This is a genomic window from Dyella sp. 333MFSha (assembly GCF_900102405.1).
GTDB lineage: Bacteria > Pseudomonadota > Gammaproteobacteria > Xanthomonadales > Rhodanobacteraceae > Luteibacter > Luteibacter mycovicinus.
In genome coordinates, this window is sequence record NZ_FNBR01000003.1 from 113,402 (window position 1) to 171,072 (window position 57,671).

A 57,671-nucleotide genomic window follows, 5' to 3' on the forward strand; every position below is an offset into this window, starting at 1 on the left:
GAGGGAAGCCATGTAGAGTCGCGGATCCTCTGGGTGTATGCCGAATCATCTCAGATTTCCTGAGCCGGCTTCCGAGCGCCGCCTCCGCCTACGCAATTCCATGCGGAGGGCAGCTACAATCTCCTGCTAATTGCATGACGCCTCGCCAGAAACGGGGGGCACTGACATTGAGGCTCCGTGAATGAAGATTCTGGTCGGCTACAAGCGCGTCGTGGACTACAACGTCCGCATTCAGGTTAAGCCCGACGGCACCGGCGTCGTCACCGATGGCGTGAAGCTCTCCGCCAACCCCTTCGACGACATCGCCCTGGAAGAGGCCCTGCGCCTTCGCGAGAAGGGCGTAGCCGAGGAAGTCATCGTCGTCGGCATCGGCCCGGCCGACCTGACTGCCCACCTGCGTAACGGCCTGGCCATGGGCGCCAACCGGGCGATCCACGTGCAGACCTCGGACGCGGTGTCCCCGCTTACCGCCGCCCGTACCTTCCTGAAGCTGATCGAAAAGGAACAGCCGGGTCTGGTGATCCTGGGCAAGCAGGCCATCGACGACGATGCCAATCAGACCGGCCAGATGCTGGCAGCCCTGTGGGACCGCCCGCAGGCCACCTTCGCTGGCAAGGTTGAGATCGCTGACGGAAAGGCCACGGTCACCCGCGAGGTCGATGCCGGCCTCGAGACGATCGAAGCCGACCTGCCCGCCGTGATCACGACGGACCTGCGTCTCAACGAACCGCGCTTCATCAAGCTGCCGGACATCATGAAGGCCAAGTCCAAGCCGATCGATGTGATCGAACTGGGATCCCTGGGCGTCGACGCAGCAGACCACATCAAGACCACTCACTATGCCGCCCCGCCCAAGCGCAGCAAGGGCGTGATGGTGAAGGACGCCGCCGAGCTCGTCGCGGCCCTCAAGCAGAAGGGCCTGCTGTAAAGCAGCCGACCGGAGAATCGATATGTCCAAGATCCTCGTTATCGCTGAACACCTCGACGGCAAGCTCAACGGTGCCACTGCACGTGCGGTCAGCGCCGCCTCGGCCGTCAAGCCGGAAGCCATCGACGTCATCGTCCTGTCCGACGCTCCGGATGCCATCGCCGCGGAAGCCGCGAAGATCGACGGTGTCAGCAAAGTACTGACGGTCGCCCGCTCTGAAAACGCCCATGCCCTCGCAGCCATCCTGGCTCCGCAGATTGCCAAGGCGGCGGCAGGCTACAGCCATGTGTTCGTCCCCTCGACCACCTTCGGTAAGGACCTCGCCCCCCGCGTGGCGGCTCTGCTGGGCGTCTCGCAGGTCAGCGACGTCATGACTGTGGAAGGCCCGCACAGCTTCAAGCGCCCGATCTACGCCGGCAACGCCATCGTCACCGTCGAAGTGGACGCGGCCTCGACTGTCGTCGCCACGATCCGCACGGCATCGTGGCCTGCTGCCGCCTCCAACGGCTCGGCTCCCGTTGAGGCCCTGACGATCGATGCGGCCCTTCCCTCACACACCCGCTTCGTGAACCTGCAGCAGGGCAAGAGCGACCGTCCCGACCTCCAGGGCGCACCGAAGGTCGTTTCGGGCGGACGCGGCGTGGGTTCGAAGGAAAACTTCGACATCATCTATAAGTTCGCCGACAAGATCGGTGCGGGCGTTGGTGCGTCGCGTGCGGCGGTCGACGCCGGCTATGTCCCGAATGAGATGCAGGTCGGCCAGACCGGCAAGATTATCGCTCCGGAGCTTTACATCGCCATTGGTATCTCAGGCGCCATCCAGCATCTGACGGGGATCAAGGACGCAGGTACGATCGTCGCCATCAACAAGGACGGCGAAGCGCCGATCTTCGAGATTGCGGACATCGGGCTTGTGGGAGATCTCTTCAAGATTCTTCCAGAGCTGGAAAGCGCGATCAGCTGATAGCACACATCTTCATGTGTTGGCCAATAACCGACATAGCTCCAATCGACACAATGGACACCCATGACAATCCCTGTTCCTGTTAACGCCTTGGACCGCCACATCAGCCCGCTCGCTGAAAAACTCAGCGAGGCTGCAGCTGCCGTAATTCGCAGCGGCCACTACGTATTGGGTCCGAACGTAAAGGCGTTCGAAAAGGAATTCGCAGAGTGGTGCGGCGTGGCCGATTGCATCACCGTCGCAAATGGCACGGAAGCACTTGAACTGGGCCTGCGCAGCTTAGGTATCGACAGAGGCAAGACCGTTGCCGTCGTCGCAAATGCCGCAATGTACGGAACGACTGCGGTCCTCGCATGTGAAGCTACGCCCGTATTTATAGACGTCGATCCGGTCACGTTTACGATCGATCCCCGCGCAATCGAGGCCGTAGCGTCCAAGGGTGGTCTGGATGCTGTGATTGTTACGCACCTCTACGGCAAGCTTGCAGACATGGAGGCCATCATGGCCCTGTCAGCGAAGTACGGATTTGCCGTATTTGAAGATTGCGCACAGGCACATGGTGCGCGCGATGCTTCCGGCCGAAAGGCAGGAAGTTTCGGTAACGCTGCCAGCTTCAGCTTCTACCCAACTAAAAACCTTGGTGCGCTTGGCGACGGCGGCGCCGTGGTGACCAATGATCCGCTAACAGCGAATACACTCCGGAAGTTGCGACAGTACGGCTGGGCCGCAAAATATCGAAATGAGCTGCGGGGTGGGCGTAATAGCCGACTCGATGAAATTCAGGCTGCTTTTTTGCGCGTAATGTTACCGCTGTTAGATGGATGGAATACGCGTCGTCGAGAAATCGCAAATCGATATTCGCGCGAGATCCACAATGAACGAGTTTGTGTTCCGCCGACAAGCGGGACCGACTTCGTGGCGCACCTATATGTAATCCGTACAGAGCATCGTTCGGACTTGCAAGAACACCTTTCCAAGGCCAGTGTGAGCAGCGAAGTTCATTACCCTTTGCCAGATTATCGACAGCCTTTGTTTGGCGATCGGTTTGCTTCCATTTCGCTTCCAATCACGGAAGCATGCTGCGCATCTGTCATGACGCTCCCGTGCTTTCCGGAACTCTCAGACGACGAAGTTTCGCGGGTCATTGAGGCTTGCAACCAGTGGTGAAGGCTCGCTACTCCATCGTCATCCCCGTCTACAAGAACGAGGGGTCGGTCGCTGCGTTGCTTCATGCACTGAATGCGCTTTCCGCGACGCTTGACGCGCCTTTGGAGGTCATTTTCGTCGTAGACGGAAGTCCGGATGCTAGCTTCACTTTGCTGGAAGAAGGCTTGAGTACTGCGACATTCCAGGCACGCCTAGTCCTCCTGTCACGCAACTTTGGCGCGTTCGCAGCCATTCGTTGTGGACTTTCTGAGGCAACCGGCGATTACATTGGGGTTATGGCAGCCGACCTGCAGGAGCCCCCTGCGCTCATGAAGGAATTTTTTGCGAAGCTAAGCGGTGGACAATTCGACGTCGTTTTCGGCCAACGCCTGGGCAGGGAGGATCCGGGAATGTCGAAGTTCTTTTCGGCAATTTTTTGGTCGATTTATCGTCGATTCGTGCAAAGCGACGTCCCTCCTGGTGGCGTAGATGTCTTCGCACTGACTGAGCGTTTCAGAGACCGACTCGTGGCAATGACTGAAGCAAACGGAAGCTTGCTCGGCCTGTTGTTCTGGATGGGCGGACGCCGTGCTTTCGTTGGGTACACACGTCTTGAGCGAGAGCATGGCAAGAGCGCCTGGACGCTGAAGAAGAAGGTGACCTATCTACTTGATAGTGTATTTTCCTTCTCCGATCTTCCCGTGCGCCTGCTGATGACAGCAGGGCTATTTGGGATGGGCGTGGCCTTCCTCCTCGGAGCACTCGTACTCGCCGCGCGATTAATCGGAGCGTACGAAGTACCTGGATACGCCGGATCCATGCTCGCGATACTTTTTTTCGGGGCGCTAAATACCTTTGGTATCGGGATCGTTGGAAACTATGCGTGGCGCGCTTACGAGAACACCAAACAGCGCCCGCTCAGCATTATCTCCCTGCGCCTGGATTTTCCTGGCAAGCACGGCTGATCCAGGCTTTGCTCAAAGCCATTCAAAGTGTTGTTGCATTTAAGTCAAGGAGGCGACTGTGATCAGTCCACATGCGAGCATTGATTCAACCGCCATCATCGGTATAGGGTGCCATGTTTCTGCAGGGGCCGTCATCGGCCCAGGTGTTCAACTGCAAGCCGATGTTGTCGTCGGTGAGGGATCGATAATCCTCAACAGCACTATCGCTGAAGGTTGTCGCATCGCGGCCGGCTGCGTGTTGCACGGAACGACAGGAGCAACGCATGACCGGCTTATTCTCGAGGCCGGGGTTCACGTCCAAGCCGGGGCTGTGCTTTCCGAGTCGGTGCACGTAGCCGCAGGAGCGCGAATTCAGGCAGGTGCGGTAATCATCCGCGACGTGCCTCCGCATGCCATTGTGGCCGGCAATCCGGCACAGATCGTTGGCTACATCGTCTCTGCAGACGATGCACCCGCGGCACATGCTTCTGGCGCAAGCACCCAAGGCCCGTCGGTAGCCGACACCAAGGTCTCGGGCGTTACCTTGCATCGCTTCCCGAAAATTCTTGATCTTCGGGGCAATCTCACGGTGGGCGAATTTGGAAGAACGGTTCCCTTCGAGCCAAAGCGTTATTTCATGGTCTTTGGCGTGCCGAATGCAGAGATCCGCGGAGAGCACGCACATCGTGAGTGCAAACAATTTCTGATCTGTGCACAAGGCCACTGCAGCGTGCTCGCGGACGACGGCCGCGAACGCCAGGAGTTCCTGCTGGACGATCCTTCGGTCGGGCTCTATCTTCCGCCGCTGACTTGGGGAGTGCAGTACAAGTATTCACCCGATGCCGTCTTGCTTGTCTTCGCTTCTCATTTCTATGACAGCGCAGAATACATCCGCTCTTATCCTGAGTTCCGCGCTCTCACTCTGAACGGGGCTCATGAGGCTTGACTATGAAGAACGTATTTGGAATTCACCCGACGGCTGTCATCGGGGACAATGTTCGCCTGGGTGACGGCGTCACTGTCGGCGCCCATACCATTGTGTATGACAACGTGGTGATCGGAGCTGGAACAGTGATCGGGGCGCACTGCATCTTGGGCGAGCCAAATGTTGCTATTTACAGCGATGTTGAGTCTTATCGAAATCCGGTACTCACGATTGGGGAAGGGTCACTCATCCGCTCTGGCACAATTCTTTATGCGGGGTCCGAGCTAGGCGCTGGATTTGAGTGCGGCCACCGTGTGACCATCAGAGAAGGTGCCTCGATCGGACATCATGTTCGGATCGGCACGCTCTCCGACATCCAAGGGCATTGCGAAATTGGCAATTACGTGCGCTTTCACAGCAACGTTCATGTAGGACACAAGAGCACCGTAAAGGATTACGTATGGATTTTTCCATATGTGGTTTTAACGAATGATCCCCACCCGCCCTCTGAAACACTCCTGGGAGTCACCGTCGAGGAATTCGCGGTGATCGCAACGATGTCAGTCATCCTGCCAGGCGTAACCGTTGGTCGAAATTCGCTTGTAGGCGCGTCATCGATGGTTCGCAAGGATGTAGAACCGGAGACTGTCGTCGCTGGCAACCCGGCCAAAACCGTTGCCTCAATTCACGATATCAAATCACGCGCTGACGGCACCGCGGTATATCCATGGCCTGAGTCGTTCGACAGAGGGATGCCTTGGCAAGGAATCGGTTTCAAAAAATGGCGGGATAGCGCGGAATCGCAGTGACGTAGAGTCCGCTGTCAACCATGTCATCGAAACGTCTTTTACGCATCAAACATGTCGTAGCCAAATCTAGGCTACTGCGCTTCCTTATCTCCGGCGGCGTGAACACGGCCGCCACCTACGGAGTCTACCTGGCAGGGCTTCAGGCAATGGGGTATAGGGCGGCATATACCGTCGCATACGTATTCGGAATCGTTCTCGCGTTTGCGATAAACCGAACGTTCGTGTTCCAAACACATCGCGGCTGGCGTTCCGTAATCATGTTTCCATTCGTCTATCTCGCCCAATATTTATTCAGCATGGCCGTGGTTTGGATGTGGATCGAAAAGCTGCATCTACCCAAAGAGATCGCGCCCCTGATCGCCATCGTCCTGAGCATACCCCTGACCTTTACACTTTCGCGCTTCGTTTTCGGAGATGATCGACGAGCCGATCCGTAGCCGCGTGCCACCCCCTAGCGTACACCCCGCCAAGGAGCGCCAGTAACAACCCGACGCCGAGACACAGGTACCCTGGCAGGTAGGAAGGTCCGGCGTAACGCAAGCGCACGGTCCAATCTCCGGCCTTCACCTTCCACGAGCGTAGTGACTGCGACGTAGGCTTCGTTGCAACGCTAGACTGGCACCCCTGCGTGTTACAAGCTTCCATTCGCCAACCGGGCCACCAGAGTTCATTTTCAACCAACGTGGTGTCACGCACCGCACTGACTCGGTAGAGAACGCTATCAGGGGCGTACTGCAGGAATGCGACGCTTACGCCGGACGCGTCGCCAATGACTGCAGCGTCAGACCCGGCCGGATCGGGCGCTTGATCCGATCCAGCTTGCGGTATTACGGCGAGCTGTTGCGGGTTAGAAACAAAATGCAGCAACGCGTCGCCACCTGCACGCTCCAGTGCCGCAATGAAGTTACGGTGGGGAACGGACATCCGCATATTGTCGTAGCTGAAAACGCAGTACGAAGCTGCGTACCAGCACCGGTTGTACAGAAGAGAGTTTCGCTGCGGTAATGCAGCCTCAGCTGTCGCACCGAGGACGAAGCGGGCTGGTCGTCGTGTCGGTATCTGGCCCTGTGAGGGTCGCGAATTCAGGTAGTCCGAAAGGTATCCTCCCACGATGACGCGCTCGTCTTCGCGAGTCCACGGGGACCGCCAAGCGGCAGTCTGATCCGTCTGATACCAATAGCCCTCCACGCCGACGATCACAATCAGCAGGATCTTCACAGCACTCATGTACCGATCGTGCCCACTGGCCAATCCAGGTACCCATTGCGCTCCAACTGAAAAAGACGCAAGAACCCATACGGCAATCAGGGGGCGAATTAATGAGTCGACTGGGTATCCCGCGAGGCTAGCGCAAACCAAGATAACGGTAACTACGCCGGACGCCACTAACGAGCGCAAGGCCACGGCCCGCGCAGAGCAGCCACGCGAAACAAAACGGTTCCATCCGACGCATCCCGAAATAATGAAGCCGACGTCGATCAGCGGCCTCCAATCTGAGAGCGGGAATCTGCTTACGAGCATGCCGGGCATCAAATGGCTCAGATGTTCGGAGGCGCGGACACCCATGCCCATTACAACACCCAGCATGACCAGCCCTGCTCCGAGCCAGAAGACACGGCTACGATAGTCGGCGAAGGCGATACCCCAAATTACACCTAAAGGGATCCACAAACTTCGCATTGTGAGATCGCCTGGAAGGCGATCCAACGTGTAAGGCATCACCAACGTCAAAAAGTGCGTGATGTTGAACGGTGACGGTGGCAAATGCTCAATGCTCAACCCAGCAGAGCCATTGAGTATTAGTGGAAGCCACTTTGGCATGGCCATCAAGGTGCCTGCAACGACCGAAGTCGCCACGGAAATCAAGTAAATTGCACGCCCCTTGCCCTCGCCTGAAGCAAGCAGAAGCACCCAGAAACCACAGCCGTAGACAGTTGAGACTAAATTTCCCGGGTATCCCGACGTTAGCATCTGCGACAAGACAACAGCCGCGATAACCGCTCCCCAACGAAATCGGAAGCCATGCGGATGGAGTACAAACAGAATCCATGGCAGCCACGCCACGGCGCGCACTATATCTACGTGCTCTTGGTTTGAGTAAAAGGCTGCGCTGAAGTGGAAAGCAAGTGCTGCCGCGAGGCTAACTGCCCTGCCGACCCCCAGGCGTCGCACGAGCGCATAAGCGCCGAGTGCCCCGAAAAGCACGTGGAGAACCTGCACGACCGTCGCGACGTAAATCGAATAAGTTACCCCGAACGCGCTGAGCAGCACGAGAGGGAGATACCAAGCGCCCGATTGGATCGCAAGGAATGCCGGGAATCCCATGCTGGTCCATGGAAACCATGTCGGAGGCGAAGTTACGCCACCCCCGAGGAACCACCCAACCGATTGCGCGTGATATCCACCGAGGAAATCCCAGGGAAATGTCGCAGTCCCAGCGTATTGGTCGCCAAACGTTATGATATTAGCGAGTACAAGGACTAACAGTGGGACAATAGCTTTGATTGTCCCGACGATACTTTTCTGCATATTGACCGGGTCCGAAGAGTAAACGCCGTGGCCAGCGGCTTCGTCAGCCCGGAGCGCGTCGACAAGCCAACTCGGTCAACGTCGCACACCTCGAAGGATACGCGTCCATCGCCACCAGGGCGAATGTAGGATCAGACGGATCTGAGTATCCAGCTGACTCTCAGACATCAGCCAAACCTTAGGCTCGCGAACCCATGGACGGCGACGCAAAATGCGCGCGAGCGCCCGAGCGCTGCCCGTTATCTGCCACGACTTCGAGGTAACGAGTTCGTGATATCTATCACGGAGCGCATCCAGCCGCGCCCCATCATCAACTTCAGGAGCAACAACTAGCAGCTGGCTTTCGGTCTCGACATCCACACCGCCGCGAAGCCGGTCAAGTTCTACGTACATCTTGCGAAGGCGTTCAGTCGATCCTCGCGGCAGAAGGAGCGGCTCGTCATTAAGCTTCTTTAGCGTTTTTACGTAGTTGCTGCTCCACTCGAACTGGCTATGCGCCGTATAAGAACTATCGCCGCCTACCCAGTGTCGGTAGATACATCCAATTTCCGGCGTGCAACTTACGCCACATAACGGCGCCGTCCGCACAATCAGGTCCCAATCTTCTACCGTGCTATGCCCTTCATCAAACTCAAATCCCATGTGGGAAAAGAGCGCACGCGGGAAAGCTATCGAGTGAAGCGGCGTACGATTCTCGACTAAGTGCGCGATGTAGTCGAACGTCTTGGGGTAGATGGAACGCATACCCCCCATAGCGCGTGCCGTTAGCGCGCCACCACGGGAATGAATTCGGTCCCAGTCTTGAGCAACGGTGCCTTGGCGCAACAGAGTACCGGGAGACTTAGCGGCAAGATCCTTAAAGTTCTGTACCCAGCCCCCAAACAGCAGGTCATCGTCGTCGAAGGCGGCGACGTACTCACCGAGCGCCTCACGGAAGCCCGTGTTCAGCGGGACAGCTCGACCACCACCCTGCACCAAGACCAACCGAACGCGCCTGCGGAACGATTCGTGGAGTTGCTCTATCAGGCGCTCAATGTTTGTCTGAGCATCTACTTTGAGATTGTGCCCAACGATGACGACTTCGAAGTCGTCATCGCTCTGAGCAGACAGGCACAATAAGCCTTCGCGGAGCGTACCGACGCGCGTTCCTGTTGTGCGAATCACAACGGAGAGGAACGGCGACTTTACGGCGACCGACTCAGCGCGTGCCAACGGCCCGGGAAGATACGCGCGCACGAACTGATTCGTGTAGCCAAACTCGTCTGCACGATCGCGCAACGTCGAGAAAAAATCGCCCAACGGCGTACCCTGCGCTACCCCGGGCAGTGCCTGCGGAAAGTGCTGGTCACTCTCACGCATGATGAAATCATGCCGGTGCACCTCGTGCCACCCATGACGCTGCATCATCTGCTCGACACGCCGCCCAGTGAAGAACTGGATATGAGTCCGATCAAGAAGGCCGCTCTGGGTGTAGTCGAAATGGCCCAGTGCCAGCTTGACTCCGACATCGCGGTGAGCCGTATTAGGGATCGAAACCACCAGCGGGGCGTTGAATGGCCGTGCGACAGCCGACAAACTTTGCAACATGGCTGCCGGGTCGAGCAGGTGCTCCAAGAAATCGAGGGCGATAACGGCCCCAATCACGGCGTCAGCAGGGAGTGCCGATGTGATCCGCTCCTGGACATCGTCTTGGCCCGCGGTCGTTTGCACCACTGAGAAGCCACGCTCTCGCAACGAGGCTAGCGCATCGAGATCTGCATCGAGGCCGATATAGGAAACGTCGAAACGGTCACGAAGAACCTCGGCGATTCGCCCATATCCACAGCCGACATCGACGACGAAGCTGCCCGGAGAGATTTGAAATCGCGACAGAAGCTCTACGACGTGGCCATAAAGGTTCGTCGGAGCAAAGGCGTTATCGTATGTGTCCATGATCAGATAAACCTGTGTCGCGCGTAGAAACCGTCGCGAAACACCGCGACCTTGTGATTAGGGTCAAGCCGCTCAGGAAGCCGCCCCTCCCTCTCGCGGGCATTGAACCCATCAAGAGCGCTTAGCCAGACCTCATCGCCGCTATTCGCAAAATGGCTAGAAATTTTTTCCACGAGGTCATCGCGCGAATACTTATAGGCGAGCAGCAACCCGGCTTCTGCCGAGTAATATTTTTCTGCCCATCCGGCCACCCATTCACCAGTCGAGCTAAGTCGCTTATCGTGAAAGACCGCCGCTTCTGGGCAATAAATTAGCTTATATCCCTTAAGTCGCGCTCGCCAGGAAAGGTCAACGTCATCGCAATATAGGAAGAAGGTAGCCGCGTCGTAACCATTTAGTTCCGTAAGCAAACTCCGGCGCACGAGTGTGCACGCCCCCGACGCCCAGACGGTTTCGCCCGTTGCGAGGCTATAGTCCTTGGGATGCTCGAAAGGGAGCTGTTTCGGTTCCGTCATGCCCACCGCGGGGTCGGCAAACGGACGGGCCAGCTCCATCAGTGCTGTCGGCGCAAAAAGAATGTCCGGATTCATCAGGATACTAAAATCCGTTTGCCCGGTATCAAGTAGTGCGTTATGGCCGCCTGCCGAGCCACGATTGGCGCCGAAATGGTGATATTCGACATCGGCCAACGTTACTGCACGTCTCTTTGCATCCTCGACCGACGCGCGCAGTTCATCTGATGGCGAAGAATCCCCATATACGAGGGTCACCTGACCAAACGCGCCGGCAGCAATAGCAAGCTCGGCCGCTCTGTCGAGGTGCTCTACCGTTTTAATGATAGCTTCCGGTTCGTTTCCGTAAAGCACTGCTTGCACACGCAACCGTCCGAGTTTCGGAAGCGAATCACTGGCCATCTCTAAATCTCCACTTCATGAGGGTGCCGACCCGACCAGGTAGCTCTCCCCTTCGACAAATTTCGTCCCGCAGCCGCACGCGAGCCATGTGTCACCTATCTCACGGGATCCAGTGTGATATCCAGCATGGGTATTCCTAAGAGACCGGTCGATACGCTGGTCGAGCGGCTAGAAAGAATAATCGCATCATGGATCCATTGGTGCATGACGTGGTCTTCCTGTGTTCCATCACTGACCGCCACGCTGACCGCGTAGTCACCAGTAGGCAATACTGGCATGCGGAACGTAAATGCCGCTTCGCACGCTTCGCCATCAGCCAACTCGACCGGACGATCCAGGTAGCTCAGGTGAGTATTTTCACCGAACAATGGCTGCCCCTGCTTGTCCTTGACGACAAAGCCGAGCAGAAGTGACCGAATTGCTGCGTGTGCAACAACGCGCAGCTGAAGCCTAACCAATTCGCCACCCACGACCCAAGACAGACGATGACCGTCCAAATCGAACAAGCCACCCGATTGGAAAGTCGCGGAACCCGTTCCAAAATCGTGCTTGTGAGCAAACGGAAATATCTTAAGGTCGTTGCGCAAAGGCGTTGCATTGAGCCAGACCGCCCTGCCATCCACTTCCTGCGCCGTGTAGCTCACTGCGGCCTGAGTTCTGAGCGGCGCGGATTTACCGACACCCACAACGCGATCGACGGCCCCGCCCCCATCTTTCTGATACAAGTCTGAGAGATACGAGGCCGCGACTTCCTTTGGCGTGTCGTCCATGACGATTTGGCCGCCCTTCAACCAGATCACGCGATCGCAAAGCGCTGTCACTGCACCCATGTCGTGACTTACAAAAATCAAGGTGCCACCAGTCGCACGAAATTCGCGCAGGAAACGCATGCACTTCTGTACGAAGTAAGCGTCCCCGACAGCCAAGGCTTCGTCTACGATTAGGATATCCGCGTCGACGTGCGCGACCACAGAGAAACCAAGTCTCGTAAACATCCCGCTGGAATAGGTCTTGACTGGCCGATCGATGTATTCACCTATGTCAGCAAACGCGATGATCGCCGGGCGACGGCTTTCGATCTGCTCCTCATCGAGTCCGTAAATCTGCGCACAAAGGTCGATATTTTCTCGCCCTGTAAGCTCGGGATTAAATCCGGCACCCAGCTCCAGCAAGGCTGCTACCCTGCCCCTAACATCGACGTCGCCAGACGTTGTCGCCAGCGTGCCGCAAAGGATACTAAGCAGTGTCGACTTTCCGGCGCCATTTCGCCCCACCAGCCCGAGCGTCTGGCCCCTTGGCACATCGAAACTAAGAGCGTCAAGTACGAGATGCTCGCGATAGAAACGGCGGCGGCCGCGAAAAAGCATCTGCCACAGCCGATGCGACGGCTTGTCATAGAGAAGAAAACTCTTAGTCGCCTGTCTTACCGATACCACCATCTCATCAGAGGACATCGGCAAACCCCCTACGCGTGCGAGCGAAAAACCAATAGCCCGCACCCATCACGGCCAATGATATCGTGCAGTAGATGCATAGAATCGTGAGATCGGGCGCCTGCCCAAGAATGGTTACCGCACGTACCTGCAAGATAATGGCCGTAGTGGGATTGAGATACATGTACCCTCTCAGCGACGCAGGAACCATCTCCATAGGAAAGAAGATCGGACTGAGAAACATCATCATCGTGAGGACGAGCGGAATAACCTGTTGGATGTCGCGCAAGTAGACACAGAGAGCAGACAACAACCAGCTCAGGCCTAGCAGAAGAGGCACAAGCGGGAGAAGCACAACAAACACCAGTGGCCATGTCGGAGGAATATGGCCCACGATTAGCAGTTGGCCTATGAAAAGGATTGACAGGTTGACGACGAGGTGAAATACCGCCGTGGCCATCGACATCCATGGCAGGACAGTCAACGGGAAGACGACTTTTTTTACGTACGTTGCGTGCTCAAAAATCAAACCTGCGGAACGACCGATCACCTCGGCGCAAAACAAATGGACAATAAGCCCCGAAAACAGGATCACCGGATACGCGATCTGGGGTGCAGTGCCAAAGCGGGCCTGGAGTACCACACCAAGGAGGAACCAGTAAGCACTCAATAGCAGCAAAGGCGTCGCAAACGACCACAACGCTCCGAAAATGGAGCCTTGATAACGCCCGCGAATATCGCGAGCTGCCAATCGCTTCACCAGCAATCGATTACCGAGGAAGTCACGAAAGGGCCCACGCCCGTCGACCATGCTCATCGCGAGATGCTCAACGCCTGGTTCAAATCAGCCTTCAAATCATTGACGTCCTCGATACCAACGCTGAGCCGTACAAGCCCGTCAGTGATACCTAATTGGCTGCGGCGCTCTAGCGGAATCGATGCGTGGGTCATGACTCCCGGGTGATTGATGAGACTTTCGACACCGCCGAGGGATTCGGCAAGCGTAAATATCTCAGTACGCTCGCAGAATCGCTTCGCCGCCTCAAACCCGCCCTTGATAACGATTGATAGGATCCCGCCGAATCCGTCCATTTGGCGGCTGGCTAAGTCGTGCTGTGGATGCGACTGTAGCCCTGGGTAAATGACTTTCTCGATCGACTGATGAGTTTCCAGCCATTGCGCCAGCGTCAACGCATTCGCGCAATGCGCTTTCATCCGCAGCGCCAAAGTCTTTAAGCCTCGCAATGCGAGAAAGCTGTCAAAGGGCCCCTGCACCGCACCGGCGGAATTCTGTAGAAAAGCAAGTTTTTCCGCCCATGCAGCGTCTCGAGCCACTGCAATACCTCCCACCATGTCGGAATGCCCGTTAAGGTATTTGGTGGCCGAGTGCATAACGAAATCTGCACCTAGCTCGATCGGACGCTGAAGAATGGGCGAGGCAAAGGTGTTGTCTACCACTAGAATGAGGTCATGCGCTTTGGCAAAGGCAGCTACGGCCGCAATATCCACCAATTTCAGCATTGGATTAGTGGGAGTTTCCACCCAAATCATGCGGGTGTTAACCCTCAATGCCGAACGCATCGCCTCCATGTCATTCAAGTCAACATAGGAAGTCGAAAGGGCAGCAGTGCGCGAGCGCACCCGCTCAAATAATCGGTAGGTCCCGCCATAGAGGTCGTCCATCGCAATAACGTGCGAGCCGCTATCCAGTAACTCCAGAAGTGTCGCGGTGGCGGCCATGCCGGAAGCAAAGGCAAATCCGGCGTGCCCACTCTCGAGGTCCGCGATACAACGCTCGTAAGCGAAGCGAGTCGGATTCTGGGTCCTTGAGTACTCGAATCCCGAATGCTCGCCAGGGCTCGACTGTGCGTAGGTCGAGGTGGCATAAATCGGCATCATGACAGCGCCGGTCGTGGGGTCCGGCGACTGGCCGGCATGGATGACGCGGGTCGCCAGATCTAGCCGGCTGCTGGACTTTGCCATCGAGAAATCACCGTTCTGGGAAGCAATACAACTCCGCGCCGGTCTTTCCCGCACGGCATTAGACAACTTCGTATCATACACCGCGACTCGGCCTAGCTTGAACGCCGCCGATACGGGGCATGAACACCGTTCAGCTGCGACCCGGAGCAGCCGCAGACGGCCGCCAATCCGTGACACAATAACGATTTACCTGCGTACCTGCGAGGACTCATGGATACCCTGCTCGTCACCGGCGGCGCTGGCTTTATCGGCGCGAATTTCGTTCTCAAGGCTGTCGAGGACGGATTCAAGGTCATAAATCTCGACAAACTGACGTATGCGGGCAATCTTCGGACGCTAGAGTCAGTTGCGAACAGCCCGTCGCATTTGTTTGTTCAGGGCGACATCGGCGACCGAGCGCTTGTTACTTCGCTTTTGGCGGAGCACCGCCCATACGCTGTGGTCAATTTTGCCGCCGAAAGCCACGTCGACCGCTCTATTGACGGCCCTGCCCAGTTTATTGAAACCAATGTGGTCGGCACACTGGGCCTTCTGGAAGCCACCCGCGACTACTGGCGCGGCCTCGACGAAGCCGCTCAAGCGGCATTTCGTTTCCTACACGTGTCAACGGACGAAGTTTACGGGTCCTTGGGGGAAGAAGGTTTCTTCACAGAAACAACATCTTACGCGCCAAACTCACCTTATTCTGCTTCTAAGGCTGCATCCGACCATCTAGTGCGCGCGTTTCACCATACGTATGGCCTCCCTGTCCTAACAACCAACTGCTCCAACAACTACGGTCCGTACCAGTTCCCCGAGAAGCTCATTCCGCTCGTCATCCAGAAAGCGCTTGCCGGTGAGGCCCTGCCTGTCTACGGCGATGGCCTCAACGTCCGCGACTGGCTCTACGTCGAAGACCACTGCAGTGCGATCCGCCGCGTCCTCGACGCCGGCCGCATCGGTGAAACGTATAACGTCGGCGGCAACTCCGAGCGTGCCAATATCGTAGTCGTCAAAACTATCTGCGCGATGCTCGACGAGGTCGTCCCGCTGGCCGACGGCAAGCCGCACGAGGGCCTCATTACCTTTGTTCGGGACCGCCCGGGCCACGACCGGCGCTACGCCATCGACGCTAGCAAGCTGAAGAAAGAACTGGGCTGGACCCCGTCACACACTTTCGAATCGGGCATCCGTGCCACGGTACAGTGGTATCTGGATAACAAACCATGGGTCCAGGGCATCCTCGACGGCAGCTATCAGCTGGAGCGACTTGGCTCATGACGACGAAGGGCATCATTCTCGCTGGGGGCTCCGGCACGCGGCTTTATCCGATCACCAAGGCCGTCAGTAAACAGCTGTTGCCCGTGTACGACAAGCCAATGATCTACTACCCGCTAGCAACCCTGATGCTGGCCGGCATCAGGGACATTCTGGTGATCAACACGCCACACGAGCAGGAGCTCTTCCAGCGCTTGCTAGGCGACGGAAGCCAGTGGGGCATCAACATCACCTACGCCGTGCAGCCCTCCCCGGATGGCCTCGCCCAGGCGTTCATCATCGGCAAGGACTTCATCGGCAACGATCCGAGCTGCCTGGTCCTGGGCGACAACATCTTCTACGGTGTCGGCCTGACCGAGCGTATGAAGCGTGCGGCCTCCCGCGAAAGCGGTGCCACCGTGTTCGGCTACTTCGTGAAGGACCCGGAACGCTATGGCGTGGCCGAATTCGATGCGAACGGCAAGGTCATTGGGCTGGAAGAGAAGCCTGTCAAGCCCAAGTCGAGCTATGCCGTCACGGGTCTGTATTTCTACGACAACCGGGCGGTCGACTACGCGGCCAATCTCAAGCCGTCGCCGCGCGGCGAGCTGGAGATCACCGACCTCAATCGTTGCTACCTCGACGACCAGTCGCTGCACCTCGAGCAGCTCGGCCGTGGCTATGCGTGGCTGGACACGGGCACGCATGAGTCGTTGATGGAAGCTGGCGAATACATCCAGACGATCGAAAACCGCCAGGGCCTCAAGGTCTGCTGCCCGGAAGAGATCGCCTACGTCAACAAGTGGATCGACGCCGAGCAACTGCTCAGGCTCGCCGAGCCCCTCGCCAAGACCGGCTACGGCCAGTATCTCCAGAACCTGATCAAGCAAGGCTACGTCGGATGAAAATCGTCGAAACGGCCTTGCCGGGGTGCATCATTATCGAGCCGCAGGTTTTCGGAGATTCGCGCGGATTCTTTTATGAGAGCTTCAACCGTGCCAAGTTTCTCGATTCCGGCATAGATGTGACCTTTGTCCAGTCGAACGTATCGCGCTCCGCTCGTGGCGTTCTGCGTGGGCTTCACTATCAGTCGCCGCATCCCCAGGGCAAGCTGGTCAGCGTGCTCGAGGGCGAAGTCTATGACGTGGCCGTCGACATCCGTCGCGGCTCGCCCACGTTCGGCAAGTGGGCCGGCGTCATGCTCACGGCGGAGAACCATCGGCAATTCTGGATCCCGGAGGGCTTCGCGCACGGCTTTTGCGTCGTTTCCGAGCACGCCACCTTCTCCTACCAGTGCACCGACCTTTATAACGCGCAAGCCGACGGCGGCGTCCGCTGGGACGATCCCGCCATTGGCGTGGACTGGCCGATCTCGGAGCCGCTCCTTTCCGACAAGGACAGGAAGGCGCCGTTGCTGGCGGATATCGCCGAGGACCGCCTGCCGGAGTTCCGGCCGTGAAGATCCTGTTGCTCGGCGCCAACGGCCAGCTTGGCCAGACCTTCCTGAGTCAGGGCGGCCTCGCGAAGCGCGGCGAGCTCGCCGCCGCCTCGCGTGACGGCGTACTGACCGTCGCCGCGGCTCGCGGTGTCGTGGGTGACCTGGGTGACCTTAGCGCACTCGAAGCTCTGCTCGATGCGGAACGCCCTGATATCGTCGTCAATGCCGCCGCCTATACGGCAGTGGACAAAGCGGAGAGCGACGAAGCCAATGCGACGCGCGTCAACGGTGAAGCGCTCGGCGTCATCGGTCGCTGGGCCGCTCGTCAGGGCGCTCTGGTCGTCCACTATTCGACCGATTACGTGTTCGCCGGCGACGCGTCGACACCTTACGCGCCGAATGCGACAACGGGTCCGCAGGGCGCCTATGGCCGGAGCAAGCTTGCCGGTGAGGAGGCACTCCGTAACAGCGACGCGGCTCACCTCATCCTGCGTACGGCGTGGGTCTACTCGGCCGTGGGTAACAATTTCCTCCGCACCATGCTCCGACTTGGCGCGGACCGGGACGAACTGCGGGTTGTCGCCGACCAGAGCGGCACGCCGACGACGACCACGCTGATCGTCGAGGGCACGCTGGCCGCCATCGACCGGTATCTGGCGGCATCGGAGACCGGGCGCAGGGCGTTGACGGGCACGTACCACTTGACCGCGTCGGGCCAGACCACATGGCACGGGTTCGCCGACGCCATTTTCGAAGGCGCCGCTGCCAGGGGCCTGCTCGCGAAACGGCCAACCGTTCACGCGATCCCCAGCAGCGAGTTCCCTACGCCTGCGAAACGCCCGGCCTACTCGGTGCTGGACAACGCCAGTTTCGCCACCACCTTCGGATATCCCCTGGCCGACTGGCACGATGGGCTTAACGCGACGCTCGATCAGCTTTCGAACCAGTGAGGCAAGCATGTTGATTCCTCTTATCCTCAGCGGTGGTAGCGGCACGCGCCTGTGGCCGATCTCGCGCCGTAACCTGCCCAAGCAGTTCTTATCGCTGGCAGGCAAGGAAACGCTGTTTCAACAGACACTCCTGCGTGCGGCTGCGCTCCCCGATGCGGCCGCCCCGATTGTGGTCGCCAGCGACGAGCAGCGTTTCCTCGCTGCGGAGCAGCTGCAGGAACTGCGCATCGTCGATGCAAACATCCTGCTCGAGCCCGTGGCCCGCAACACGGCGCCCGCGATCGCGGTCGGCGCCCTCCAGGCCATCGAACGCGATCCGGACGCTCTTATCCTGGTCCTGCCCGCCGACCACCTGATCGGTGACACCGATGCCTTCACCAACTCGGTGGCTCGTGCACGATCCCTTGCCGAACAGGGCTGGCTGGTAACCTTCGGGATCCGGCCGGACCGCGCGGAAACCGGCTTCGGCTACATCCGTCGTGGCGACGGACTCGAAGGCGATACCTTCCGCGTTGCCGAGTTCGTCGAGAAGCCAAAGCTCGAAGTGGCCGAGGGCTATCTGGCCAGCGGAGAATACGACTGGAACTCGGGCATGTTCCTGTTTCAGGCGTCGCGCTATCTCGACGAGTTGCAGCAGCACGCTCCCGCCATGCTCGACGCAGCGAAGGCCGCCTTCGCCAGGGCCAACACCGACCTCGACTTCATTCGCCTGGATACAGAGGCATTCGCCGCCGCCCCCAGCGATTCCATCGACTATGCCGTCATGGAAAAGACCGCACGAGCGGCCGTCGTGCCGGTCGGCTGTGGGTGGAGCGATATCGGCTCATGGGACGCCTTATGGATGGCCGCCGATAAAGATGCTCACGGCAATCACTTCGAAGGCGACGTCATTGCGCTCGACACGAAGGGATCGCTCATTCGGTCGCATGATCGCCATCTGGTAGCGACGATCGGGCTTGAGGACGTCGTGGTGGTGACGACACCGGATGCGACGCTCGTCGCGCGCCGGGATGCTTCCCAGGACGTGAAGAAGATCGTCGAGCAACTGAAGGCTGCCGGTCGCAGCGAGCATGATCTTCACCGCGTGGTGCGTCGCCCCTGGGGAAGCTACGACTCACTGGAGTCGGGCGACCGTTTTCAGGTCAAACGCATTGTGGTCAAGCCCGGTGCCGCGCTCAGCCTGCAGATGCACCACCACCGTGCCGAGCACTGGATCGTGGTCAAGGGCGTTGCGGAAGTAACGTGCGACGATAAGGTATTCCTACTGGCGGAGAACCAGAGTACCTATCTGCCACTGGGCAGCCGCCACCGTCTGCGCAACCCCGGCAAAGTTCCGGTTGAGTTGATCGAAGTACAGTCGGGCGCCTATCTGGGCGAAGACGATATCGTCAGGTTCGACGACGTTTACGGTCGCGCCTGATACCGTCTCAATCGAAGTAAAGAAAGGGGGGCCGCGAGGCCCCTTTTTCATTGCCCGATCAACGACGAAATTTCCGCGGTGCGCGACCGCATAAGTGCAGCGTCGCCACGCGCCTCGACGTTCAGACGGAGCAACGGCTCGGTGTTCGACGACCGCAGATTGAACCGCCAGTCGCCGAAGTCGGCGCTGATGCCATCCACGCGATCGATGGCCGGCTGCATGTCGTCATAGAACGCCATGACGCGCGCGACCGTCTCGGGGGCATTCGCGACAACAAAGTTGATCTCGCCGCTGCAGGGATAGGCCGCCATGCGTTTTGCCAACATCTGGGCGAGACTGACGCCACTCCGGGACACCCGCTCCGCGACGAGCAACCACGGAATCATCCCCGAGTCGCAATAGGCGAACTCGCGAAAATAGTGATGGGCACTCATCTCACCGCCGTAGATCGCATCCTCGGCGCGCATACGCTCCTTGATGAAGGCATGGCCCGTCTTGCTCTCGATCGGCACGCCCCCTGCTTGCTTCACCATGTCGATGGTGTTCCAGGTCAAGCGGGGGTCGTGGATGATCTTTGCACCCGGATGTTTTTCCAGCAGCTGCGCCGCGAGCAACCCGACGATGTAATAGCCCTCGATAAAGGTGCCGTTGGCGTCGAACAGGAAGCATCGATCAAAGTCGCCGTCCCACGCGATACCGAAATCCGCCCCATGAGTCACCACCGCGTGCGCCGTCGCTTCGCGATTTTCCGGAAGCAGAGGATTGGGAATGCCGTTCGGGAACGTGCCGTCCGGTTCGTGGTTCACCCGGATGAACTCAAAAGGCAGGTGCGCATCGAGCAAGTCGATGATGCCTCCCGCGCCACCGTTACCCGCATTCACGACGATCTTCAACGGTGACAACGCCGCCGCGTCGATATAGCCGAGCAAATGAGCGATGTATGCGGACTTATCGTGGTCATGAACCACGGCACCGCGAGATGTGGCACCCTCGCCGAACGTGTTTTCCTCGACCATCCGCTCGATATCGCGCAGGCCCGTGTCGCCGCTGATGGGACGAGCACCCTCGCGAACCAGCTTCATCCCGTTGTAGTCGATCGGATTATGGCTCGCCGTCACCATGATCCCGCCGGCGACGTTGCGATGAAAGGTCTGGAAGTAGACCTCTTCCGTGCCACACAAGCCGATATCGATCGCGTCGCGCCCCTCGTCGTTCAGGCCACGAACAACGGCGGCGGCAAGCGTCGGGCTGTCCAGCCGGATGTCGTAACCGACCACAACCTGTCCGGGGCCCACGGTCCGGGCGAACGCGCGGCCAACCCGGTAGGCGACGTCCTCATTCAGCTCGTCGGGAACCCGACCGCGAATGTCGTAGGCTTTGAAGCACTTCATGAGGCATGTCCGGGAAGGATCGAGCCCCATTTTCACCGAGGACGCCGCTGGCCTCAAGGAATCGGGAATTAGGCGGGGGCGCGACCGTCGTTGAGCATCCACTCCAGCGTCGAGCGCAGAGGGATAATGCCGAGCGAGCCAATCAGTTCACGCAACAAACGGTTGTCCCCGGTCAGCCGAGCCACTTCATTCCCGCGTACGAAGGCGGGATTGACCTTCACTTCGATCTCGTAACCGGCCAGTTCCTGCATCATGGCGATGACCTCCAGCAGCGAGACCGACACGCCGGAGCACAGATTCACGGTCCGTCCTGCCGCGTTCGCGGAAAGCAATCGGACGTACGCGTCGGCGACGAAGCGGACGTCCTGGAAATCGCGCGCGACGTCGATATTGCCTAGCTCGATCAGTCGCTCACCGCGCCGGAAGTGATCGACGATTTTGGGAAGGAGGAAATTTTCCGACTGGCCCACACCCGTGTAATTGAATGGTCGCGCCAGGACGATAGGCAGTCGGTTCGTCCAGAGTTTCGCCATGTATTCCATAGCGAGCTTGCTGACCGCATAGTCATTGGCCGGCGCAGGCTCTACGGATTCGTCGAGCAACTCGACCGGATTGTTGCCATACACATTCGCACTACTGGCCAGCAGAACCGAGCGAGGTCGTTCCGGTAAGTACGCCAACGCCTCAAGCAGATGACGCGTACCGACCACGTTCGTGCGATAGATCGCATCGACATCACCGTGCGCGACAAAGGCGATCGCCGCCAGGTGGATCACGGCGTCCGGGCGAGCGAGTGCAACGGCGTTCTCGACACCGGCACGATCCAGCAGATCGACAGGTGACGATGAAAGCTGGTCCGGCGCCTCAGTCAGGGCCACGACTTCATGCCCGGTCTGGGTCAGGGCCGCCGTTACGTAGCGGCCGGTGAAGCCGGCATGACCGGTGACCAGTACCCGGAACGGCTGGAGGTCAGTACGAGGCGTCACGTTCGTTCCGACGCAGGTCGGCCTCAACCATCATGCGACACAGATCCTCGAGGGTCGTCTCGGCCTTCCAGCCAAGCTTATCGAATGCCTTGCCGGCATCACCGATCAGCATGTCGACCTCCGCCGGACGGTAGAACTTCGGATTGACCCGAACCAGCGTCTTTCCCGTCGCATGACAGGTGCCCGTCTCGCCCTCGTCCTTGCCGCTCCAGTCGATCTGGATACCGACGGCCGTGAATGCCAGGGTGACGAAGTCACGCACCGTCACCGTGCGATTGGTGGAGAGCACGAAGGTGTCCGGTTCGTCGGCCTGCAGCATGCGCCACATGCCCTCGACGTATTCTTTCGCGAAGCCCCAATCGCGCTGGGCATCGAGGTTACCCAGTTCCAGGACATCCAACTTGCCGAGTTTGATCTTCGCGACGGCGTCGGTGATCTTGCGCGTCACGAACTCACGCCCGCGCAACGGCGACTCGTGGTTGAACAGGATGCCGCTGGAACCAAAAATGCCGTACGACTCGCGGTAGTTCACCGTCATCCAGTGCGCGTAAAGCTTGGCCACGCCGTAAGGACTGCGCGGGTAAAACGGCGTGTCCTCGCGTTGAGGTACGGCCTGCACCTTGCCGAACATCTCCGACGTCGACGCCTGATAGAAGCGGATCTTCGGGTTGATGATGCGAATGGCTTCCAGCATGTGCAACGCACCGATGCCTGTGATCGCCGCCGTGGTGGCGGGTTGATCGAACGAAACACCCACGTAGCTCTGAGCTGCCAGGTTGTACACCTCCGTGGCACCGGTCTGCTGAAGCAGACGGATCGCGGAGCCGCCGTCGGTCAGGTCGAACTCGACCAGCTGGAGGTTCGGGTGATTCTGGATACCCAGTTCTTCAATACGCCAGAAATTGACCGAACTGGTGCGCCGGTAGGTGCCGTAGACGCGGTAGCCCTTGGCGAGCAGCAGCTCAGCCAGATAGGCGCCATCTTGTCCGGAGATACCAGTGATCAGTGCTGTCTTCATGGAGTCCAAGGTGGTAGATCGCAATAAGCGTAGGCACCGATGATCGCATCGATTGCCGTGGGGGCCAACGATCAGGCTAAGTGATCTTCCACGACGTGGCCGATCACCCTCGCCGGCGAGCCGACGACGATAGCCCCCGGCGCTACGTCACGCGTCACCACGGCACCAGCACCCACCATCGCCCGCTCGCCAATCTCAATGCCTGGCAGGATGGTTGCCCCACCCCCAATTGAAGCTCCTCGCCGCACGCGTGCCTGCGGGAAAGCATCCGGCCGCACCCGCGACCGCGGCATACGATCATTGGTAAAAGTGACATTCGGCCCGACGAAAACATCGTCCTCCAGCCGAACGCCGTCCCACAACTGCACGCCACTCTTCACTGTGACCCGGTCACCCACGACCACGTCGTTCTCAATGAAGCAATGCGAGCAGATGTTGCAGTCCTCGCCGATCTCTGCATGCGGCAGGATCACGACGAACTGCCAAACGCGGGTCCGGGCACCGATCTTCAGCGCCTGGACGTCAGCGGTCGCATGAATCAACGGCGCGTCACTCATTCCACGGTCACCGACTTGGCCAGGTTACGCGGCTGGTCCACATCCGTCCCGCGCATCACGGCCACGTGGTACGCAAGCAGCTGCATCGGAATCGTAAACACAGCCGGCGCGATCAGATCGCCACCGCCGTCGACGCGCACCGTCGCGATGTTCTCCTGCGAATCCTCGTCCAGCTCCGCACGCTCGTCGGCGAAAACGATCAGCTCGCCGCCGCGTGCACGAACTTCCTGAAGGTTGGACTTCAGCTTGTCCAGCAGCGGGCCATTCGGGGCTACGGCCACGATCGGCATATTCTCGTCGACCAGCGCCAGCGGGCCGTGCTTCAGCTCACCCGCCGGATAAGCCTCCGCGTGGATGTACGAGATTTCCTTTAGCTTGAGCGAGCCTTCGAGCGCCACGGGAAACTGTGCGCCGCGACCGAGGAACAGCGCATGCTGTTTCGCGACGAAGTGATCGGCGACCGTGATGATCTCCGCTTCGCTCTTCAGCGCGTTCTCGATATAGCGCGGCAGCGACTGCAACTCCTTGCAGTGCTCGAGGTACTTCGCGTTGTCGAGTCCACGACGACGACCGAGATCCAGCGCCAGCAGGGCGAATGCGGTCAGCTGCGTGGTAAAGGCCTTGGTCGAGGCGACGCCGATCTCCGGGCCCGCTCGTGTCATTAGACGCAGATCGGACTCGCGCACGACGGACGACTCGGGCACATTGCAGATGGCGAACGTCGCCAGGTAACCGCGACGACGCGACTCGCGCATGGCCGCCAGGGTATCGGCGGTTTCGCCCGACTGGGAGACGGCGACGAACAGCGTGTTCTCGGGCACGACCACATCGCGGTAGCGGTATTCGCTGGCCACTTCGACGACGACCGGGATCCGGGCGAATTCCTCGATCCAGTACTTGGCGACCATACCGGCGTGGTAGCTCGTACCGCAGGCCACGATATGGATGGCGCGCGTCTTGTCGAGGATCGGATCGGCGTCGATGCCGAAGATATTGGGCAACACGCCGTGCGGACCGATGCGCCCTTCGAGGGTGTCGGCCACGGCACGCGGCTGCTCGAAGATCTCCTTCTGCATGTAGTGGCGGTATTCGCCGCGCTCGACCGAGTCGGCACTGATCTCGCTCTCGTGCGCGGTACGGTCGACACGCTTGCCGTCGAGATCGAACACCTCGACGGTTTCACGGGTGATCTCGACGACGTCGTCTTCCTCGAGGTACATCATGCGGTTGGTGACCTTGATCAGCGCCTGCGCGTCCGACCCGAGGAAGTGCTCGCCGATGCCGATGCCGACCAGCAGCGGGCAGCCGCGACGGGCACCGACGATACGCTCGGGCTCGTCCAGACTCATCACCGCGATGGCGTACGCACCTTCGAGTTCGCGCACGGCGGCGGTAACCGCTTCGCGCAGCGGCTTACCCGCCTGCACGTGCTCGTCGATGACCGCGCCCATCACTTCCGTGTCGGTCTCGGAGTGGAAGGTACGACCCTTCGCTTTCAGACCCTCACGCAGCGACGCGTAGTTCTCGATGATGCCGTTGTGCACGATGGCGATCCGGCCCTGTACGTGCGGATGCGCGTTCTTTTCGCTGGGCACGCCGTGCGTGGCCCAGCGGGTATGCGCGATACCGGTGCCGCCCGGGACGGGATCGGCGTCGTACAGCGCTTCCATCTCGCGAACCTTGCCCTTCGCACGCACCCGGCGAATCTCGCCGGCGTCCGCGATGGCCATGCCCGCGGAATCGTAGCCGCGATACTCGAGGGCTTTGAGGCCCGCGATCAGAATGGGTGCGATATCACGCTGGGCGACAGCGGCGACGATTCCACACATGGTTCAGAATCCTTATCAGTTAACTTTGCGGCGCAGGTAATTGAGCAGGTCGATCCGGGTGATCAGACCGAGGAACTGGTCGCCGTCGACGACGATGGCCACGTGACCCTTCTCGAACACGGGCAAGAGTGCCTCGATCGGCTCCCGGACCTGGAGCATTTCCGGCGAAGCGATCATCGCGGTGGACACGGGGTCGCGGAACTTCGCCTCGTCGGCATGCACGTGAAGCAGCACGTCCGATTCGTCGAGGATGCCGACAATACGGTCGCCTTCCATCACGGGAAGCTGCGAGACGTCGTAGAGCTTCATGCGGTTATAGGCGGTCACGAGCATGTCGTCCGGCTTGATCACGACCGTATCGCGCTGGGCATACGGACGCAGGATCAGATCGCGCAGGTCGTTGTAGCGCTCGCGTTCCAGGAAGCCGTTGTCCAGCATCCAGTAGTCGTTGTACATCTTCGACAGGTATTTGTTGCCGGTATCGCAGACCAGCGTGACCACGCGCTTGGGCGTGGTCTGTTCGCGGCAGTATTTCAGCGCGGCGGCGAGCAGCGTGCCGGTGGAGGAGCCGCCGAGGACACCCTCCTTCGCCAGCAGTTCGCGCGCGGCCAGGAAGCTTTCCTTGTCGGTGATGGCGAATGCCTTCTCGACGAGCGAGAAGTCGCTGATCGATGGCAGGAAATCTTCACCGATGCCTTCGACCATCCAGCTGCCGGACTTCTCCGAGAGGGTACCCTCGTTGATGTACTCGGCGAGGATCGAGCCCACCGGATCCGCGAGGATGATCCGCGTGTTCGGCGAGTGCTCTTTCAGGTAGGCGGTCAGGCCGCTCATGGTGCCGGACGAGCCACAGCCAACCACGATGGCGTCGACCTTGCCGTCCATCTGCGCGAGGATTTCCGGCCCCGTCGTCTGCACGTGCGCGAGCGGGTTGTCCGGGTTGCCGAACTGGTTGATGAAGTACGCACCCGGGGTTTCGCGCGCGATGCGCTCCGCCATGTCCTGGTAGTACTCCGGATGTCCCTTGGCGACATCCGAACGGGTCAGCACCACTTCCGCACCCATCGCCTTGAGGTTGAAGATCTTTTCCCGGCTCATCTTGTCCGGCACGACCAGCACGAGCCGGTAGCCCTTCTGTTGGGCGACCAGCGCCAGGCCGAGACCAGTATTACCGGCGGTACCTTCCACGAGGGTGTCGCCCGGCTTGATCTTGCCGGCGCGCTCGGCGCCTTCGATCATCGACATGCCGATACGGTCCTTGACGGATCCGCCCGGGTTGGCGCTCTCGAGCTTGAGAAAGAGCTCGCACGGGCCCGCGTCCAGGCGCTGGGCGCGCACCATCGGGGTATGACCGATCAGGTCGAGGACGCTGTCATGAACACTCATTGAAACTCCAATCGTCTGGAACGGCGCGGCCCCTGCGACCTCGCCCTATGGGCGCACATCATAAAGGGTGTGCCCGTGAACGGATGCCCGGCTGATTGGCGGAGGCGAAAGGGGGTAGGCGGGGTCGCGCGCGGGGCGCGCTCCTACAGATGCAAAACGGGCACCTTTCGGCGCCCGTCGGTCAATTAATGAACTGATTATGGGTGGTCAGTGTGGCGACTGTTGCCAGCTATCCCACATTCGTTGGAGCTTTTCCTTCGCCTGCAGCTTTTCCCTCTTGAGGCCCACAAGGCTTGCGTCGTCGATAGGCAGACAGCCGATATTGGCGTCATGCAACTTGGTATCGAGTTCCTGGTGGCGATAGAAGAGACGACGGGTTTCCGCACTGGCGTGGATGAACTTCTCGACGTCGTCACGCTGCTGGTTTTCGAACATTGCAAACTCCTCGCGGTGGGATCGGCCCGATGCGCGGGCCGGTCGTGAGGGGAGCCATGCGGGCTAGTTCTTCGCATGCTCCGGCAGGACCGGCACCCTGAATTTTCGGGTGCCGGGAGACCGAAGCTACTCCGCTAGCCATACGCCTGCAAGAGCGATATTTCTCAGTTGCCGTCGGTTTTCTTGCTCTTTTTCGGTGCAGGCGTGGAGGCTGGCGCCCCACCGTCGGACGAGTTCATATCGCGCATGGCGCGCGCGGCAGCCTCGGCCAGCGCGGCCTGCTTCTTGGCGGCGTTAGCCACCTTGGCCTGTGCCGCGGCGACCTGTTTGGCCTTGTCGCCTTCAGCCTTGGCCTGCTCCAGCGCCTGGGCGTAGTCGACGCCCTGCTGCTGAAGCCGGGCGGCCTCTTCCTGGATCATCTGGTTCTGGGCACGCTGCTGCTCGAGCTGGCGACGGGCCATCTCGGCGTCGAGCCGACTGGCCTCCAGCAGGATGGCGTCATGCTCGCGGTCCAGCTGGGCGCTCTTGGCCTGGGCATCCTGGTACTGGGCCATCGCCTTGGCGATGTCCACCCGGCGCTCGGCGACATACAGCAAATGGCCGTGCTCCTTGTCCTTGGGACGGAACTGGGCCATCTGGCTGATCGCTTCGCGGGCGCGAGCCTGTTCAGCCTGGGCGTAATTGCCCAACACGGGGTCCGACGACAGCTGGTCCAGGCTCGAATTGAGACGGCGGATGTCCAGGTCGTCCGTGGCGGCCATGACACTGCCCGTGGCAAGCGCAAGGGCCAGCGCGGAGGTAAGGAGGGTCGAACGCTTCATCACTGGCCTCCCTGGTTGGTGGACGGCTGGATCTGGTTGCCCGAATTGTCATTCAGGGGCTGGGTCTGACCACCGACCGGCGGCTGCGTGCTGTCCGTCGGCTCGGGCAGGACCGATTCGGTTTCCTGCACGTTGGTCGGGATGGGCACCGTGTCGTTGGCATGGTTGTCGATCATCTCGACGCGCATGCGGGAGTTTTCCTGGCTCTTGGCGGTGTTCTGGGCGCGGGCGGCTCCCAGACGGGCCTTGGCCCGGGCCAGTTCGCTGTCGGCACGCGACTCGTCGGCGAGCACCGCCGCCTCGTCGTACTTGCGGCTGGCCATCGCGGCCTGCGCCTGACGGAATTTTGCCTGCGCATAATCGAGATCGACCGGCGCATAATCGGCCGCTCCGGCGTCTCTGGCAGCCTGCAGCTGGGCCAGTGCCTGGTTCATCGAGCCGTCGGGTGGGGGGGCGCTGGCACAGCCGGCGAGCGTAGCGATACCAAGGCCCAGGGCGGCCTGAGCAATGAGCCGGCGGCCCTTGGAAAGGGCTTTCGACGGCAAGTTGTGCACCATCACTCGTTCCTCGTACAGGTTTGCGAGATATTGTCGATATATATAACGGTCAGGCTATGACCTCGACTCGATTGTAATGAACGTCCGGGGGTTTAGGTGGATATCGGTTATTTCCTTAAGCTGATGGTGGACAAGGGCGCGTCGGATATGTTCCTGACGACCGGCGCCCCTGTGAACATCAAGGTGGAAGGCAAGCTGTACCCGTTGGGAAATACCGGCCTGCCGAGCGGCATGGTCAAGAAGATCGCCTATTCGCTCATGGACGAGGGTCAGGTACCGCAGTTCGAGCGCGATCTCGAGCTGAACATGGCCCTGGCCGTGAAGGAGGCCGGCCGCTTCCGTATCAACGTGTTCAAGCAGCGCGGCGAGATCGGCATGGTCATCCGTGCCATCAAGAGCGAGATCCCCTCGCTGGAAGAGCTGCAGCTGCCGACGATTTTCCGCGATCTGATCATGGAGCCACGCGGCCTGATCCTGGTCGTGGGCGCTACCGGCTCGGGCAAGTCCACCACCCTGGCGGCCATGCTCGACCACCGCAACAGCAACAGCTCGGGCCATATCCTCACCATCGAGGACCCGATCGAGTACCTGCACCGGCACAAGCGGTCCATCGTCAACCAGCGTGAGGTGGGACTGGATACCCACAGCTATCACGAGGCGCTGAAGAACGCGATGCGCGAGGCCCCGGACGTCATCATGATCGGTGAGATCCGCGACACCGAGACGATGGAGGCCGCCATCTCGTTCTCCGAGACCGGTCACCTGTGCCTGGCCACCCTGCACTCGAACAACGCCGACCAGACCCTGGAGCGCATCCTCAACTTCTTCGGCGAGTCGGCGCACAAGAACGTGCTGATGAACCTGGCCCTCAACCTGCGCGCGGTGATCAGCCAGCGCCTGGTGATCGGCAAGGACGGCCGCCGCATGCCGGCGACCGAGGTGCTGCTCAACACCCCGCTGATCCGCGACATGATCCGCCGCGGCCAGATCCACGAGGTGAAGGACGCCATGGACCGCAGCCTGCAGGAAGGCATGCAGACCTTCGACCAGTCGCTCTACCGCCTGTACAAGGACGGCAAGATCACGCTCGAGGAGTGCCTGAACAAGGCGGATTCGCGCGATGGCCTGGCACTGAAGATTCGTCTGTCGGAAGGTGCGACGGGCAATGAGTTTGCTTCCAGCGATCCCTACGGAATCGGGGTCTGACACCACCCACTAATGTAGGAGCGCGCCCCGCGCGCGACAGCGGCAGGGCGGGGGTTGCAGAGTTACCGCCTCTTCGCTTCGTTGGCTTTTCGCGCGCGGGGCGCGCTCCTACACGGTTCTGAGGTCAGGCTGGAGCGTCTGGCTGAACTTCTGGCGCCGCCCGCTGGAACGCCTCGAGCGCCTGGCATGCCTCCACTACTCGCCGGATCGTCGGATACGGCGCCAGATCCACCCCCCAGCGCAACGCGTTGTAGAACTGCGGGACGAGACAGCAATCGGCCAGCGTCGGCGTATCGCCATAGCTGAACGTTCCGGCCGCACCCTCGGCGAGCAGGGCCTCGATGCCGTCGAAACCGTGCTGGATCCAGCGCCGCGACCACCCCTCTTTCGCCGCCTGATCGGCCCCGAATTCCGTCTCGATCGCTTTCAGGACCCGCAGATTGCCCAGCGGGTGGATATCCGTGCCCACCGCCTGCATCAGCTCGCGGACTTTCGCCCTGCCCTGCGCATCCGCGGGCATCAGGGCCCGATCCGGCCGGGTCTCGTCGAGGTATTCCAGGATCGCCATCGACTGGCGAATGACGCGGTCGCCGTCGACCAGCGTGGGTAGCTGGGCCTGCGGGGAGACTTCGCGGTAGTCGGCCTTCAGATGTTCGCCGCCCTCGTTGACCAGATGCACGGGGCGCGCTTCGTAGTCCAGGCCTTTGAGGTTGAGGGCGATGCGGACGCGGTAGGCGGCGCTGGAGCGCCAATACGTGTAAAGGGTGAGGGACATGAGGGGCTTCCTTGGCGGGGAATTCCCGATTCTAGCGCTGGGACCGGGGCAAGCCTTGCCGCGCTGCCGCGCGGGTCGCCAGCGGGGCTGGCTCCTACAGGGCTACGGCAGACCTGTAGGAGCCAGCCCCGCTGGCGACCTGTAACAGCCAGCCCTGCTGGCGACACGGATTTGCGCCACCCCATCAAGGACGCGGACAATGGCGAATTCTCCTTCCCCTAGCTGGAGCCTCACCGTGCCCGTCATCCGCATGCAAGACCTCGACCTCAAAGGCAAGCGAGTCCTGATCCGTGAAGATCTGAACGTGCCTGTCGAGAACGGCAAGATCACGTCCACCCAGCGCCTCGATGCCTCCCTGCCCACCATCGTCGCCGCGCGCGACGCTGGCGCGAAGGTGATGGTGATCTCGCACCTTGGCCGGCCGAAGGAAGGCGAATTCGACGAAGCTTCCTCGCTGAAGCCGGTGGCTGAGTGGCTCGGCGAAAAGCTCGGCAAAGACGTACGCCTGGTACGCGACTATCTCGACGGCGTCGACGTGGCCGATGGCGAGGTGGTCGTACTCGAGAACTGCCGCATGAATGTCGGCGAAGGCAAGGACGATGAGGCCCTGTCGAAGAAGTACGCCGCCCTGTGCGACATCTTCGTCATGGATGCCTTCGGCACCGCGCACCGCGCGCAGGCCTCCACGCACGGCGTGATCCGTTTCGCTCCCGTCGCCGCCGCGGGTCCGCTGCTGGCGAAGGAACTGGATGCGCTGGGCAAGGCGCTGGAAAACCCGCAGAAGCCGCTGCTCGCCATCGTCGCCGGATCCAAGGTGTCGACCAAGCTCGAGTTGCTGCAGAACCTCGTCGGTCGCGTCGAGCAGCTGATCGTCGGCGGCGGCATCGCCAACACGTTCATCCTCGCCTCCGGCCACAAGGTCGGCAAGTCGCTGGTCGAAGCGGACCTGCTCGACACCGCGAAAAAGATCATGGCGGATGCCAGGGCACGTGGCGCCGACGTGCCAGTGCCGACCGACGTGGTGGTCGCCACCGAGTTCTCGGCTACGGCGAAGGCCACGGTCAAGGCGGTGGATCAGGTCGCCGACGACGAGATGATCCTCGATATCGGCCCGGATACTGCGAAGCGCTATGCGGATCTGATCGCCAAGGCCGGTACGGTCGTCTGGAATGGCCCGGTCGGCGTGTTCGAGTTCGATGCGTTCGGCAAGGGCACGGAAACGCTGGCGCGTGCCATCGCTTCGTCGAAGGCCTTCTCGATCGCCGGTGGCGGCGACACCCTGGCGGCCGTCGACAAGTACGGTATCGAAGACGGCGTGTCGTACATCTCGACGGGTGGCGGCGCCTTCCTCGAATTCCTCGAAGGCAAGGAGCTGCCGGCCGTGGCCGCGCTCAAGGCTCGTGCGGATTCGAAGTAATGCTGATTCTCTTCGACCTGGACGGCACCCTCATCAACTCGGAGATCGGCATCTTCGCCGGCGTTCGCCATTCGCTGGCGACCGTCGGCGCGGACGTGCCTGACGACACCGTGCTGCGCTCATGGATCGGTCCACCACTTCGGGTCAGCTTCGGTGAGCTCCTGAATGGTGACAGCGAACGCGTCGAGCAAGCCGTCGCGGCTTACTCGCAGCGCTTCCACGATGTCGGCTGGTCCGAGCACACCGTGTACCCGGGCATCGCCGACCTGATCTCCGCGCTGGCGGGCGCCGGCCACAAGCTGGCGGTCGTCACCAGCAAGGTGCGTCCGCATGCGGAGCCGATCATCGCCCACCTGCCCTTCGGCGATGCGTTCGATGCGCTCTATGCGCCCGATCCGTCGACGTCGAAGAGCGAGAAAGCCGAGATGATCGCCGCGGCGATCGCGGACTTCGGGCACATCGTGGACGACGTGATCATGATCGGCGATCGCCACTTCGACATCGACGGCGCGGTCGCCAACGGTGTTCGTGGCATCGGCGTCCTCTGGGGCTTCGGCGATCGCGAGGAACTGGATAAGGCCGGGGCCTGGAAGGTGGTTGAAACACCGGCTGAAATCGCAACACTGGTGGGTGCCACCGTTCCCGGCTGAGGCCTGAATGGACGACCGGGCGGCCATGCCGATGGTCACTGGGTGCCCCGCGACGATGCGCTTATCGTGGGGACACCCAGCTGGCACCACTCCCTTCCGCCAAGGTATCGCACCGCATGCGCGTCGTTGCTTCCGCCGTCATTCTGTCCCTCGTCTTCGCTCAAGCCAGCGCAGCTTCCGACGGCCCACAGCCGGTACCGCTCCCCCCGCCGATTCCTGTCGCACGCGATGTGCCTTTCAACGGGCAGATAACGCTGGATGTCGACGCCTCCAACCTGAGCCAGCGCATCTACCGCGTCCGGGAGTCGATCCCGGTACAGGCAGCGGGACCCATGGTCCTCCTGTACCCGCAATGGGAAACCGCAAGCCATGCCCCCACGGCGTCGGTAGCGGGCCTCACAGGCTTGACCGTCGTATCGAACGGCCGGCCCCTGAAATGGGAACGCGATACTGTCAACATGTTCGCCTTCCATGTGGACGTTCCGGCCGACGCGAAAGCGCTCGACGTGTCGTTCCAGTACCTGTCGCCCTTCAGTCTTCGCCAGGGCGCCGTTGTCATGACAGCGTCCACGGTCACGGTACCCTGGCAAAACGTTGTGCTTTACCCGGCAGGGTGGTTCACGCGCAATATCCCTGTAAGTGCACGAGTTACCTTGCCAAATGGCTTCGCCTCCGCCACGGCGCTGGAGAGCAGCCCGGGCGATGCAACACGGTTTCGCACCAACTCACTGGAGACACTGGTCGACTCGCCCGTCTACGCGTCGCGCCACGTCGGGCGTTATGCGCTAGCGCGCAAAGGCGAAGCGCCGGTCACCCTGAATGTGTTTGCCAATGACGAGCGCAGGATCGCCATCAAACCAGCCCATCTCGACGCGCTTCGGGCGATGGTGCAGCAGGCAGGCAAGGTGTTCCCGACGCGGCATTACCGACACTACGATTTCCTGCTGGCGCTGGACGACGCGCTACCCGGCCCCGGCGGCAGCGAGCAGGCACAGTCCAGCACCGACACCTTGCCGCCCGACTTTTTTGCCGGCGACGAGCGCGACCTCATCAATGCCGATCTGCTGGCGCATGAGTTCGTCCATTCGTGGAACGGGCGTTATCGCCAGCCTGCCGATCTTTGGACAGCTGACTTCAACACGCCCGTACGGGGGAGTCTGCTCTGGGTCTACGAAGGCCAGACCGAGTTCTGGGGGCGCGTGCTGGCGGCGCGATCCGGACTGCGGACGAAACAGGAAACGCTGGATGCTCTCGCGGTGGGCGCGGCGCAAGTGCTCGCTCAGAAGGGACGCACCTGGAAGTCGCTGCAGGACAGTACCAACGACGCGATAATCACGGCCGGGGGCCAATCAACGTCGTGGCGCGACTGGCAGCGACGCGAAGACTATTACGGGGAAGGCGTCTTTTTGTGGCTGGCTGTTGACGCAGAGATTCGTGAACGCACTCACGACGCGAAAAGTATCGACGACTTTGCCCGCGAGTTCTTTGCTGGCGGTGCGGTAGGCGACACAGTGACAAAAACCTATACCTTCGACGACGTGTGCACCGCTTTGCGCCGCGTCGCGCCCAACGACTGGGCGACGTTTCTGCGGAAACGGCTCGACACCCACGACCCAGCCGACACACTCGACGGCATCGAGCGGGAGGGTTATCGGCTGGTCTTCGATGGCAACCCCACTTACTACGCCAAGGCGAGTGAAGCAGACAGCGACGTACAGGATTTCTCGAGTGCGGTCGGCATGACTCTGGGCAAGGACGGAATGATCCGAAGTGTCGCGTGGGATGGGCCGGCTTTCGATGCCGGCGTGGCACCTGGCATGCGGGTGGAAAGTGTGGATGGAAGACCTTACTCGGCAGACGCCCTGCGCTCTCTTCTGACCGTTGCCGCGCCTCAGCGTCTGACCCTCGGCCTGAGCGCCAACGACGCAAAATCCAGCGTTAAGATCCAGCCGACAGGGCCATTGCGCTATCCCCACCTCCAGCGGATTGGGGGCACGCCGGATCGATTGGCGAACCTGCTCACACCCCTCCACTGAGCATGGGCACTTTCGCTATCGACCCGGCTGAACTATCTTCCGCATAACGGCCCCGCGTCCAAGGAAGAATCATGCGTTTGTCGAACTATCTGCTCATCATGCTCGTCGCCTCGGCTGGTCCCGCGGTCGGCATGGCTTCTGAGAGCACATCAGTAGCCGGCCCGAGCCTCAACCTCACACCCCCCGCAACGCAGGTGGTATTCGTACCTTCACCATCGCTACTGGTCGCGAAACCGACTTCATCGTCCTCGTATCCTTCGCCGTATCATGAGGCCATCGGTACGGCTTTCGCCAATCGGCCCCGCTACAGCGCAACGACGCGCTGGGTCACGACTGCGGTGATCACCGCGCTCGCCGCCACAGGGAATATTACCGGCGCTGTTCCCGGCAATCAGAGCGATCCCATCAAGCGAGCCGATCAGCCACCGACGATGAGCGACAGTTCTTTCGGCTCGTTCGGCGCCTTCAGCGGCGGCATAGGCGGCGTGCACTAATCGTTCTAGGAGTGGACGCTGAAAGCAGGCGTGTTCAGATCACCTAGAATTAAGCGCCACGCCAGACAAACGCCGCTTCAATGAGAGCCATCGCCGACGACCTGGAGCGTCGTTACAGGGTCTCCGCCTCACGAATATCGAATTTGGTACGCCCTTCGCCCTAACCTGCCTGTCCACACTGGCGTCCACGCAGGTCCGGCGGGGCAGTGTGGGCGTCGCGAGATCCTCACACAGCACCAGACCATCGGCATGTACCACGCGAAGCTGGCGTGGAGTGCCCGAGAAGCGGACGACAGGATCACAGGGCGCGAAAGCGCCCGGTCCCCGAACTCAGTTATCGCCAAACAAATCGCGCGTATAAACCTTGTCCGCAACATCGGAAAGCGCCTCAGCCATCCGGTTACTGATGATCACATCAGCTTCCTTCTTGAACTTCGGCAAATCGTTGACGACTCGGGAATGGAAAAACTCTTTCGACTCGAGTACGGGCTCATAGACGATGACTTCCACGCCTTTGGCCTTGATGCGTTTCATGATGCCCTGGATGCTCGACGAGCGGAAATTATCCGATCCGCTCTTCATGATCAGGCGATAGATACCCACCACCTTCGGCCTGCGCCGCAGAATATCGTCAGCGATAAAGTCCTTACGCGTCGTGTTCGACTCGACAATGGCCTTGATCAGTGTCTGCGGCACGCTCTGATAGTTCGCCAGCAGCTGCTTGGTATCCTTGGGCAGGCAGTAGCCGCCATAGCCGAACGATGGATTGTTATAGCCGGCGCCAATGCGAGGATCCAGGCAGATGCCTTCAATGATGTGTCGGCTGTCCAGGCCGTGCGTCACGGCATACGTATCGAGTTCGTTGAAGTACGAAACGCGCATGGCGAGGTAGGTGTTGGCGAACAGCTTGATCGCCTCAGCCTCGGTCGAATCGGTAAAGAGGACGGGGATATCCTTTTTCTCCGCGCCACGCTGCAGCAGCTCGGCAAAGGCCTTCGCCTCCGGCGAGTGATCCCCCACGATGATTCGCGATGGGTGCAGGTTGTCGTACAACGCCTTGCCTTCGCGCAGGAACTCCGGCGAGAAGATGATGTTCTCGACGCCGAAACGTTCGCGCAGCTTGCGCGTATAGCCCACCGGAATGGTCGACTTGATGATCATCGTCGCCTTCGGGTTGATCTCCAGGATCTGCCCGATCACCGTCTCGATGGAGCCGGTATTGAAATAGTTGGTCTGGGGGTCGTAGTCGGTCGGTGTCGCGATGATGACGAACGAGGCATTTTCGTAGGCGTCCCGTGGATCCAGGGTTGCACGGAAATTCAGTCCGTCACTGGCCAGAGCCGAGACCAGTTCGGCGTCCACGATCGGCGAGCGGCGCTCGTTGAGCATCTTCACCTTGCTCTCGACGATATCCAGCGCGACGACTTCGGCGATCTTCGAAAGCAGAACGCCATTCGACAGTCCGACATAACCTGTGCCGACAACAGCAATCTTCATAGTCATGTTTACTCTAGGGCCTCCTCAAACGAACGGGCCCGGGTCCGGTGCGATACCGGACCCGGGCCCCTGGGTCGCCAGCTTTACAGACAAGAACGCGACTTACTTGACGACACTCTTGACCGCATCGACCACAGCCGTGGTCGTGATGCCGAAGTGCTCATACAGCTTGTCGATCGGGCCCGAAGCGCCGAAGGTCGTCATGCCGACCGCCGTGCCGTCGAGGCCGACGTACTTGCTCCAGAAATCGACGCTGGCGGCTTCCACCGCCACGCGGGCGCGGCACCACGACGGCAGGACGCCTTCGCGGTATTCGGCCGGCTGCGCGTCGAATTCCTCGGTGCAGGGCATGGAGACGACGCGGACCGGGATGCCCTGGTCGCCGAGTGCCTGTGCGGCTTCGACGGCCATACCGACTTCGGAGCCCGTGGCGATGATGATCGCCTTGAACTTCTCGGCCGATTCCCAGAGGACGTAGCCGCCCTTGGCGATGTTGGCGACCTGCTCTTCCGTGCGCGGATTATGCTTGAGGTTCTGACGCGAGAAGATCAGGCACGACGGGTTGCCCGTGCGCTCGATCGCCTTCTGCCAGGACACGGCCGACTCGACAGCATCGGCCGGGCGCCACACGCGGTTGTTCGGGATCAGGCGCAGCGAACCGAGGTGTTCCACCGGCTGATGGGTCGGACCGTCTTCGCCCAGACCGATCGAGTCATGCGTGTATACGTGGATCGCGTGAGCCGGGATCAGGCAGGACATGCGCACCGCGTTGCGGGCGTAGTCGGAGAAGACCAGGAACGTGGCGTCGTACGGCACGAAGCCACCGTGCAGCGCGATGCCGTTGGAGATCGCCGACATGCCGAACTCGCGCACGCCATAGTGGATGTAGTTGCCTTCGGCACCGCCGTCGGCGATGTTCTTGGAACCCTTCCAGATGGTGAGATTCGACGGAGCCAGATCCGCGGAGCCACCGATCAGCTCGGGAAGCAGCGGACCGAACGCATCGAGCGCCATCTGCGATGCCTTGCGCGAAGCCACGACCGGACCTTCGGCCTGCAGCTTGGCGATATAAGCGTCGGAATCCTTCTTCCAGTTGCCCGGCAGCTCGCCCGAGGTGCGACGCTTGAACTCGGCGGCGAGTTCCGGGAAAGCCTTCGCATACGCGTCGAACTTTTCGTTCCAGGCCTGCTCGCTCTGTGCGCCCTTTTCCTTTGCCGACCACGAATCGTAGACAGCCTGCGGGATTTCGAACGGACCGTAGTTCCAGCCCAGGCGCTCGCGCGTGAGTTTGATTTCGTCCGCACCCAGAGCGGCACCGTGCGAGGATTCCTTGCCTTCCTTGTTCGGCGAACCGAAGCCGATGATCGTCTTGCAGATGATCAACGAGGGCTTTTCGCTCTGGCTGGTGGCCGAGGCGATGGCTTTCTTGATGGCGTCGCCGTCGTGGCCGTCGACCGGCTTGTCGTCGTCACCGACCACGACGTTCCAGCCGTAGGCGCGGAAGCGCTCGGCCGTGTTGTCGGTGAACCAGTCGTGGACTTCGCCGTCGATCGAGATGCCGTTGTCGTCGTAGATCGCGACAAGCTTGCCGAGCTTGAGCGTACCGGCGAGCGATGACACTTCGTGCGAGATGCCTTCCATCAGGCAGCCGTCACCGACGAACACGAAGGTGTGGTGGTCGACGATGTCATGGCCGGGGCGGTTGAAGCGCGCGGCGAGGACTTCCTCGGCGATCGCGAAACCGACCGCGTTAGCCAGACCCTGGCCGAGTGGGCCGGTGGTGGTCTCGACGCCCGGGGTGTGGTGGTACTCAGGGTGGCCGGCCGTGCGATAGCCCAGTTGGCGGAAGTGCTTGAGGTCTTCGATGCCGAGGTCATAGCCCGTCAGGTGCAGCAGGGCGTACTGGAGCATCGAGCCGTGACCGTTCGACAGAACGAAGCGGTCGCGATTGGGCCAGTGCGGGTTCGTCGGGTTGTGATGAAGGAAATCTCCCCACAGAACCTCGGCGATGTCGGCCATGCCCATGGGCATGCCCGGATGACCGGAATTGGCGGCTTGGACACCATCCATGGCCAGGGCGCGGATCGCGTTTGCGCGTTCGCGGCGTGTCGTCATCGGCATTCTCCAGTTAGCAGGCTGCGGAAAAACCACGATTGTCGCGCATCCGGCATGAGCTTGTCGTGGATGTTCATGCCGCGGCAGGGAAGTTAACCAAGCCTTAATCTTTTAGTTCTGCTTTTTGAATCTCTTCAGGTACGAGGGCCTCTAATCGTACAAGGCCAGCATCACTCCCCCTTCCCCCTGAGTGTTGGCCGCCCCGAAAATAAGAGGAACAGTCCCATGAAAAAGGCAGCCCTTGCCCTTGCAGTCTCTTGCGCCTCGTTTGCGGCCATTCCGGCCTTCGCACAGGATTCCAACCCGGCAGTGACCGGCAACTATCAGCCCAGCCAGGCCGTCGGTAGCGGCAACTGGTTCATCGGCGCCCAGGTCGGCCGCACCAACGGCAGCGACAATGGCGGCTTCGGTGACGGCAACAACGGCGGTTTCAATTTCCTCAAGGGAAACAAGGATCGTCGCACCGGCTACGGTCTGCTCGGCGGCTATCGCTGGAAGGTCGGCCCGGATCTCGGCCTCGGCCTTGAAGCCGGCTATGCCGATCTCGGCAACTACCGCGTCAAGAACGTCTTCGAGAACGGCCAGGACGTCGATCAGAAGGGCACGCGCAACGCGCTGCGCGGCTGGATGGTCGGTGTGAACGGTAAGGTCAACCTGGTTCAGGGCTGGTACCTCAGCGCGCATGGCGGCTACTTCCGCGCCAACGACAACAACCAGAACTACAACAACAGCGTTAGCCAGGATCTCGGCTTCTCCAACGGCGGCAAGGCCGACCGTGGCAGCTGGTACGGCGGTGTCGGCACCGGTTGGGATATCAACGAGCACTTCAGCGTTGGCGCCAACTACGACTACTTCCACGCTGACGCGGGCAAGGTCAAGAACAACGCTACCGGCGAAATCTCGCGCGGCATCAAGCGCTCGACCGGTATCGTCTCGCTGGCGGGTGAATACCGCTTCTAAGCGACACGTTCGCCACGTAACAACGTTTTACGCTCAAACCTTTAAGCCGCGACGCCACCCCGTCGCGGCTTAAATTTTTATTAATACTGCACTGACCGGTATTGAATCTCGAAGGCCTGGCCTTATCTAATTTTTCACGCGAGGCACCCCGGCCCCGCGCCGTTGTCGGTGGCATTCCCCCATGGCCGTCGCAGCGAACAAGAAGAAAAGCAGGAGAGATCCACCATGAAGAAGACCCTCATCGCGCTCGCCCTCGTCGCCGCCGGTTCCGTTGCGGCTCCGGCCTTTGCGCAAGACGCCAACGGCGCTGGCTGGTTCGTCAACGGCAACGTCGGTCGCACCTCCGTGGACAAGGGCCGTTATGACGGCCACGACACCGGTTACGCGGTCAACGGCGGCTACCGCTGGGCAGTGAGCCCGTGGGCTGCCCTGGGCGTCGAGGCCGGTTACAACGACCTGGGCAACATCCACGCTAAGAATGTCTTCAACAGCGATCGCGTCGTTGATCGTCGCAAGTCCGAGCTGCACGGCTGGACCGCCGGCGTGAATGGCCACTTCAATATTGATCCGAAGTGGTACATCAGTGGCCGTGCCGGTATCTACTCGTGGAAGGGCCACGGCACCAGCAACGACGACATCAACCGCCACGATCTGGACAAGACCAGCTGGTATGCGGGTGCGGGCGTAGGCTATGACTTCAACAGGAACTGGAGCATGGGCATCAACTACGACCACTACGATGCCAAGAAGGACGGTCTGGATCTGTCGACCAACATGACGTCGGTGTCGGCGGAATATCGCTTCTAAGCACGCCGCGAAACGGGAAATAAAAAAAGGCGCCGGTTACCCGGCGCCTTTTTCATGTTCCGAAGCAGTCAAGGCTCAGCGCTTCTTCCACTGCCCGAGCGCAGCCTCGCCGTTTTCCTTGGCGCGCTCGTGCACCACGGCCTGGGCCTTGGCGACGTTGCCCTTCAGATCCTTCGACCAGACGTTCAGCGCCTCGGCGACGAGGGCGCGACCGTAGGAGAAGCTGACCGGCCACGGATGCGGGCCCAGCTTGTTGATCAGGTCCAGGTGCTCGGTCGCCTGCGCGTCGGACTGGCCGCCGGACAGGAACACGATGCCCGGCAGCGACGCAGGCACGGTGGCCTTCAGCACGCGGACGGTGGCTTCGGCGACTTCCTCGGGCGAGGCCTGTTCCGGCGAATGCTTGCCGGCGATGACCATGCTGACCTTGAGGATCGTGCCCTCGAGCATGACGTTCTGCTCGTACAGCGCGTTGAACAGGCTGCGCAGGACGGCCTCGTGCACGTCGTAGCTGACGTCGATGTCGTGCGTGCTGTCCGCGCTGTCCATGACGACTTCGGGCTCGACCATCGGCACCAGGCCGGCTTCCTGGCAGAGCGCGGCGTAGCGGGCCAGCGCGTGCATATTGGCCTCGATGGCGGTCGAGCTCGGGTTGTCCTCGGTGATGTTGATCACCGCGCGCCACTTGGCGAACTGGGCGCCGAGCTGGGCATATTCCTTGAGACGGTCGCGCAGGCCGTCGAGGCCTTCGGTCACGACGTCGCCCGGGAAGCCGGCCAGCGGCACCGGGCCCTTGTCCACCTTGATGCCCGGGATGATGCCGGCCTTCTTCATGGCGTCCACGAGCGGGGTGCCGTCGCCGGTCTTCTGACGGATGGTCTCGTCGAAGAGGATCGCGCCGGAGATGTGGTCGCCCAGGCCCGGTGCGGTGAGGAGCAGCTCGCGGTAGGCCCGACGGTTTTCCTCGGTGTTCTCGACGCCGGCGGCTTCGAAACGCTTCCGGATGGTGTTGGTCGACTCGTCGACGGCAATGATGCCCTTGCCGGTGGCGACCATCGCCTGCGCGATTTCTTCGAGGTTTTCGATGCTCATGAGGACTCCATGGATTTAGTGGTATGCAAAGCCGACGGAGTATAAACGGCTACCCCGCGAATCATGTTGTGCGATGCGATCAAGTGGTCTGGTCGTAACCGGGCAGTTTGCACTTATCGAGGAGGGCCGTCTTGGCGGCGGGGTCCTCGGGCAGGTTGAAGCCCGTGACGTAGTAGGTCTGCACGGGAACGGCGGTGCCGTTCTGGTTGCCCTTCACGTAGACCAGCTGGTTGACGATGCTCACGCCGACCTGACCGAGATCGCCGGCGGGGACCACTTTCTCGATCTTCGCGTTCTGGGTGCGACCGTCCGAGCCGATCATGTAGCTGACGGCGACGCAGGTCGGCTGATTGAGGTTCTTGCCGGTGTTCGGCACGTCCGGGCTGACGGACTTGTTGGTGAGGTACCAGTAGCCGGTCAGACGCTCGGGGGCGACACGGCGGAGGTTCTGCGCCTGCGCGGAGCCCGCGGCAAGGAGGAGGACGGCGGCGGCGATGGCGCCGGTGCGGGAAGAAATGCGGATCATGACGCCCTCGGTGGTTTACCAGGGCGTTGAGTTTAACCCTGTGGGCGTTTGCGATGCGTGTGAAATCACACCCTGACGTGGGGGCGCGCGCAAGGCGCGCCCCCACGCGGTCTTACAGGTCGCGCAGGCTGTCCGCGATACCGTCATCGCCGATCACCAGCAACTTCAGGGTGTTGGTACCGCCGCCACGGCCGATGTGGTCACCGTGGGTCAGGATGACGCGATCGCCCTTGGTCAGCTTGCCCAGCGAGAACAGGTGCTGGAGCGCGGCGCGCGCGGTGTGCGCCGGATCGAGGTTGCCCTGGGCGAAGTCGACCGGCTGCACGTCGCGGAGCATCAGCATGCGGCGGCGGGCCATGTCGGACGGCGACATCGCATAGATGGGCACCGCGAAGCGATAGCGCGACAGCCACTGGGCCGTGGCTCCCGACTCGGTCAGCGCCACGATGGCGCGCACGCCGACCTGAGCGGCCAGCGACATGGCGGCGAGCGCGATGGCCTGGTCGCTGCGGTCGAGCGACTGCACGTCCGGCCGCAGGTCGCCGCGCGGCTCGAACTGACGCTCGGCGCCGAGGCAGATGCGGCGCATGGCGGCCACGGCCTTGTCCGGGTGCGCACCGGCCGCGGTCTCTTCCGAAAGCATGACGGCGTCGGTGCCGTCGATCACGGCGTTGGCCACGTCGAGCACTTCAGCGCGGGTCGGAATCGGCGCGCGGACCATCGACTGCAGCATCTGGGTCGCGGTAATCACCGAGCGGTTGCGCTGCACGGACTCGCGAATGATCTTCTTCTGCAGGCCCGGGAGCTCGGCGTCACCGATTTCCACGCCCAGATCGCCACGGGCGACCATGACGACGTCGGACGCGTCGATGATTTCGCCGAGCACGGGGATGGCGTCGGCGCGCTCGATCTTGGAAACGATGGCGGCGTCGCCACCGGCCTCGCGGATCAGGCGGCGGGCTTCGTGCAGGTCTTCGGCGCAACGGACGAAGGAGACGGCGAGAAAGTCGGCGCCCATCTCGGCGGCCAGCTTGATGTCGTTACGGTCCTTGTCGGACAGCGCGGACACGCTGAGGCCACCGCCCTGGCGGTTGAGACCCTTACGCGCCGACAGGCGGCCACCGATGATGACGCGGGTGCGGATTTCGGTACCCGAAATTTCCAGCACCGACAGCGCGATGAGGCCGTCGTCCAGCAGCAGCACGTCGCCCGGGACGACGTCCTTGGGCAGGTCGTAGTAGCTGACGCCCACGTGGGTCTGGGTGCCGGCCGGTGCGTCCGGACGGCAGTCGAGGGTGAAGTTGTCACCGGCCATCAGGTCGATCGGACCGTCGGCGAACTTCTCGATGCGGATCTTCGGACCCTGCAGATCGGCCAGGATGCCGACTTCGCGACCGACCTTCAGCGCGGCGGCGCGCACGGCGTTGGCGCGGGCGCGGTGGTCGTCAGGCACGCCATGCGAGAGGTTGAGGCGAACGATATCCACGCCCTCCTCCAGAATTTTCTCAAGCATGCCCGGCACGTCGGTGGCGGGTCCGAGGGTGGCGACGATCTTGGTACGGCGAACCTGGATATCGGTCATCTGTGTCTACCTTGTCTTCGAATGCGAATTCGGGGCGCGGATCAGTCCAGCGTCTTGTTGAGCAGGTCGGCGAGACGCTTGCCCGCTTCACGCAGGCGGGTCTCGGCGACCGGGAGGTTTCTGGCGACGTAGGCGTCGTCGACCTTGTGCGAGTCCGGATAGAAGCCGTCCTTCGCCACGATCTCGCAGGATTCCTCGGCCCACTGGGCGTACGGGTTATCCAGCGGCGCCTGGGGCTTCGGGAGCGTGACCGGGCCTTCGGCGGCCAGGCGGTCGGCGTAGGCCTGCCACTTGAGGTCGCGGGTGTAGAGCATTTTCGAGTCCCACACGCTGTGCAGGTTGGTGCCCTTGCCGTCGAACTGGACCTGGTAGTCGTTGCCGCCCTTGTCGTCGCGGTTGCCGGCATGCAGCGGCTGGTGCACGTCGCCCACGAAGTGGACCACGAACTTCAGAGCTTCGGCCCGCTCGGCGTTGGACTTGTGGCGGTCGCCCAGGATGGCGACGTACTTCTCGAGGCCGCCCACCACGCACTTGCCACCGGCGCACTGCCGGGCGGGCACGTAGTGGCACTTACCGTCGACGAAGTCCATGTAATGCAGGGGGCCGGTGGCCTTACCCAGCTCCTTCGTCTCCGGGTTGTCGCGCAGGCGGTCCGGCCAGCTGGCGACGTCGGGCAGGGAATCGTCCCCGTCGGCCTTGAGCAGGCGCTCCACTTCGGCTTTGGCCGAGGGGTCCAGCTGGCGGAAGGCCAGCTCGGCGACGATACGGTGGCCGATGTCGCCCCAGGCCTGAACGGTGGTGGCGAAGGCGGGTACGGCGAGGGCCAGCAGGGCGGCAATGGTGCGGCGCTTGAGAACGGCGTTCATGAGCCTGTAAACGATTCCGGACGGGGCGAACGGGCAAGTGTGCCACAGCCGGACTGAGACTCGGATGACAGATCGCGGCGGTGCAGCAAGCAGGCCCCTGCGACGTTCCGCTACCATGGAGGTTTACGCACCTGCCCTTACCTCGTTAGCAAATCCCACCCGGAGGCTGCACATGACCATCAAGGTCGCCATCAACGGTTACGGTCGCATCGGTCGCAACATCCTGCGCTCGCTCTATGAGTCGAAGAAGAACGGCCAGGACATCCAGATCGTCGCGATCAACGATCTCGGCAACGCGGAAACCAACGCCCACCTCACCCAGTACGACACGGCTCACGGCCGTTTCCCGGGCGAGGTCTCGGTCGACAACGGCGACCTGATCGTCAACGGCGACCGCATCAAGGTCTTTGCCGAGCGCGACCCGGCCAAGCTCCCCTGGGGCGAGCACGGCGTGGACGTGGTGCTGGAGTCCACCGGCTTCTTCACCTCCAAGGCCAAGGCCAGCGCCCATATCGCCGGCGGCGCCAAGAAGGTCATCATCTCGGCCCCGGGCGACAAGGACGTGGACGGCACCTTCGTCATGGGCGTCAACGACGACAAGCTCACCTCGAAGCTCGAAGTCATCTCCAACGCGTCCTGCACCACCAACTGCCTCGCGCCGCTGGCCAAGGTGCTGCACTCGAAGATCGGCATCGTGCACGGCCTGATGACCACGATCCACGCGTACACCAACGACCAGGTGCTGACCGACGTCTACCACTCGGACCTGCGCCGCGCCCGTAGCGCCACCCACAGCCAGATTCCGACCAAGACCGGCGCCGCCGCCGCGGTCGGCCTGGTCCTGCCGGAGCTCAACGGCAAGCTCGACGGTTTCGCCATGCGCGTGCCGACGATCAACGTGTCCGTGGTCGACCTCACCTTCACCGCCGCCCGCGCGACGACCAAGGAAGAGATCGACGCCGCCATCAACGAAGCCGCCAACGGCGCCCTGAAGGGCATCCTGGCCGTCAACACCGCGCCCCTGGTGTCGATCGACTTCAACCACAACCCGCACTCGTCCATTTACGATTCGACGCAGACGCGCGTGATGGAAGGCACCCTGGTCAAGGTCCTCTCGTGGTACGACAACGAGTGGGGCTTCTCGAACCGCATGCTCGATATGACCAAGGCCCTGATGGCCGCGAAATAAAAGCACCCGCGCAAGCGCGCTCCCCCTGTAGGAGCGCGCCTTGCGCGCGATGCATTTAAAGAGAAGCCCCGCACGGCAACGTGCGGGGCTTTTTCATTCGTAGCGTTGGGATACGCCTATGACAAGCGTCTGCGCAAGCTGGAACAGTCCCGCAAGTGGCTTGGTGAACGGTCCTTTTGGATTGCCCGGTGCGACGCGAAAAACGTAGGTGTCCATTCCGACCCAACGCACGCTTGTTTCGTGATTACGGCCCGGAGCACCGCAATCCACGAGATGCGCCTCGCTCTCCTTGCCTACACTCACCCAGAGACAGCCGTGCTGGCTAACCTCCTGCGTGGAAGATTGATCCCATCGCCAGTGAACAGTCACATTGCCGAGGGCGCCGACCGGCACGCTCACGACCTGAGGCGACGCGGTCACGCTACCTACCGGCGGCGGACAATTGTGGTAACACCGAACACCGCGGCCCCTCGTTGCTCGAATTCCACTTTCGCCGGGTCTCAAAGACAGAGCATGAGCAAGCTCATCCCTTTGCTGCGGAGGCGGGTCGTAAGCGCGCGGCTCTCCGTCGACGCGTTTACTGGTAAGCGAGAGGGCGTCGGCGATCGCATCATCACGCTCGCCGTCCTCCGGCCTTGTCGGTCCGCAAAACACAATGACCAGTGCGAACGCGGCACATCCGACGATCCAGCACACCGTCTTCATGACTTGATCCAATGAAAGGATCGGCACACGGTACCGCGCAAAGCTTGCTTCTTCTGTAGGAATTCCCTGTCTCTGAGCTAGGCATGCTCTCCTGTCATCAGGGAACAGTACTTCCTTCGCGCACAGCGAGTGATCGAGCGATTATGCTTTCTGGACCACTTGCTCGATCGAACTGAAGATCGATACGCCACGCTTGTCGGTGACCTCGATTTTCACCGTATCGCCAGAGGACAGGAACGGCGTCGCCCGCTTACCGTCGCGCAAGGTTTCGACCGTGCACTGCTCGGCCAGGCAGGACGCGCCCTTACCGGTGTGTTCGTTGGCGATGGTGCCTGAGCCGACCAGCGTGCCGGCGGTGAGCGGAGGGGCCTTTCTGTAGAAGCGCGCTCCGCGCGCGATGCTCTAAAAAAGTAAGCCCCGCACGGAAACGTGCGGGGCTTTTTCATACCTGACTTACGGCATCAGAACCTTGTCGACAACGTGGATCACGCCGTTCGATTGCAGCACGTCGCCAATGGTCACGTGCGCAACACCGCCCTTGGCGTCGGTCACTTCAAGTGTCTTGCCAGACTGCATCACCGTCAGCGGCTCGCCCTGAACCGTGGTCAGGCTCGCCTTGCCATTACCCTTGGCAATCAATGCCATAAGGTCGGACGCGGTGTAGCGACCCGATACCACGTGATAGGTAAGAATCTTGGTCAGCGTCTCCTTGTTCTCGGGCTTGACCAACGTATCGACCGTACCGGCCGGTAGCGCATTGAACGCTTCGTTGGTTGGGGCGAACACAGTGAAGGGACCCGGTCCCGACAGCGTATCGACGAGCCCGGCAGCCTTCACGGCAGCAACCAGCGTGGTGTGGTCTTTCGAGTTGACGGCGTTCTGGACGATGTTCTTCGTCGGATACATCGCGGCGCCACCGACCATGACCGTCTTCTGCGCCCCCATGGCGTCGTCGGCGAAAGCAACATTGATCACGCCGCAAGCGGCCGTGAGGGCAAACGCGACGTGAAGCGTGCGAGCAAGCATGCGACTTTTCATGGCGGATCCTCTGTCCCCGTGATTGGGGTACCAATAGATACGCACGCATGAGTCGCCCGGATGCGGGGCCGTCAGTTTTTTTGAATGCGCTGTTCGATCGAGCCGAAAATGCTCACACCCTTCTCATCCGTGATGTCGATCTTCACGGTATCGCCGAAGGAAAGAAACGGCGTCGTCGGCTTACCGTCACGCAATGTCTCAACCGTACGCTGCTCGGCGAGGCACGAAGCCCCCTTGCCCGTATCCTCATTCGCAATCGTGCCCGAGCCCACCAGCGTGCCCGCGGTCAACGGGCGCGTCTTTGCCACATGAGCAACGAGCTGCGAGAAGTCGAACTGCATATCGACACCGCACTCGGCCTCACCGAACCACTGGCCGTTGATCCACGTCCGCATCGGCAGGTGCAGCTTCTCGTCTTTCCACACGTCGCCCAGCTCGTCGGGCGTAACAAAGACCGGTGACAGCGCCGAGCGCGGCTTGGACTGCAGGAAACCGAAACCCTTGGCGAGTTCGCCGGGAATCAGCCCGCGAAGCGAGACGTCGTTGACCAGGCCAACCAGCTGGATGTGACCGGCGGCCTGCTCAGGGGTCACGCCCATCGGCACGTCATCGGTGACGACCAGCACTTCGGCCTCAAGGTCGATGCCGAAGTCCTCGCTGGGCACGACGACCGGATCGCGGGGCCCAAGAAAGCCGGCGCTGGTCGCCTGATACATCAGCGGGTCGGTGTAGAACGAGGCCGGCACTTCCGCGCCACGGGCACGGCGGACGCGCTCGACGTGAGGCAGATAGGCACTGCCGTCGACGAACTCATAGGCACGAGGCAGCGGCGCGGCGAGCTTCGTCACATCGAGATCGAAAGCACCGGTCGCCCCGCCCTCGTTGAGATCTTCCGACAAGGCATTGAGACGCGGCGCGATGGCACTCCAGTCGTCGAGCGCGGCCTGCAACGTCGGCGCGATGCCCGCCGCTTTCACGGCGCGGGTGAGGTCACGACTGACGACGACCAGCGTGCCGTCACGGCCGCCTTCCTTCAGAGAAGCGAGTTTCATGGATGTCCTTTGCGATCAGACCGTCGGCGGCGTGAAGTGTTTCTTCAGACCGCGCCAGCATTCGTAATAGTCGCCCTGCAGCGCTTTGGATGCCAGCGCCTGGCGGGTGGGGCGGATGACCTTGCGGGTCTCGAACATGAAGGCCATCGTGCCCGTGATGTGGTCGGGGCGCGAGACATCGGCGTTGGAGGCCTTCTCGAAACTCGCCGCATCCGGGCCGTGGCCGCTCATGCAGTTGTGCAGGCTCGAACCACCCGGCACGAAACCACCGGCCTTCGCGTCGTACGCGCCATCGATCAGGCCCATGAACTCGCTGGCCACGTTGCGATGGAAGTACGGCGGACGGAACGTGTGCTCGGCCACCAGCCAGCGCGGCGGAAAGATCACGAAATCCATGTTCGCCGTGCCCGGCGTGTCGCTGGCCGAGGTCAGCACCGTGAAGATCGACGGATCCGGGTGATCCACCGCGATCGAGCCGATCGTGTTGAAGCGGCGCAAGTCGTATTTGTAGGGCGCGTAGTTGCCATGCCACGCGACCACGTCGAGCGGCGAGTGGTCGATGGTGGCCGACCACAGCGCGCCCTGAAACTTCGCGATCAGTGCGAAATCACCGTCGAGATCTTCGTAGGACGCCACCGGCGTGAGGAAGTCACGCGGGTGGGCAAGTCCGTTCGCGCCGATCGGACCGAGGTCGGGAAGGTGCAGCTGCGCCCCGAAGTTCTCGGCGACATAGCCACGCGCTTCGCCGTCCGGCAGCTCGACCAGGAAACGCACGCCACGCGGGACCACCGCGATCTCGAGCGGGGCGACGTCGAGCACGCCCAGCTCGGTGCGAATGCGCAACCGGCCCTGTTGCGGCACGATCAGCAGCTCGCCATCGGCATCGTAGAAGTAACGCCCTTCCATCGAGCGATTGGCGCAGTAAAGGTGGATGCCGATACCCGCCTGCTCTTCCGCGCCGCCGTTGCCACCCATGGTGACCAGACCGTCGAGGAAATCCGTCGGGGTGGACGGCATCGGCAACGGATCCCAACGCATCTGGTTGGGTGTGGCCGGCGCTTCCTGGAAACGGTTATGGAAGGTCTCGTGGCCCAGCGCCGAGAACGGTGAGTGCTGCGCAGCGGGACGGATCCGGTACAGCCAGCTGCGCCGGTTGCGGTGACGCGGCGCGGTGAACGCGCTGCCGGACAACTGCTCGGCGTACAGGCCTTGAGCGACCTGTTGCGGCGAGTTCTGTCCGGTCGGCAACACGCCGGCGACCGCTTCGGTGGCGAACTCGTTGCCGAAGCCGGTCTGGTAGGCGCGGGTGTCTTCGATGTGGCTCATCGGGGTCCTGTCGCGCGCGAGGCGCGCTCCTACGTGTCGACGGTAATCTTAGAGTACGCCGCGACGCATCTGGTCGCGCTCGATGGACTCGAACAGCGCCTTGAAGTTGCCGTTGCCGAAGCCTTCGTTGCCCTTGCGCTGGATGATCTCGAAAAAAATCGGCCCGATGTTGTTCTGGGTGAAGATCTGCAGCAGCAGCTTCTTCTTGGTCTCGTCGTCGGCGTCGATCAGCAGCTTGTTCTTCTGCAGGCGCGGGATGTCTTCACCGTGGTCGGGCACGCGGATGTCGATCACTTCGTAATACGTGTCCGGCGTCTCGAGGAAGGCAACGTCCTGCGCACGCATCGCTTCCACCGACTCATAGATGTTATCGGTGAACAGCGCGATGTGCTGGATGCCTTCGCCGTTGTATTCGCGGATGTATTCGTTGATCTGCGACTTTTCGTCCGACGACTCGTTGAGCGGGATACGGACCATGCCATCCGGCGCGGTCATCGCCTTCGACACCAGGCCGGTCTTGGCGCCCTTGATGTCGAAATAGCGGATTTCGCGGAAGTTGAACAGGCGCTCGTAGTAATCCGACCACTTCTGCATGTTGCCGAAGTGCAGGTTGTGGGTCAGATGATCGATGAAGGTGAGGCCGAAACCCTTCGGGTGCCGGTCGACGCCCGGAATCCACTCGAACTCCGAATCGAACACATCGCCCTTGGCGCCATAGGTGTCGATGAGATACAGCGCGCAGCCACCGATGCCCTGGATCGTCGGGACATTCAACGCCAGCGTGTCGGCTTTGTCCGCGATCTTCTCAGCGCCATTCGACAGCGCGGTGGCCTGCACGTCGGTCGCCGGACGGTTGAAACGGATCGCGAAGCCGCAGGCGCTCGGACCGTGCGCGGCTGCGAAATCGGACGCGAAGGAGTTCGGCTCTTCGTTGACCAGGAAATTGCAGTCGCCCTGGCGATACAGGGTGATAGCCTTGGTCTTGTGCTTCGCCACGGCCGTGAAGCCAAGCTTCGGAAACAGCGTGTGCAGCAGCGCGCTGTCGGGCGCGGCGAACTCGACGAACTCGAAGCCATCGACACCCTGCGGGTTTTCGAAGGTGGTGACTTCCATACCGATATTGGGCTGGGCGCTCATGGGCGATACTCCTGGCTTGGGCACGGCTTACGCCGTCGACTCGCACCTTATAGTTTCACTTGTAACCATTTGCAAGGACCAGCGCAGCAATGACCTTTGAACCCGTGCCCGCCCATGCCCCGCTGGAACTGGAGCACTTCCTGCCCTACCGCCTGTCGATCCTGTCGAACACGGTGAGCCAGTCGATCGCCGCGGAGTACGAGGACCGGTTCCAGCTCAGCATGACCGAATGGCGCGTGATGACGATCCTGGCCCGGTTCCCCGAGATTTCGGCGCGGGAGGTGGTCGAGCGGACGGCCATGGACAAGGTCGCGGTGAGCCGGGCCGTGGCGCGACTGGTCGAGAAGGGGCGCGTGGATCGGGGCACCCATGACGGGGACAAGCGCCGGTCGGTGCTGCAGCTGTCCGAGGCCGGATGGGCGATTCATGACGAGGTCGCGCCGATGGCGCGGGCGCATGAGCGGGAGTTGCTCGCGAAGCTGGACGAGGGCGAGAGGGCCCAGCTCAACAGCATTCTGGACAAGCTTCTCGACACGGCGCGGTAAAACCACACCGCGACCGCTTATGTAGGAGCGCGCCCCGCGCGCGATGGGTGATGCGAGGTGGCGGCATTACCGAATCGCGCGCAAGGCGCGCTCCTACAGTGACACGAGGCGTCGTGAAACGAGGCGCCGCGTCATTTCACCCCGTGCATCAACCGGTTGATCAGCGGTGCGATCACGAACAACACGATGCCCGCGCCGATCAACAGCTCGAAGCTGAAGGTGAACCCGCTTAGGGCGGACCCCACGGTCATCCCTGTTTCGCCGCTGATATGACCCGCCAGCAGGCCGGACAGGTTGTTGCCGATCGCCGTGGACAGGAACCACCCACCCATCGCCAGGCCGACCACGCGCAGCGGCGCCAGCTTGGTCACCATCGACAGACCGATCGGTGACAGGCACAGCTCGCCGATGGTCTGCATGACGTAGCACAGCGCCAGCGGCCAGAACGGGATCAGGTTGTCCGTGCCGACGAGCGCGCTCAGCGCGTACATCAGCACCAGGAAACCCAGTGCGTTGAACATGAGGCCGAGGCCGAACTTGCGCGGGATCGACGGTTCCTTGCGGTGCCGTGCCGACCAGCCCCAGGCCAGCGCCACGATGGGCGCAAAGACCAGGATCGCCGCCGAGTTCACCGACTGGAACCAGCCGGTGGGAAATTCCCAGCCGCCAAACATGTGGCGGTCGACGATGTTCTGCGCGAGGAAGTTGAATGAGCTGCCGGCCTGTTCGAAGAACATCCAGAACAGCACGTTGAAGGCGAACAGCAGCAGCATGGCGATGACGCGGTGGATCTGGATGCGGTCGTGCCGGACGGCCTCGACGACCAGCATCGCGGCCACGCCGATGAAGAGCACGCCGAGCAGCCACGCGATGAAGATCGCACCCGCCTTGGCCATCAGCAGGTAGACCAGCGGAATGGCGACGAGGATGCCGACGATCACGGCGATCAGGCTCTTGCCCTCGTGGCGCTCCGGCGGCGGCACGCCGACGCCCTTGAGCTGTTTCTTGCCGATGAGGAACCAGATGAAGCAGATCACCATGCCGACGCCGGTGGAGGCGAAGACGGCGCGGTAGTTGTCCTGCAACGGCGTGTTGCTCATCACCGAGGCGATCCAGCCGGTGATCAGCGGGGCGAGGAAGCCGCCCATGTTGATGCCCATGTAGAAGATGGTGAAGCCGCGATCGCGGCGGTCATCGCCCTGCGGGTAGATCTGGCCGACCAGCGAAGAAATGTTCGGTTTGAACAGACCGTTGCCCACGATCACCGTGGCCAGACCGGCGAGGAACACCTGCTGGTTCGGCACCATCACCATGAACAGGCCCGCGCCCATCACGGCGGCGCCGACGAGGATCGAGCGCTGGTAACCGAGGATGCGGTCGGCGACCCAGCCGCCGAAGATGGCCGACGCGTAGACCAGCGCGAGGTACGCGCCGTAGGTGCGGCTGGCGTAGCCCTGCCCCGATGCATCGCCCTTGAAGAATTCGGCCACGATGTACAGCGTCAGCGCCCAACGCATGCCGTAGAAAGCGAAGCGCTCCCAGAACTCGGTCATGAACAGCATCCACAAGGGGCGCGGATGCCCCAGGGTCTGCGGATAGTCGGGCACGGGCCGTGTCTGGCTTGGGGCGGTCGGTGTCATGGCTTCCCTTGGCGATGGATCGGTCGATCGATCAAGGGTGTTTAGCTGGACCGGGCGGTAACGTCAAATGTCAGGTGTCCAGAATGGTGCGTACTTCGATCAGCTCGGGGAAGAAGCTCTGCTCGAGCGCCTTGCGCAGGAAAGCCACGCCGGAGGAACCACCGGTGCCGGTGCGGAAGCCGATGATGCGCTCCACGGTTTTCATGTGACGGAAGCGCCAGAGCTGGAACGATTCCTCGATATCCACCAGCTGCTCACTGAGATGGTACTCAGGCCAGTGGCTGGCGGTGTTTTCGTAGATGCGCTTGAAGACCGGCAGCAAGGCGGGTTCGCGCTGCCACGGCTGGCTGGTATCGCGTTGCAGCACGCTCGACGGCACCGCGTGGCCGCGGCGTGCGAGGAACCGCAGGTATTCGTCGTAAAGCCCAGGTGCTTCGAAAGTGGCCCTGAGGCGCTCGTGGGCAAGCGGATCGTGCTCGAACACGCGCAGCATGTCGGCGTGTTTGTTGCCCAGCACGAATTCGACGATGCGGTACTGCAGCGACTGGAATCCCGAGGACGGACCGAGCACGTCGCGGAACTGCAGATACTCCGTGGGGGTCAGTGTCTCGAGCACGCCCCACTGCTCGTAGAGCTGGTGCTGGATATGTTTGACACGGGCAAGGATCTTCAACGCGCGGTCGACGTCGTCCACGCGGAGATGCACCAGCGCCGCGTCCAGCTCGTGGATCAGCAGTTTCAGCCAGAGCTCCGAGGTCTGGTGCTGGATGATGAAGAGCATCTCGTCGTGCTGGGGCGGGTTGCTGCGGGGCTCCTGCGCGGACAGCACCTTGTCCAGTCGCAGGTAGTCGCCATACGTGAGGCGCCCGTCGAGGTCGGTGCGGATGCCCGGTTCGAGGTCGCGCTGAGGATTGGTCATGGGTGAGTCGATTCGCAAAAAGGGGTTTGGAAGCCCTGAAACCCGCGCCGCGCCGCCATTCCGGGGCTGCGACGGCCGGTCTCATGCTGCGCCGTGCCTTGCCGGGTGATAATACCCCTGATATCTAGTCCGGCTCGCAATGATCGAAAAGCCGCTCGTGCCCCGCTGGATGGGCCGTCCGCTTCCCCACTCGTGCGTGTCGTTTCTAACCTTCCCCTGGGAGCGAGTCGTGTCCGTCGCCGCCAAGTTCGAAATCGAATACCTGCAGTACCTTGACCAGGATGGCAAGGAAACCGGTAAGGAACTCCCTGAATTCGCAAAGGATCTCGACCATATGGTCGAGCTCTACAAGCTGATGGTCTCCACACGCGTCTTCGACGCCAAGTCGATCGCGCTGCAGCGCACCGGCAAGCTCGGTACCTACGCGTCGTGCCTCGGTCACGAGGCCGCGCACGTCGGTATCGGCAGCGCCATGCGCCGCGAAGACTCCCTCGCGGTGTCCTACCGCGAATACGGCGCGCAGCTGTATCGCGGCGTCAAGCCGCGCGAGGTCTACACCTACTGGGGTGGCGACGAGCGTGGCAACGACTTCGCCGATGCCCCCGCGCACGACTTCGCCTGGTGCGTGCCGATCGGTACGCAGTGCCTGCATGCCGCCGGTTCGGCGCTCGCCTTCAAGATCCGCAAGGAACCGCGCGTGGCGGTCTGCACGATCGGTGACGGCGGTTCGTCCAAGGGCGACTTCTACGGCGCGATCAACGTCACCGGTGCGCAGAACCTGCCGCTGGTCGCCGTCATCGTGAACAACCAGTGGGCCATCTCGGTCCCGCGCCGCATCCAGAGCGGTTCCGGCACGCTGGCCCAGAAGGGAATCGCGGCCGGCCTGTTCTGCATCCAGGTGGACGGCAACGACATCATCGCAGTACGCAAGGCGATGGAAGACGCGCTCGAGCGCGCCCGTTCCGGCCAGGGTGGCAGCGTGATCGAAGCGGTGACCTACCGCCTCGGCGACCACACCACCGCCGACGACGCCCGTCGCTACCGCGGCGAGCAGGAAGTGAAGGACGCCTGGGAGCGCGACCCCGTGCCGCGCCTGCGCAAGTGGCTCGAAGCCAAGGGCAAGTGGGACGACGCGAAGGAAGAGGCCTGGAAGGCCGAGTGCGATGACTGGATGGACAACGAGGTCAACGCGTACCTGGAGACGAAGAACCAGCCGGCCACGGCGATGTTCGACTACCTGTACGCCGAAGTCCCGGCCGACCTCGAAGCGCAGCGTGACTACGTCGCTTCCCTCGATCGCAAGTCGTAAGGATCTCTTCCCATGGCACAAATCACTCTGATCGAAGCAGTGACCCAGGCGCTCGCCTACGAAATGCGCAACGACGAAAGCGTCGTGGTGCTCGGTGAGGACGTCGGCGTCAACGGCGGCGTGTTCCGCGCCACCCAGGGCCTGCAGGAACAGTTCGGCGAAGAGCGCGTCATCGACACGCCGCTGGATGAAGGCACCATCGCCGGCCTGACCATCGGCCTGGCCGTGCAGGGCATGAAGCCGGTCGCCGAGGCGCAGTTCGAAGGCTTCATCTACCCGATGATGGAGCACATCGCCTGCCACGCCGCGCGCATGCGCAACCGCACCCGCGGTCGCATGACCGTGCCGGCCGTGTGGCGCGCCCCCTGGGGCGGCGGCATTCGTGCGCCGGAGCATCACTCCGAGGCCAACGAGCACCTGTTCACCAACATCCCGGGCCTGCGCGTGGTCATGCCGTCGTCCCCGGCGCGTGCCTACGGCCTGCTGCTCGCCGCCATCCGCGATCCGGATCCGGTGATCTTCTTCGAGCCCAAGCGCATCTATCGCCAGTACAAGGAAGAAGTGCCCGATGACGGCGAAGCGCTGCCGCTCGACGTGTGCTTCGTGCTGCGCGACGGCACCGACGTCACGCTGGTCACCTGGGGCGCGCAGGTCAAGGAATGCCTCGAGGCCGCCGACGAACTCGCCCAGCAGGGCATCAGCGCCGAAGTCATCGACGTCGCCACGCTGACCCCGCTGGACTTCGACACGATCGCCGAGTCGGTCGGCAGGACCGGCCGCTGCGTGATCGTGCACGAGGCGCCGAAGACGGCCGGTTTCGGCGCGGAAATCGCCGCCCGCCTGTCCGAGGAATGCCTGTACAGCCTGCTCGCGCCGGTCGAGCGCGTCACCGGCTTCGATACCCACATCCCGCTGTTCCGCCTGGAAATGAAGTACCTGCCCAGCGTCGAACGCATCGTCGAAGCCGCCCAGCGCACGCTCGCCGCCTCCTGAGGAAACGATAGACATGGCCGACATCAAGACCTTTTACCTGCCGGACCTCGGCGAAGGCCTGCCCGACGCGACCGTCGTCGAGTGGCACGTCAAGGAAGGCGACACCATCAAGCTCGACGCCCCGCTGGTGTCGATGGAAACCGCGAAGGCCGTCGTCGACGTGCCGTCGCCCTTCTCCGGCACCGTGAAGAAGCTGCACGGCGGCGTGGGTGACATCATCGAAACCGGCGCGTCGCTGGCCGACTTCGAAATCGATCCGAACGCCCGCCAGCGTGCCGAAGCCGAATCCACGGGTCACCACCACGGCCCGAAGAAGAGCGTCGGCAGCCCGGCACCGGATGACGCGTCCAAGGTCGTCGCCTCCGACGACGGTGGCGAGATCGAATCCGATGGCAAGGCCCCGGCACAGCGCGAAGACGAAGGCACCGTCGTCGGCGCCATGGTCAGCGGCAACGCCGTGCACACCGAGCAGGTCTCGAGCGCCGGTGGCGTCAAGGCCGTACCGGCCGTGCGCGCGCTGGCGAAGAAGATGAAGATCGACCTCACCCGCGTGTCGCCCACGGGCGCCGGTGGCGTGATCACCATGGCCGACGTGAAGAACGCCGCCGCCAACGGAGGCGCCGCGCTCGGCGCATCCGGCTCGCAGCCTGCCGCACCCGCGCGCCCCGCCTCGGCCCAGCACCTGGCACCCTCGTTGCCCGAGCCGGGTCCCGCCCCCTCGCGTACGCCGGTGTCGCTCGCCGGCAAGGCCGTGCGCACGGCGCCTCCGGGCAAGGACGCGATGGGCCAGCCGGAACAGCTCAAGGGTGTCCGCCGCAACATGGCACGCGTCATGGCCGATGCGCATGCCCAGGTCGTCCCGACCACGATCGTCGACGATGCCGATCTGCATGCCTGGATCGGCAAGCAGGACATCACCGCGCGTCTGATCCGCGCCATCGTCGTGGCCTGCAAGGCCGTGCCGGCGCTCAACGCCTGGTTCAACGGCAAGGACCTGACCCGCACGCTGCATCCGCACGTGGACATCGGCATCGCCGTGGACACCGAAGACGGCCTGTTCGTGCCCGCGCTGCGTAACGCCGACGTGCTCGACGGTGCCGGTGTCCGCGCCGCGATCAAGCGCCTGCGTTCGTCGGTCGAGGATCGCAGCATCCCCGCATCGGAACTCTCCGGTTACACCATCAGCCTGTCCAATTTCGGCATGTTTGCCGGCCGTTACGCTACGCCGGTGGTGGTGCCGCCGACCGTTGCGATCATCGGTGCG

51 protein-coding genes and 3 pseudogenes (2 of these 54 running past the window's edge) are annotated in these 57,671 nt (G+C 61.8%); 23 read left to right on the forward strand and 31 right to left on the reverse strand.

The genetic code is table 11. The annotated features are described in order from the left end of the window. Window positions 1-12, reverse strand: the beginning of a protein-coding gene (locus BLT40_RS13855; RefSeq protein ID WP_090354097.1) for a glycosyltransferase family 2 protein. The gene continues 990 nt to the left of window position 1, outside the view; the window shows 12 of its 1,002 coding nt (coding positions 1-12); the start codon lies at window positions 10-12; its stop codon lies beyond the left edge, outside the window. 169 nt (window positions 13-181) lie between these two features. Between BLT40_RS13855 and BLT40_RS13860 the strand changes: the two genes are divergently transcribed. From BLT40_RS13860 to BLT40_RS13885, 6 genes are all read left to right on the forward strand, one after another. Next, the gene (locus BLT40_RS13860) at window positions 182-928 is read left to right on the forward strand and encodes an electron transfer flavoprotein subunit beta/FixA family protein (protein WP_036115734.1); all 747 of its coding nucleotides are present in this window, start codon (window positions 182-184) and stop codon (window positions 926-928) included. A 22-nt stretch (window positions 929-950) separates the two neighbouring features. Next, window positions 951-1,892: an electron transfer flavoprotein subunit alpha/FixB family protein gene (locus BLT40_RS13865; protein ID WP_090354099.1), complete on the forward strand. Its 942-nt coding sequence runs from the start codon at window positions 951-953 to the stop codon at window positions 1,890-1,892. Window positions 1,893-1,955: 63 nt separating this feature from the next. Continuing rightward, complete coding sequence (locus BLT40_RS13870) at window positions 1,956-3,059, forward strand: DegT/DnrJ/EryC1/StrS family aminotransferase (protein ID WP_090354101.1); 1,104 nt, start codon at window positions 1,956-1,958, stop codon at window positions 3,057-3,059. Next, on the forward strand, window positions 3,056-4,003 hold the full coding sequence (locus BLT40_RS13875; protein WP_255364020.1) for a glycosyltransferase family 2 protein: 948 nt from the start codon (window positions 3,056-3,058) through the stop codon (window positions 4,001-4,003). The genes BLT40_RS13870 and BLT40_RS13875 overlap by 4 nt, the downstream gene beginning before the upstream one ends. 58 nt (window positions 4,004-4,061) lie before the next feature. Next, window positions 4,062-4,928 carry a WxcM-like domain-containing protein gene (locus tag BLT40_RS13880; protein ID WP_090354107.1) on the forward strand — a complete coding sequence of 289 codons (867 nt, stop codon included), beginning with the start codon at window positions 4,062-4,064 and terminating at the stop codon, window positions 4,926-4,928. A gap of 2 nt (window positions 4,929-4,930) precedes the next feature. Further along, window positions 4,931-5,716, forward strand: coding sequence for an N-acetyltransferase (locus tag BLT40_RS13885; RefSeq protein WP_090354109.1), 786 nt, complete (start codon window positions 4,931-4,933; stop codon window positions 5,714-5,716). A gap of 387 nt (window positions 5,717-6,103) precedes the next feature. Here BLT40_RS13885 and BLT40_RS20070 read toward each other — a convergent pair whose 3' ends face one another. The 6 genes from BLT40_RS20070 to BLT40_RS13915 form a co-directional block, all read right to left on the reverse strand. Beyond that, window positions 6,104-8,245: a hypothetical protein gene (locus BLT40_RS20070; protein WP_143025889.1), complete on the reverse strand. Its 2,142-nt coding sequence runs from the start codon at window positions 8,243-8,245 to the stop codon at window positions 6,104-6,106. A gap of 75 nt (window positions 8,246-8,320) precedes the next feature. Continuing rightward, on the reverse strand, window positions 8,321-10,177 hold the full coding sequence (locus BLT40_RS13895) for a methyltransferase domain-containing protein (RefSeq protein ID WP_090354115.1): 1,857 nt from the start codon (window positions 10,175-10,177) through the stop codon (window positions 8,321-8,323). Between the two features lie 2 nt (window positions 10,178-10,179). Further along, complete coding sequence (locus BLT40_RS20075) at window positions 10,180-11,091, reverse strand: glycosyltransferase family 2 protein (RefSeq protein ID WP_143025890.1); 912 nt, start codon at window positions 11,089-11,091, stop codon at window positions 10,180-10,182. A gap of 95 nt (window positions 11,092-11,186) precedes the next feature. Next, window positions 11,187-12,545: an ABC transporter ATP-binding protein gene (locus tag BLT40_RS13905; RefSeq protein WP_090354121.1), complete on the reverse strand. Its 1,359-nt coding sequence runs from the start codon at window positions 12,543-12,545 to the stop codon at window positions 11,187-11,189. Next, window positions 12,535-13,341, reverse strand: coding sequence for an ABC transporter permease (locus BLT40_RS13910; protein ID WP_090354124.1), 807 nt, complete (start codon window positions 13,339-13,341; stop codon window positions 12,535-12,537). The genes BLT40_RS13905 and BLT40_RS13910 overlap by 11 nt, the downstream gene beginning before the upstream one ends. Beyond that, the gene (locus BLT40_RS13915) at window positions 13,338-14,507 is read right to left on the reverse strand and encodes a cystathionine gamma-synthase (RefSeq protein WP_090354127.1); all 1,170 of its coding nucleotides are present in this window, start codon (window positions 14,505-14,507) and stop codon (window positions 13,338-13,340) included. Before BLT40_RS13915 ends, BLT40_RS13910 begins: the two co-directional genes overlap by 4 nt. A gap of 210 nt (window positions 14,508-14,717) precedes the next feature. Between BLT40_RS13915 and rfbB the strand changes: the two genes are divergently transcribed. From rfbB to BLT40_RS13940, 5 genes are read left to right on the forward strand one after another with little or no spacing between them, the layout of a single operon-like run. Continuing rightward, window positions 14,718-15,767, forward strand: coding sequence for a dTDP-glucose 4,6-dehydratase (gene rfbB / locus BLT40_RS13920; RefSeq protein ID WP_090354129.1), 1,050 nt, complete (start codon window positions 14,718-14,720; stop codon window positions 15,765-15,767). Then, window positions 15,764-16,648 carry a glucose-1-phosphate thymidylyltransferase RfbA gene (rfbA, locus tag BLT40_RS13925; RefSeq protein ID WP_090354132.1) on the forward strand — a complete coding sequence of 295 codons (885 nt, stop codon included), beginning with the start codon at window positions 15,764-15,766 and terminating at the stop codon, window positions 16,646-16,648. The genes rfbB and rfbA overlap by 4 nt, the downstream gene beginning before the upstream one ends. Beyond that, entirely contained in the window at window positions 16,645-17,202 is a 558-nt protein-coding gene (rfbC, locus tag BLT40_RS13930) for a dTDP-4-dehydrorhamnose 3,5-epimerase (RefSeq protein ID WP_090354135.1), read from the forward strand. The genes rfbA and rfbC overlap by 4 nt, the downstream gene beginning before the upstream one ends. Next, complete coding sequence (gene rfbD / locus BLT40_RS13935) at window positions 17,199-18,131, forward strand: dTDP-4-dehydrorhamnose reductase (RefSeq protein ID WP_090354138.1); 933 nt, start codon at window positions 17,199-17,201, stop codon at window positions 18,129-18,131. The genes rfbC and rfbD overlap by 4 nt, the downstream gene beginning before the upstream one ends. A gap of 7 nt (window positions 18,132-18,138) precedes the next feature. Beyond that, entirely contained in the window at window positions 18,139-19,551 is a 1,413-nt protein-coding gene (locus BLT40_RS13940) for a mannose-1-phosphate guanylyltransferase/mannose-6-phosphate isomerase (protein WP_090354141.1), read from the forward strand. A gap of 47 nt (window positions 19,552-19,598) precedes the next feature. Here the strand turns inward: BLT40_RS13940 and BLT40_RS13945 are convergent, their stop codons facing one another. From BLT40_RS13945 to BLT40_RS13985, 9 genes and pseudogenes are all read right to left on the reverse strand, one after another. Next, window positions 19,599-20,942 (reverse strand): phosphohexomutase domain-containing protein, encoded by a 1,344-nt coding sequence (locus tag BLT40_RS13945; protein WP_090354144.1) that lies wholly within the window; start codon window positions 20,940-20,942, stop codon window positions 19,599-19,601. Window positions 20,943-21,010: 68 nt separating this feature from the next. After that, window positions 21,011-21,928: an NAD-dependent epimerase/dehydratase family protein gene (locus BLT40_RS13950; RefSeq protein ID WP_090354147.1), complete on the reverse strand. Its 918-nt coding sequence runs from the start codon at window positions 21,926-21,928 to the stop codon at window positions 21,011-21,013. After that, window positions 21,912-22,946, reverse strand: a complete 1,035-nt coding sequence (gene gmd, locus BLT40_RS13955) for a GDP-mannose 4,6-dehydratase (protein WP_176809184.1) — start codon at window positions 22,944-22,946, stop codon at window positions 21,912-21,914. The genes BLT40_RS13950 and gmd overlap by 17 nt, the downstream gene beginning before the upstream one ends. Window positions 22,947-23,041: 95 nt before the next feature. Continuing rightward, window positions 23,042-23,503, reverse strand: a pseudogene (locus BLT40_RS13960) (acyltransferase); the annotation flags it as partial. Further along, window positions 23,500-25,332 (reverse strand): glutamine--fructose-6-phosphate transaminase (isomerizing), encoded by a 1,833-nt coding sequence (gene glmS / locus BLT40_RS13965; protein WP_090354156.1) that lies wholly within the window; start codon window positions 25,330-25,332, stop codon window positions 23,500-23,502. The gene glmS and the pseudogene BLT40_RS13960, both read right to left, overlap by 4 nt. Window positions 25,333-25,347: 15 nt before the next feature. Beyond that, entirely contained in the window at window positions 25,348-26,718 is a 1,371-nt protein-coding gene (locus tag BLT40_RS13970) for a pyridoxal-phosphate dependent enzyme (protein WP_036115776.1), read from the reverse strand. A 207-nt stretch (window positions 26,719-26,925) separates the two neighbouring features. Beyond that, complete coding sequence (locus BLT40_RS13975) at window positions 26,926-27,153, reverse strand: YdcH family protein (protein ID WP_079522847.1); 228 nt, start codon at window positions 27,151-27,153, stop codon at window positions 26,926-26,928. Between the two features lie 164 nt (window positions 27,154-27,317). Then, complete coding sequence (locus tag BLT40_RS13980) at window positions 27,318-27,974, reverse strand: DUF4398 domain-containing protein (RefSeq protein WP_090354158.1); 657 nt, start codon at window positions 27,972-27,974, stop codon at window positions 27,318-27,320. After that, window positions 27,974-28,531 carry a DUF4398 domain-containing protein gene (locus BLT40_RS13985; RefSeq protein WP_090354161.1) on the reverse strand — a complete coding sequence of 186 codons (558 nt, stop codon included), beginning with the start codon at window positions 28,529-28,531 and terminating at the stop codon, window positions 27,974-27,976. Before BLT40_RS13985 ends, BLT40_RS13980 begins: the two co-directional genes overlap by 1 nt. 96 nt (window positions 28,532-28,627) lie before the next feature. On the opposite strand from BLT40_RS13985, the gene BLT40_RS13990 reads away from it, so the two are divergent. After that, a complete protein-coding gene (locus BLT40_RS13990; protein ID WP_036115787.1) occupies window positions 28,628-29,737 on the forward strand; it encodes a PilT/PilU family type 4a pilus ATPase in 1,110 nt (369 codons plus the stop codon). Between the two features lie 124 nt (window positions 29,738-29,861). Here the strand turns inward: BLT40_RS13990 and maiA are convergent, their stop codons facing one another. After that, window positions 29,862-30,512 carry a maleylacetoacetate isomerase gene (maiA, locus tag BLT40_RS13995; protein WP_090354164.1) on the reverse strand — a complete coding sequence of 217 codons (651 nt, stop codon included), beginning with the start codon at window positions 30,510-30,512 and terminating at the stop codon, window positions 29,862-29,864. Between the two features lie 235 nt (window positions 30,513-30,747). Between maiA and BLT40_RS14000 the strand changes: the two genes are divergently transcribed. The 4 genes from BLT40_RS14000 to BLT40_RS14015 all read left to right on the forward strand — a co-directional run bounded on the left by BLT40_RS14000 (window position 30,748) and on the right by BLT40_RS14015 (window position 35,109). After that, the gene (locus tag BLT40_RS14000; protein ID WP_090354166.1) at window positions 30,748-31,929 is read left to right on the forward strand and encodes a phosphoglycerate kinase; all 1,182 of its coding nucleotides are present in this window, start codon (window positions 30,748-30,750) and stop codon (window positions 31,927-31,929) included. Continuing rightward, window positions 31,929-32,579, forward strand: a complete 651-nt coding sequence (locus BLT40_RS14005) for an HAD hydrolase-like protein (protein WP_090354169.1) — start codon at window positions 31,929-31,931, stop codon at window positions 32,577-32,579. Before BLT40_RS14000 ends, BLT40_RS14005 begins: the two co-directional genes overlap by 1 nt. Window positions 32,580-32,695: 116 nt before the next feature. Further along, entirely contained in the window at window positions 32,696-34,615 is a 1,920-nt protein-coding gene (locus tag BLT40_RS14010) for a M61 family metallopeptidase (protein ID WP_090354173.1), read from the forward strand. Between the two features lie 71 nt (window positions 34,616-34,686). Continuing rightward, on the forward strand, window positions 34,687-35,109 hold the full coding sequence (locus tag BLT40_RS14015) for a hypothetical protein (RefSeq protein ID WP_090354175.1): 423 nt from the start codon (window positions 34,687-34,689) through the stop codon (window positions 35,107-35,109). A 330-nt stretch (window positions 35,110-35,439) separates the two neighbouring features. Here BLT40_RS14015 and BLT40_RS14020 read toward each other — a convergent pair whose 3' ends face one another. Together BLT40_RS14020 and tkt are read right to left on the reverse strand one after the other, a co-directional pair. Beyond that, window positions 35,440-36,606: a nucleotide sugar dehydrogenase gene (locus BLT40_RS14020; protein WP_090354178.1), complete on the reverse strand. Its 1,167-nt coding sequence runs from the start codon at window positions 36,604-36,606 to the stop codon at window positions 35,440-35,442. Window positions 36,607-36,708: 102 nt separating this feature from the next. After that, window positions 36,709-38,721, reverse strand: coding sequence for a transketolase (gene tkt / locus BLT40_RS14025; RefSeq protein WP_090354180.1), 2,013 nt, complete (start codon window positions 38,719-38,721; stop codon window positions 36,709-36,711). Window positions 38,722-38,946: 225 nt separating this feature from the next. Here tkt and BLT40_RS14030 point away from each other — a divergent pair, with 225 nt between their 5' ends. Both BLT40_RS14030 and BLT40_RS14035 read left to right on the forward strand, forming a co-directional pair. Then, complete coding sequence (locus BLT40_RS14030; RefSeq protein WP_090354183.1) at window positions 38,947-39,681, forward strand: outer membrane protein; 735 nt, start codon at window positions 38,947-38,949, stop codon at window positions 39,679-39,681. A gap of 225 nt (window positions 39,682-39,906) precedes the next feature. Next, window positions 39,907-40,488 (forward strand): porin family protein, encoded by a 582-nt coding sequence (locus BLT40_RS14035; RefSeq protein ID WP_036115822.1) that lies wholly within the window; start codon window positions 39,907-39,909, stop codon window positions 40,486-40,488. A gap of 75 nt (window positions 40,489-40,563) precedes the next feature. On the opposite strand, the gene BLT40_RS14040 is transcribed toward BLT40_RS14035, so the two are convergent. From BLT40_RS14040 to BLT40_RS14055, 4 genes are all read right to left on the reverse strand, one after another. Next, window positions 40,564-41,580, reverse strand: coding sequence for a class I fructose-bisphosphate aldolase (locus tag BLT40_RS14040; protein ID WP_090354186.1), 1,017 nt, complete (start codon window positions 41,578-41,580; stop codon window positions 40,564-40,566). A 79-nt stretch (window positions 41,581-41,659) separates the two neighbouring features. After that, the gene (locus tag BLT40_RS14045) at window positions 41,660-42,106 is read right to left on the reverse strand and encodes an energy transducer TonB (protein ID WP_036115826.1); all 447 of its coding nucleotides are present in this window, start codon (window positions 42,104-42,106) and stop codon (window positions 41,660-41,662) included. Between the two features lie 112 nt (window positions 42,107-42,218). Next, on the reverse strand, window positions 42,219-43,688 hold the full coding sequence (pyk, locus tag BLT40_RS14050; protein WP_036115828.1) for a pyruvate kinase: 1,470 nt from the start codon (window positions 43,686-43,688) through the stop codon (window positions 42,219-42,221). Window positions 43,689-43,729: 41 nt separating this feature from the next. Continuing rightward, entirely contained in the window at window positions 43,730-44,554 is an 825-nt protein-coding gene (locus BLT40_RS14055) for a S1/P1 nuclease (protein ID WP_079522852.1), read from the reverse strand. Between the two features lie 172 nt (window positions 44,555-44,726). Here BLT40_RS14055 and gap point away from each other — a divergent pair, with 172 nt between their 5' ends. Next, the gene (gap, locus tag BLT40_RS14060; RefSeq protein ID WP_043692388.1) at window positions 44,727-45,743 is read left to right on the forward strand and encodes a type I glyceraldehyde-3-phosphate dehydrogenase; all 1,017 of its coding nucleotides are present in this window, start codon (window positions 44,727-44,729) and stop codon (window positions 45,741-45,743) included. A gap of 93 nt (window positions 45,744-45,836) precedes the next feature. Here gap and BLT40_RS20080 read toward each other — a convergent pair whose 3' ends face one another. The 6 genes and pseudogenes from BLT40_RS20080 to hppD form a co-directional block, all read right to left on the reverse strand. Next, window positions 45,837-46,163: a hypothetical protein gene (locus BLT40_RS20080; protein ID WP_143025891.1), complete on the reverse strand. Its 327-nt coding sequence runs from the start codon at window positions 46,161-46,163 to the stop codon at window positions 45,837-45,839. A 426-nt stretch (window positions 46,164-46,589) separates the two neighbouring features. Beyond that, window positions 46,590-46,811, reverse strand: a pseudogene (locus BLT40_RS14065) (FAA hydrolase family protein); the annotation flags it as partial. Between the two features lie 90 nt (window positions 46,812-46,901). Beyond that, a pseudogene (locus tag BLT40_RS14070) lies at window positions 46,902-47,369 on the reverse strand (fasciclin domain-containing protein); the annotation flags it as partial. A gap of 188 nt (window positions 47,370-47,557) precedes the next feature. Beyond that, window positions 47,558-48,538 carry a fumarylacetoacetate hydrolase family protein gene (locus BLT40_RS14075; RefSeq protein ID WP_090354191.1) on the reverse strand — a complete coding sequence of 327 codons (981 nt, stop codon included), beginning with the start codon at window positions 48,536-48,538 and terminating at the stop codon, window positions 47,558-47,560. Between the two features lie 15 nt (window positions 48,539-48,553). Then, a complete protein-coding gene (gene hmgA / locus BLT40_RS14080) occupies window positions 48,554-49,864 on the reverse strand; it encodes a homogentisate 1,2-dioxygenase (RefSeq protein WP_090354197.1) in 1,311 nt (436 codons plus the stop codon). Between the two features lie 48 nt (window positions 49,865-49,912). Continuing rightward, window positions 49,913-51,001, reverse strand: coding sequence for a 4-hydroxyphenylpyruvate dioxygenase (gene hppD / locus BLT40_RS14085; protein WP_036115843.1), 1,089 nt, complete (start codon window positions 50,999-51,001; stop codon window positions 49,913-49,915). Window positions 51,002-51,090: 89 nt separating this feature from the next. Here hppD and BLT40_RS14090 point away from each other — a divergent pair, with 89 nt between their 5' ends. Continuing rightward, window positions 51,091-51,546, forward strand: a complete 456-nt coding sequence (locus BLT40_RS14090; protein ID WP_036115847.1) for a MarR family winged helix-turn-helix transcriptional regulator — start codon at window positions 51,091-51,093, stop codon at window positions 51,544-51,546. Between the two features lie 131 nt (window positions 51,547-51,677). Here the strand turns inward: BLT40_RS14090 and BLT40_RS14095 are convergent, their stop codons facing one another. Together BLT40_RS14095 and BLT40_RS14100 are read right to left on the reverse strand one after the other, a co-directional pair. Beyond that, window positions 51,678-53,186, reverse strand: coding sequence for a peptide MFS transporter (locus BLT40_RS14095; RefSeq protein ID WP_043692373.1), 1,509 nt, complete (start codon window positions 53,184-53,186; stop codon window positions 51,678-51,680). A 70-nt stretch (window positions 53,187-53,256) separates the two neighbouring features. Beyond that, window positions 53,257-54,105: a tryptophan 2,3-dioxygenase gene (locus tag BLT40_RS14100; RefSeq protein WP_090354200.1), complete on the reverse strand. Its 849-nt coding sequence runs from the start codon at window positions 54,103-54,105 to the stop codon at window positions 53,257-53,259. A 229-nt stretch (window positions 54,106-54,334) separates the two neighbouring features. On the opposite strand from BLT40_RS14100, the gene pdhA reads away from it, so the two are divergent. The 3 genes in view from pdhA to BLT40_RS14115 are tightly spaced (at most 13 nt apart) and all read left to right on the forward strand, a layout consistent with a single transcriptional unit that may run on beyond the window. Beyond that, window positions 54,335-55,414, forward strand: coding sequence for a pyruvate dehydrogenase (acetyl-transferring) E1 component subunit alpha (gene pdhA, locus BLT40_RS14105; RefSeq protein WP_036118354.1), 1,080 nt, complete (start codon window positions 54,335-54,337; stop codon window positions 55,412-55,414). 12 nt (window positions 55,415-55,426) lie between these two features. Beyond that, window positions 55,427-56,407, forward strand: a complete 981-nt coding sequence (locus BLT40_RS14110) for an alpha-ketoacid dehydrogenase subunit beta (protein WP_036115856.1) — start codon at window positions 55,427-55,429, stop codon at window positions 56,405-56,407. Between the two features lie 13 nt (window positions 56,408-56,420). Continuing rightward, window positions 56,421-57,671 carry the 5' portion of a dihydrolipoamide acetyltransferase family protein gene (locus BLT40_RS14115; protein WP_079521678.1) on the forward strand. The gene runs 156 nt beyond the window's last position, so 1,251 of the gene's 1,407 nt are visible here — the first part of the coding sequence; its start codon is at window positions 56,421-56,423; its stop codon lies off the right edge, out of view.

Bases quoted from the DNA above. Each gene is read 5' to 3' on its own strand.
- BLT40_RS13860 (WP_036115734.1), top strand. From the start codon at position 182: ATGAAGATTCTGGTCGGCTACAAGCGCGTCGTGGACTACAACGTCCGC.
- BLT40_RS13865 (WP_090354099.1), top strand. From the start codon at position 951: ATGTCCAAGATCCTCGTTATCGCTGAACACCTCGACGGCAAGCTCAAC.
- BLT40_RS13870 (WP_090354101.1), top strand. From the start codon at position 1,956: ATGACAATCCCTGTTCCTGTTAACGCCTTGGACCGCCACATCAGCCCG.
- BLT40_RS13885 (WP_090354109.1), top strand. From the start codon at position 4,931: ATGAAGAACGTATTTGGAATTCACCCGACGGCTGTCATCGGGGACAAT.
- BLT40_RS20070 (WP_143025889.1), bottom strand. From the start codon at position 8,245: ATGCAGAAAAGTATCGTCGGGACAATCAAAGCTATTGTCCCACTGTTA.
- BLT40_RS13895 (WP_090354115.1), bottom strand. From the start codon at position 10,177: ATGGACACATACGATAACGCCTTTGCTCCGACGAACCTTTATGGCCAC.
- BLT40_RS20075 (WP_143025890.1), bottom strand. From the start codon at position 11,091: ATGGCCAGTGATTCGCTTCCGAAACTCGGACGGTTGCGTGTGCAAGCA.
- BLT40_RS13905 (WP_090354121.1), bottom strand. From the start codon at position 12,545: ATGTCCTCTGATGAGATGGTGGTATCGGTAAGACAGGCGACTAAGAGT.
- BLT40_RS13910 (WP_090354124.1), bottom strand. From the start codon at position 13,341: ATGAGCATGGTCGACGGGCGTGGGCCCTTTCGTGACTTCCTCGGTAAT.
- BLT40_RS13915 (WP_090354127.1), bottom strand. From the start codon at position 14,507: ATGGCAAAGTCCAGCAGCCGGCTAGATCTGGCGACCCGCGTCATCCAT.
- rfbB (WP_090354129.1), top strand. From the start codon at position 14,718: ATGGATACCCTGCTCGTCACCGGCGGCGCTGGCTTTATCGGCGCGAAT.
- rfbA (WP_090354132.1), top strand. From the start codon at position 15,764: ATGACGACGAAGGGCATCATTCTCGCTGGGGGCTCCGGCACGCGGCTT.
- rfbC (WP_090354135.1), top strand. From the start codon at position 16,645: ATGAAAATCGTCGAAACGGCCTTGCCGGGGTGCATCATTATCGAGCCG.
- BLT40_RS13940 (WP_090354141.1), top strand. From the start codon at position 18,139: ATGTTGATTCCTCTTATCCTCAGCGGTGGTAGCGGCACGCGCCTGTGG.
- BLT40_RS13945 (WP_090354144.1), bottom strand. From the start codon at position 20,942: ATGAAGTGCTTCAAAGCCTACGACATTCGCGGTCGGGTTCCCGACGAG.
- gmd (WP_176809184.1), bottom strand. From the start codon at position 22,946: ATGAAGACAGCACTGATCACTGGTATCTCCGGACAAGATGGCGCCTAT.
- glmS (WP_090354156.1), bottom strand. From the start codon at position 25,332: ATGTGTGGAATCGTCGCCGCTGTCGCCCAGCGTGATATCGCACCCATT.
- BLT40_RS13970 (WP_036115776.1), bottom strand. From the start codon at position 26,718: ATGAGTGTTCATGACAGCGTCCTCGACCTGATCGGTCATACCCCGATG.
- BLT40_RS13975 (WP_079522847.1), bottom strand. From the start codon at position 27,153: ATGTTCGAAAACCAGCAGCGTGACGACGTCGAGAAGTTCATCCACGCC.
- BLT40_RS13980 (WP_090354158.1), bottom strand. From the start codon at position 27,974: ATGAAGCGTTCGACCCTCCTTACCTCCGCGCTGGCCCTTGCGCTTGCC.
- BLT40_RS13985 (WP_090354161.1), bottom strand. From the start codon at position 28,531: ATGGTGCACAACTTGCCGTCGAAAGCCCTTTCCAAGGGCCGCCGGCTC.
- maiA (WP_090354164.1), bottom strand. From the start codon at position 30,512: ATGTCCCTCACCCTTTACACGTATTGGCGCTCCAGCGCCGCCTACCGC.
- BLT40_RS14005 (WP_090354169.1), top strand. From the start codon at position 31,929: ATGCTGATTCTCTTCGACCTGGACGGCACCCTCATCAACTCGGAGATC.
- BLT40_RS14010 (WP_090354173.1), top strand. From the start codon at position 32,696: ATGCGCGTCGTTGCTTCCGCCGTCATTCTGTCCCTCGTCTTCGCTCAA.
- BLT40_RS14015 (WP_090354175.1), top strand. From the start codon at position 34,687: ATGCGTTTGTCGAACTATCTGCTCATCATGCTCGTCGCCTCGGCTGGT.
- BLT40_RS14020 (WP_090354178.1), bottom strand. From the start codon at position 36,606: ATGAAGATTGCTGTTGTCGGCACAGGTTATGTCGGACTGTCGAATGGC.
- tkt (WP_090354180.1), bottom strand. From the start codon at position 38,721: ATGACGACACGCCGCGAACGCGCAAACGCGATCCGCGCCCTGGCCATG.
- BLT40_RS14030 (WP_090354183.1), top strand. From the start codon at position 38,947: ATGAAAAAGGCAGCCCTTGCCCTTGCAGTCTCTTGCGCCTCGTTTGCG.
- BLT40_RS14035 (WP_036115822.1), top strand. From the start codon at position 39,907: ATGAAGAAGACCCTCATCGCGCTCGCCCTCGTCGCCGCCGGTTCCGTT.
- BLT40_RS14040 (WP_090354186.1), bottom strand. From the start codon at position 41,580: ATGAGCATCGAAAACCTCGAAGAAATCGCGCAGGCGATGGTCGCCACC.
- BLT40_RS14045 (WP_036115826.1), bottom strand. From the start codon at position 42,106: ATGATCCGCATTTCTTCCCGCACCGGCGCCATCGCCGCCGCCGTCCTC.
- pyk (WP_036115828.1), bottom strand. From the start codon at position 43,688: ATGACCGATATCCAGGTTCGCCGTACCAAGATCGTCGCCACCCTCGGA.
- BLT40_RS14055 (WP_079522852.1), bottom strand. From the start codon at position 44,554: ATGAACGCCGTTCTCAAGCGCCGCACCATTGCCGCCCTGCTGGCCCTC.
- gap (WP_043692388.1), top strand. From the start codon at position 44,727: ATGACCATCAAGGTCGCCATCAACGGTTACGGTCGCATCGGTCGCAAC.
- BLT40_RS14075 (WP_090354191.1), bottom strand. From the start codon at position 48,538: ATGAAACTCGCTTCTCTGAAGGAAGGCGGCCGTGACGGCACGCTGGTC.
- hmgA (WP_090354197.1), bottom strand. From the start codon at position 49,864: ATGAGCCACATCGAAGACACCCGCGCCTACCAGACCGGCTTCGGCAAC.
- hppD (WP_036115843.1), bottom strand. From the start codon at position 51,001: ATGAGCGCCCAGCCCAATATCGGTATGGAAGTCACCACCTTCGAAAAC.
- BLT40_RS14090 (WP_036115847.1), top strand. From the start codon at position 51,091: ATGACCTTTGAACCCGTGCCCGCCCATGCCCCGCTGGAACTGGAGCAC.
- BLT40_RS14095 (WP_043692373.1), bottom strand. From the start codon at position 53,186: ATGACACCGACCGCCCCAAGCCAGACACGGCCCGTGCCCGACTATCCG.
- BLT40_RS14100 (WP_090354200.1), bottom strand. From the start codon at position 54,105: ATGACCAATCCTCAGCGCGACCTCGAACCGGGCATCCGCACCGACCTC.
- BLT40_RS14110 (WP_036115856.1), top strand. From the start codon at position 55,427: ATGGCACAAATCACTCTGATCGAAGCAGTGACCCAGGCGCTCGCCTAC.